Annotated in this window: 51 protein-coding genes and 2 pseudogenes (2 of these 53 cut by a window edge); 13 read left to right on the forward strand and 40 right to left on the reverse strand. The window is 51.0% G+C overall.

Annotation, left to right across the window (positions count from 1 at the left end; genetic code table 11):
* Window positions 1-707: pseudogene (locus F3J38_RS20565) on the forward strand (IS3 family transposase); it begins 309 nt to the left of the window's first position.
* A 693-nt stretch (window positions 708-1400) separates the two neighbouring features.
* On the opposite strand, the gene araD reads toward F3J38_RS20565, so the two are convergent.
* From araD to F3J38_RS20620, 11 genes are all read right to left on the reverse strand, one after another.
* Complete coding sequence (gene araD, locus F3J38_RS20570) at window positions 1401-2099, reverse strand: L-ribulose-5-phosphate 4-epimerase (RefSeq protein ID WP_167141448.1); 699 nt, start codon at window positions 2097-2099, stop codon at window positions 1401-1403.
* On the reverse strand, window positions 2096-2956 hold the full coding sequence (locus F3J38_RS20575; protein WP_167141450.1) for an L-ribulose-5-phosphate 3-epimerase: 861 nt from the start codon (window positions 2954-2956) through the stop codon (window positions 2096-2098). The genes araD and F3J38_RS20575 overlap by 4 nt, the downstream gene beginning before the upstream one ends.
* Window positions 2956-3609: a 3-keto-L-gulonate-6-phosphate decarboxylase UlaD gene (gene ulaD, locus F3J38_RS20580; protein WP_167141452.1), complete on the reverse strand. Its 654-nt coding sequence runs from the start codon at window positions 3607-3609 to the stop codon at window positions 2956-2958. Before ulaD ends, F3J38_RS20575 begins: the two co-directional genes overlap by 1 nt.
* Window positions 3606-5087 (reverse strand): FGGY-family carbohydrate kinase, encoded by a 1482-nt coding sequence (locus F3J38_RS20585; protein WP_167141454.1) that lies wholly within the window; start codon window positions 5085-5087, stop codon window positions 3606-3608. Before F3J38_RS20585 ends, ulaD begins: the two co-directional genes overlap by 4 nt.
* Window positions 5084-6379, reverse strand: coding sequence for an MFS transporter (locus F3J38_RS20590; protein ID WP_167141456.1), 1296 nt, complete (start codon window positions 6377-6379; stop codon window positions 5084-5086). Before F3J38_RS20590 ends, F3J38_RS20585 begins: the two co-directional genes overlap by 4 nt.
* Window positions 6380-6391: 12 nt before the next feature.
* Window positions 6392-6862, reverse strand: a complete 471-nt coding sequence (locus F3J38_RS20595; RefSeq protein WP_167141458.1) for a NanQ anomerase/TabA/YiaL family protein — start codon at window positions 6860-6862, stop codon at window positions 6392-6394.
* 14 nt (window positions 6863-6876) lie between these two features.
* Window positions 6877-7875 carry a 3-dehydro-L-gulonate 2-dehydrogenase gene (gene yiaK, locus F3J38_RS20600; RefSeq protein ID WP_167141460.1) on the reverse strand — a complete coding sequence of 333 codons (999 nt, stop codon included), beginning with the start codon at window positions 7873-7875 and terminating at the stop codon, window positions 6877-6879.
* A gap of 244 nt (window positions 7876-8119) precedes the next feature.
* Window positions 8120-8950, reverse strand: coding sequence for an SMP-30/gluconolactonase/LRE family protein (locus tag F3J38_RS20605; RefSeq protein WP_167141675.1), 831 nt, complete (start codon window positions 8948-8950; stop codon window positions 8120-8122).
* 13 nt (window positions 8951-8963) lie between these two features.
* Window positions 8964-10064, reverse strand: a complete 1101-nt coding sequence (locus tag F3J38_RS20610) for an ABC transporter substrate-binding protein (RefSeq protein ID WP_167141462.1) — start codon at window positions 10062-10064, stop codon at window positions 8964-8966.
* Window positions 10061-11155: an ABC transporter permease gene (locus F3J38_RS20615; RefSeq protein ID WP_167141463.1), complete on the reverse strand. Its 1095-nt coding sequence runs from the start codon at window positions 11153-11155 to the stop codon at window positions 10061-10063. The genes F3J38_RS20610 and F3J38_RS20615 overlap by 4 nt, the downstream gene beginning before the upstream one ends.
* 22 nt (window positions 11156-11177) lie before the next feature.
* Window positions 11178-12704, reverse strand: a complete 1527-nt coding sequence (locus F3J38_RS20620; RefSeq protein WP_167141465.1) for a sugar ABC transporter ATP-binding protein — start codon at window positions 12702-12704, stop codon at window positions 11178-11180.
* Between the two features lie 325 nt (window positions 12705-13029).
* Here F3J38_RS20620 and F3J38_RS20625 point away from each other — a divergent pair, with 325 nt between their 5' ends.
* Window positions 13030-13854 carry an IclR family transcriptional regulator gene (locus tag F3J38_RS20625; protein WP_167141467.1) on the forward strand — a complete coding sequence of 275 codons (825 nt, stop codon included), beginning with the start codon at window positions 13030-13032 and terminating at the stop codon, window positions 13852-13854.
* 212 nt (window positions 13855-14066) lie between these two features.
* On the opposite strand, the gene F3J38_RS20630 is transcribed toward F3J38_RS20625, so the two are convergent.
* The 14 genes from F3J38_RS20630 to F3J38_RS20695 all read right to left on the reverse strand — a co-directional run bounded on the left by F3J38_RS20630 (window position 14067) and on the right by F3J38_RS20695 (window position 28701).
* Window positions 14067-14417 (reverse strand): helix-turn-helix transcriptional regulator, encoded by a 351-nt coding sequence (locus F3J38_RS20630; protein ID WP_167141469.1) that lies wholly within the window; start codon window positions 14415-14417, stop codon window positions 14067-14069.
* A 78-nt stretch (window positions 14418-14495) separates the two neighbouring features.
* On the reverse strand, window positions 14496-16877 hold the full coding sequence (locus F3J38_RS20635) for a membrane-bound PQQ-dependent dehydrogenase, glucose/quinate/shikimate family (protein ID WP_167141471.1): 2382 nt from the start codon (window positions 16875-16877) through the stop codon (window positions 14496-14498).
* Between the two features lie 469 nt (window positions 16878-17346).
* On the reverse strand, window positions 17347-18099 hold the full coding sequence (locus tag F3J38_RS20640) for an SDR family NAD(P)-dependent oxidoreductase (protein WP_167141473.1): 753 nt from the start codon (window positions 18097-18099) through the stop codon (window positions 17347-17349).
* A gap of 13 nt (window positions 18100-18112) precedes the next feature.
* The gene (locus F3J38_RS20645; RefSeq protein ID WP_167141475.1) at window positions 18113-18868 is read right to left on the reverse strand and encodes an SDR family NAD(P)-dependent oxidoreductase; all 756 of its coding nucleotides are present in this window, start codon (window positions 18866-18868) and stop codon (window positions 18113-18115) included.
* 116 nt (window positions 18869-18984) lie between these two features.
* Window positions 18985-19698 carry a GntR family transcriptional regulator gene (locus F3J38_RS20650; protein WP_167141477.1) on the reverse strand — a complete coding sequence of 238 codons (714 nt, stop codon included), beginning with the start codon at window positions 19696-19698 and terminating at the stop codon, window positions 18985-18987.
* Between the two features lie 48 nt (window positions 19699-19746).
* The gene (locus F3J38_RS20655; protein WP_167141479.1) at window positions 19747-20772 is read right to left on the reverse strand and encodes a proline racemase family protein; all 1026 of its coding nucleotides are present in this window, start codon (window positions 20770-20772) and stop codon (window positions 19747-19749) included.
* An 11-nt stretch (window positions 20773-20783) separates the two neighbouring features.
* Window positions 20784-22265: an aldehyde dehydrogenase family protein gene (locus tag F3J38_RS20660; protein ID WP_167141481.1), complete on the reverse strand. Its 1482-nt coding sequence runs from the start codon at window positions 22263-22265 to the stop codon at window positions 20784-20786.
* A complete protein-coding gene (locus F3J38_RS20665) occupies window positions 22262-23527 on the reverse strand; it encodes an NAD(P)/FAD-dependent oxidoreductase (RefSeq protein WP_205298354.1) in 1266 nt (421 codons plus the stop codon). Before F3J38_RS20665 ends, F3J38_RS20660 begins: the two co-directional genes overlap by 4 nt.
* A gap of 64 nt (window positions 23528-23591) precedes the next feature.
* Entirely contained in the window at window positions 23592-24473 is an 882-nt protein-coding gene (locus tag F3J38_RS20670) for a dihydrodipicolinate synthase family protein (protein WP_205298355.1), read from the reverse strand.
* A 22-nt stretch (window positions 24474-24495) separates the two neighbouring features.
* A complete protein-coding gene (locus tag F3J38_RS20675; RefSeq protein WP_167141484.1) occupies window positions 24496-25161 on the reverse strand; it encodes an amino acid ABC transporter permease in 666 nt (221 codons plus the stop codon).
* A 10-nt stretch (window positions 25162-25171) separates the two neighbouring features.
* On the reverse strand, window positions 25172-25843 hold the full coding sequence (locus F3J38_RS20680; RefSeq protein ID WP_167141486.1) for an amino acid ABC transporter permease: 672 nt from the start codon (window positions 25841-25843) through the stop codon (window positions 25172-25174).
* 10 nt (window positions 25844-25853) lie between these two features.
* Window positions 25854-26690: an amino acid ABC transporter ATP-binding protein gene (locus F3J38_RS20685; RefSeq protein ID WP_167141488.1), complete on the reverse strand. Its 837-nt coding sequence runs from the start codon at window positions 26688-26690 to the stop codon at window positions 25854-25856.
* 60 nt (window positions 26691-26750) lie between these two features.
* A complete protein-coding gene (locus F3J38_RS20690; protein WP_205298356.1) occupies window positions 26751-27524 on the reverse strand; it encodes a substrate-binding periplasmic protein in 774 nt (257 codons plus the stop codon).
* Between the two features lie 274 nt (window positions 27525-27798).
* Window positions 27799-28701: a LysR family transcriptional regulator gene (locus F3J38_RS20695; protein WP_167141491.1), complete on the reverse strand. Its 903-nt coding sequence runs from the start codon at window positions 28699-28701 to the stop codon at window positions 27799-27801.
* A gap of 99 nt (window positions 28702-28800) precedes the next feature.
* On the opposite strand from F3J38_RS20695, the gene aptA reads away from it, so the two are divergent.
* The gene (gene aptA, locus F3J38_RS20700) at window positions 28801-30132 is read left to right on the forward strand and encodes an omega-aminotransferase AptA (RefSeq protein WP_167141493.1); all 1332 of its coding nucleotides are present in this window, start codon (window positions 28801-28803) and stop codon (window positions 30130-30132) included.
* 396 nt (window positions 30133-30528) lie between these two features.
* On the opposite strand, the gene F3J38_RS20705 is transcribed toward aptA, so the two are convergent.
* Entirely contained in the window at window positions 30529-31536 is a 1008-nt protein-coding gene (locus F3J38_RS20705) for a LacI family DNA-binding transcriptional regulator (RefSeq protein ID WP_167141495.1), read from the reverse strand.
* A gap of 385 nt (window positions 31537-31921) precedes the next feature.
* Between F3J38_RS20705 and F3J38_RS20710 the strand changes: the two genes are divergently transcribed.
* A complete protein-coding gene (locus tag F3J38_RS20710; protein WP_167141496.1) occupies window positions 31922-34342 on the forward strand; it encodes a membrane-bound PQQ-dependent dehydrogenase, glucose/quinate/shikimate family in 2421 nt (806 codons plus the stop codon).
* Window positions 34343-34610: 268 nt separating this feature from the next.
* Here the strand turns inward: F3J38_RS20710 and F3J38_RS20715 are convergent, their stop codons facing one another.
* Window positions 34611-35219, reverse strand: coding sequence for a TetR/AcrR family transcriptional regulator (locus F3J38_RS20715; RefSeq protein WP_167141498.1), 609 nt, complete (start codon window positions 35217-35219; stop codon window positions 34611-34613).
* Window positions 35220-35371: 152 nt separating this feature from the next.
* Between F3J38_RS20715 and F3J38_RS20720 the strand changes: the two genes are divergently transcribed.
* Entirely contained in the window at window positions 35372-36880 is a 1509-nt protein-coding gene (locus F3J38_RS20720) for an MFS transporter (RefSeq protein WP_167141500.1), read from the forward strand.
* A gap of 1112 nt (window positions 36881-37992) precedes the next feature.
* Here the strand turns inward: F3J38_RS20720 and F3J38_RS28495 are convergent.
* Together F3J38_RS28495 and hisD are read right to left on the reverse strand one after the other, a co-directional pair.
* A pseudogene (locus tag F3J38_RS28495) lies at window positions 37993-38358 on the reverse strand (GntP family permease); the annotation flags it as partial.
* 96 nt (window positions 38359-38454) lie between these two features.
* Window positions 38455-39762 carry a histidinol dehydrogenase gene (gene hisD / locus F3J38_RS20730; RefSeq protein WP_167141504.1) on the reverse strand — a complete coding sequence of 436 codons (1308 nt, stop codon included), beginning with the start codon at window positions 39760-39762 and terminating at the stop codon, window positions 38455-38457.
* A 176-nt stretch (window positions 39763-39938) separates the two neighbouring features.
* Between hisD and F3J38_RS20735 the strand changes: the two genes are divergently transcribed.
* On the forward strand, window positions 39939-40991 hold the full coding sequence (locus tag F3J38_RS20735; protein ID WP_167141506.1) for a LacI family DNA-binding transcriptional regulator: 1053 nt from the start codon (window positions 39939-39941) through the stop codon (window positions 40989-40991).
* Between the two features lie 244 nt (window positions 40992-41235).
* Here F3J38_RS20735 and F3J38_RS20740 read toward each other — a convergent pair whose 3' ends face one another.
* The 7 genes from F3J38_RS20740 to F3J38_RS20770 all read right to left on the reverse strand — a co-directional run bounded on the left by F3J38_RS20740 (window position 41236) and on the right by F3J38_RS20770 (window position 48232).
* Window positions 41236-42534 carry an NtaA/DmoA family FMN-dependent monooxygenase gene (locus F3J38_RS20740; RefSeq protein ID WP_167141508.1) on the reverse strand — a complete coding sequence of 433 codons (1299 nt, stop codon included), beginning with the start codon at window positions 42532-42534 and terminating at the stop codon, window positions 41236-41238.
* A 2-nt stretch (window positions 42535-42536) separates the two neighbouring features.
* Window positions 42537-43328, reverse strand: coding sequence for an amino acid ABC transporter substrate-binding protein (locus F3J38_RS20745; RefSeq protein WP_167141510.1), 792 nt, complete (start codon window positions 43326-43328; stop codon window positions 42537-42539).
* 13 nt (window positions 43329-43341) lie between these two features.
* Window positions 43342-44010 carry an amino acid ABC transporter permease gene (locus F3J38_RS20750; protein WP_167141512.1) on the reverse strand — a complete coding sequence of 223 codons (669 nt, stop codon included), beginning with the start codon at window positions 44008-44010 and terminating at the stop codon, window positions 43342-43344.
* Window positions 44011-44026: 16 nt separating this feature from the next.
* Window positions 44027-44761: an amino acid ABC transporter ATP-binding protein gene (locus tag F3J38_RS20755; protein ID WP_167141678.1), complete on the reverse strand. Its 735-nt coding sequence runs from the start codon at window positions 44759-44761 to the stop codon at window positions 44027-44029.
* A 399-nt stretch (window positions 44762-45160) separates the two neighbouring features.
* Window positions 45161-46435, reverse strand: coding sequence for an OprD family outer membrane porin (locus F3J38_RS20760; RefSeq protein WP_167141514.1), 1275 nt, complete (start codon window positions 46433-46435; stop codon window positions 45161-45163).
* A gap of 289 nt (window positions 46436-46724) precedes the next feature.
* The gene (locus F3J38_RS20765) at window positions 46725-47816 is read right to left on the reverse strand and encodes an NADH:flavin oxidoreductase/NADH oxidase (RefSeq protein ID WP_167141516.1); all 1092 of its coding nucleotides are present in this window, start codon (window positions 47814-47816) and stop codon (window positions 46725-46727) included.
* A gap of 152 nt (window positions 47817-47968) precedes the next feature.
* Window positions 47969-48232, reverse strand: coding sequence for a DUF2798 domain-containing protein (locus F3J38_RS20770; RefSeq protein WP_167141518.1), 264 nt, complete (start codon window positions 48230-48232; stop codon window positions 47969-47971).
* A 127-nt stretch (window positions 48233-48359) separates the two neighbouring features.
* On the opposite strand from F3J38_RS20770, the gene F3J38_RS20775 reads away from it, so the two are divergent.
* On the forward strand, window positions 48360-49271 hold the full coding sequence (locus F3J38_RS20775) for a LysR family transcriptional regulator (protein ID WP_167141520.1): 912 nt from the start codon (window positions 48360-48362) through the stop codon (window positions 49269-49271).
* A gap of 1 nt (window position 49272) precedes the next feature.
* Here the strand turns inward: F3J38_RS20775 and F3J38_RS20780 are convergent, their stop codons facing one another.
* Together F3J38_RS20780 and F3J38_RS20785 are read right to left on the reverse strand one after the other, a co-directional pair.
* Complete coding sequence (locus F3J38_RS20780) at window positions 49273-49668, reverse strand: DUF4440 domain-containing protein (protein WP_167141522.1); 396 nt, start codon at window positions 49666-49668, stop codon at window positions 49273-49275.
* Window positions 49665-51044: an MFS transporter gene (locus F3J38_RS20785; protein WP_167141524.1), complete on the reverse strand. Its 1380-nt coding sequence runs from the start codon at window positions 51042-51044 to the stop codon at window positions 49665-49667. Before F3J38_RS20785 ends, F3J38_RS20780 begins: the two co-directional genes overlap by 4 nt.
* Before the next feature lie 127 nt (window positions 51045-51171).
* Between F3J38_RS20785 and F3J38_RS20790 the strand changes: the two genes are divergently transcribed.
* Window positions 51172-52083: a LysR family transcriptional regulator gene (locus F3J38_RS20790; protein WP_167141680.1), complete on the forward strand. Its 912-nt coding sequence runs from the start codon at window positions 51172-51174 to the stop codon at window positions 52081-52083.
* A gap of 82 nt (window positions 52084-52165) precedes the next feature.
* On the opposite strand, the gene F3J38_RS20795 is transcribed toward F3J38_RS20790, so the two are convergent.
* On the reverse strand, window positions 52166-53038 hold the full coding sequence (locus F3J38_RS20795; RefSeq protein ID WP_167141526.1) for an EamA family transporter: 873 nt from the start codon (window positions 53036-53038) through the stop codon (window positions 52166-52168).
* Between the two features lie 68 nt (window positions 53039-53106).
* Here F3J38_RS20795 and F3J38_RS20800 point away from each other — a divergent pair, with 68 nt between their 5' ends.
* On the forward strand, window positions 53107-53616 hold the full coding sequence (locus tag F3J38_RS20800; protein ID WP_167141528.1) for a MarR family winged helix-turn-helix transcriptional regulator: 510 nt from the start codon (window positions 53107-53109) through the stop codon (window positions 53614-53616).
* Window positions 53617-53644: 28 nt separating this feature from the next.
* Here the strand turns inward: F3J38_RS20800 and F3J38_RS20805 are convergent, their stop codons facing one another.
* The gene (locus F3J38_RS20805) at window positions 53645-54805 is read right to left on the reverse strand and encodes an ROK family protein (protein WP_167141530.1); all 1161 of its coding nucleotides are present in this window, start codon (window positions 54803-54805) and stop codon (window positions 53645-53647) included.
* A 258-nt stretch (window positions 54806-55063) separates the two neighbouring features.
* Between F3J38_RS20805 and F3J38_RS28400 the strand changes: the two genes are divergently transcribed.
* The 4 genes in view from F3J38_RS28400 to F3J38_RS27995 are tightly spaced (at most 10 nt apart) and all read left to right on the forward strand, a layout consistent with a single transcriptional unit that may run on beyond the window.
* Window positions 55064-55477 (forward strand): MFS transporter, encoded by a 414-nt coding sequence (locus F3J38_RS28400; RefSeq protein WP_369411025.1) that lies wholly within the window; start codon window positions 55064-55066, stop codon window positions 55475-55477.
* On the forward strand, window positions 55360-56277 hold the full coding sequence (locus tag F3J38_RS20810; protein ID WP_369411030.1) for an MFS transporter: 918 nt from the start codon (window positions 55360-55362) through the stop codon (window positions 56275-56277). The genes F3J38_RS28400 and F3J38_RS20810 overlap by 118 nt, the downstream gene beginning before the upstream one ends.
* A gap of 10 nt (window positions 56278-56287) precedes the next feature.
* Complete coding sequence (locus tag F3J38_RS27990; protein ID WP_205298357.1) at window positions 56288-57247, forward strand: GMC family oxidoreductase; 960 nt, start codon at window positions 56288-56290, stop codon at window positions 57245-57247.
* Between the two features lie 3 nt (window positions 57248-57250).
* A protein-coding gene (locus F3J38_RS27995) for a GMC family oxidoreductase (protein ID WP_205298358.1) crosses the window boundary here: on the forward strand, window positions 57251-57671 show its 5' portion. 260 nt of this gene lie beyond the right edge of the window; the window shows 421 of its 681 coding nt (coding positions 1-421); the start codon lies at window positions 57251-57253; its stop codon lies beyond the right edge, outside the window.

Raw genomic sequence — 57671 nt, forward strand, 5'->3', positions numbered from 1 at the left:
GACAGGTATGCTTCGCGCTGTGCATCAGGGAGATAACCGAAACCCGCGTCCACTATGGCTACCGCAGGATTCACGTCATGTTTAAACGGCAAGGCTGGCGCGATAATCACAAGCGTATTTACCGGCTTTACCGCGAGCAGGGACTATCGCTGCGGCTAAAATGCCCCCACTGCAATAAATCTGTGCTGAAACGTCAGCCCCAGCCGCAGGGGCTGTATCCCAATCACGTATGGGGGATGGATTTTGTCTCAGATGCGCTGTTTGACGGTCTGCAGCTTCGCCTGCTGACGATAATCGATCTCTACACGCGCGAATGTCTGGGGATCTGCTTGGGTCAGAACCTGCGCTCTTCAGAAGTAGCAGAGATGCCGAATATCATCGCGTTGAGACGTCCGTTACCGCATCTTTTGAAAACTGATAATGGCTCTGAATTTTCGGGAAAAATGCTGGATAAGTGGGTATACGAACGTGATATCCGGATTGACTTCTCAGGGCCAGGTACGCCCACGGATAATGGCACGGTGGAATCATTCAACGGCAGGTTGCGTCAGGATTGTCTGAACGAGAACTGGTTAATGTACATAGAGGATGCCCGGAGCAAAATCTAGGCTTGGCGCATACACTATAACCAGAGTCGTCCCCATTCTGTGCTAGGGTGGATGACTCCATCTGAATTCGCCGAAAAATCTGCCGGTTGCCAGAATTAGCAACCAACCTGAAGCCGGTTATTCCTGATTATGCATGGATCATATTCGGGGTCAGGGTCAATATGAAGACATTAATAACCTCACGGCGTACTAATCAACGGAGAACAGGTCACAAAAGCGCACAACAGACTTACCATTCAACATAACATCCGTTTCACGAATTTATATAACATACTGATAATTATATATAAATATCATTATGCGTAATTTGATTGTTACTCCCAAACGCTAATGTCGTACGGCCATATTTCTCATGCGTCATGTAAAGTGGTTTCTTACATCCCATGTTTCGTAAATCGCAATGTAATGCCTGTCACGTGTCTAATGGTTCAGGTATCAGAAACATGATCCCGACATTAGCCAACAATCCACAGGTGAATTCTGCAGATCCTTCCAGTCTGCTAAATGTGGTGCTTAAATGATCATATCAGATTGGAATATCCCGTTAATGTATACATGCGCTGGACTAACGGTGAGTGGTCTCAAAGTCCTCAGGCCTGACGCCGTAAAGGTAACGCTGGTGTCAGGCCCGATGAATGAACAATAAACTGTCATTAATGACAAGATCTGGAAATGGCGATTTTAAAAAAATGTTACCCCGCCCTCAAATATCATGAAGGGGTTTTTCATTCATTTTAAATACTTTATTAAATTGAAATGATTAAATCTTCACCTGGCTAATAAAATACCTCCCTACTGACCATAATAGGCATTTTTACCGTGTTTTCTTAAAAAATGCTTATCCAGAAGTTCCTGTTGCATAGGGTTAATCCCTGGCGTTAATTGCCGAGAAAAAATTCCCATGTACGCGATCTCTTCTAACACTACTGCATTGTGAACAGCAGTTGCCGCATCTTTTCCCCAGGCAAAAGGTCCATGAGCATTAATCAATACGCCGGGAATATCCGTTGGGCTAATATCGCGCGTCCGGAAGGTCTCAATAATGACCTGGCCGGTGTTATGCTCGTAGTCATTGACTATTTCCTGCCTCGTCATAAGACGGGTGCACGGAATGGTGCCATAAAAATAATCCGCATGAGTGGTTCCCCACGCGGGCAGGTCCTGCCCTGCCTGTGACCAAATGGTGGCATGACGAGAATGGGTATGGACAATGCCACCGATATCTTCAAAAGCGCGGTAAAGCGCAAGATGGGTTGCCGTATCCGATGAAGGTTTTTTCGTACCCTCAACAATGCGGCCGCTAACCAGGTCGAGAACCACAATATCCTCCACCGTCATGCCGTCGTACTCCACACCAGAAGGCTTAATCGCCACAAGATTGTTCGTGCGATCAATGGCACTCACATTCCCCCAAGTAAAGGTAACGAGTTTGTGCTGAGGTAATTCTAAATTAGCTTCAAGAACCTGTTGTTTGAGTATCTGTAAATTCATTGTAATCCCCCTTCCTGCATTTTTTGTTCAATCCAGCGCCGTGCCTGCACGATTTCTGCCACGGGCTCCTCGGCTTTCTCCGTCCACATCTCAATAAGAAATGAGCCGCGGTAGTTGAGCTTCTTCAGCGTGCGAAAAACACTGACAAAATCGACGCACCCCTGCCCGAATGGAACATCCCGGAATTGCCCTGGTGAGCTGGCGGTCACCGGCTGAGTATCTTTGAGATGGATAGCCGCGATACGATCAATGCCCAGAGTCAATTCGGCCGTAACATCATTTCCCCACGCGCTAAGGTTGCCGACGTCGGGATAAACCGAAAACCAGGGCGATCCCAGCTGCTTTTCCCATACTTTCCATTTGCTGATGGCGTTGATAAATTCAGTGTCCATAATTTCCACCGCCAGCATCACTTGAGCGGCGGCAGCTTTTTCCACCGCGCGTGACAGACCTCCCGCAAAGCGTGCCACCGTGCCTTCGTCATGCGGCTCGTAGTAAACGTCATATCCCGCCAACTGGATGGTGCGGATCCCGACATCTTTAGCGAGCTGGATCGCGCGATCCATCAGGTCATCGGCGCGCTGGCGTGTTGCTGCATCTCGGCTACCGAATGGAAAACGCCGGTGACCCGACAGACACATCGACGGAATGTTAACGCCGGTTTCAATCATTGCGTTGACCAGCGATAAACGCTGCTCTTTGTTCCAATCCAGCCGCGCCAGCCTTTGATCCGTTTCGTCAATAGACATCTCGACAAAGTCGAAGCCACACGCTTTCGCCAATGCCAACCGCTCCGGCCAGGTCAAGTGTGCAGGCAGTGCCTTTTCATAAATCCCAAGTGGATGCTGTCGTTTCATTATTTTCCCCAGATGTTGGCAATTGCCTGATGAAATTGGCTTGCAGTGTCTAAGCCATTCGGGCTGTTACTCAGAGCACGCCCAGCAATAAAGGCTTTGACAGCAATATTGCGGAACTGCGGCAACTCTGCAGGTGTGATACCGCCGGTGACAGACAGTGCAAAGCCCATATCCGACAGCTCCTGCATGGCGTTGAGATCGTGCTGACTCCATTGCTGACCACTCGCCTGCGCATCTCGCCCCCGGTGATAAATAGCCTGAGTCAGACCAAGATTCCGCCACTGACGCGCGTCCTCCAATGTCCAGTGCCCAAATAACTCAATCTGAATGTCGCCCTCATAGCGCTTTGCCACATCTAAAGCTGTGGCAAACGTGGCTAGCGGTGCAGCACAGATCACTGTCATCCAGTTGGCCCCTGCTTTGAACGCCATATCAGCCAGCGTGGCACCTGCGTCAGCAACCTTAAAATCGGCAACCAGAGTTTTCGTGGGATGCTGACTTCGCAGGCGGGTGACAGCTTCAATACCCGCGCTGAAGCATAAAATCGTACCGGCTTCGATAATGTCGACATCCTGGTGGAGCAGTTGCGCTGTCTGCAGGGCAGCGTCCATATCGGTGTGATCCAGTGCCAGTTGGAGCAAAGGAAGGCTCATAAACAAACTCCTTGTACGGCTGTCAGTGCATGAACCAGCTCCTGATAGCTTTGATATTTTTTCTGATAGCGTGCATATCGGTCAGCATCAGGTCGCCAGGTCACAATCTCTGGATTGAGAGCCTGCTGGGCTTGCTGCAATGAGGCATAAACACCCGTGCCAGTCAGCGCGGCTAAAGCCGCGCCAAGACATCCGCTTTCGGCAACCTGAGGGACTTCTATGGGCAGTCCACTTGCATCAGCAAACATCTGCATCCAGGGTTCAGAGCGCGTGGGTCCTCCACTGAGCCGCAATGCGCTTGCATTTGGAAAACGCTGTCGGATGCGATTGAGATGAGTAAGATGCGAGAACACCACCCCTTCGTAGATGGCCTGAACAAGGTGAGCGCGCGTATGACCGGCTTGCATACCAATGAAACTTCCATGCAAGTTCGCCGCAGCATTACAGCCATAAAGGAAAGGCAGGAAAAAGAGGGAGCTACTGGCTGCAGGCAACTCAGCAACCCAGTTGTTTAGTTGCTGATAGTCTTCAATACCCCATTGTTGGCAGAACCATTCGAGGTTAGCGGCCGATGTCGGGCTGGCATCATGAATAATGAACTGATTATCAATAGCGTAGCGGCCATACACATAGGGGTAGTCCACCTCGTTATTAATGCGGTCTGTAATGCCACTGGTCACGGACCAAGTTCCCATCACTGCGTTAACACGGGTATCGTCATGAAGCCCTGCACACACAGCCGTGGAAACCACGTCAAATAGCCCACCCACAACCGGGGTGCCCACTGACAATCCGCACAACTGCGCCGCTTGCTCAGTCACATACCCGGCAATCTGAGTTGGCCCGATGATAGGAGGCAGTGAGGAAACGATTTCACCAATATCCAGCACATCAGCCAGTGCCACAGACCAGTCTCCGGTCTGCATGTTGTACAAGTTGGATTCAGATATATTTGTCTCTTCGCAAGCCAGCTTGCCTGTCAGGCAGAATCGCAAATAGTCATGGGCCATCAGCACACTGCCGATGTCAGCATAACGCTGTGGCTCATGCTGTTTGATCCATCGCAGCAACGACACCGGATGCCCTGTCCACAATGTCTGGCGTGTTAGAGGGTACAGCTGCTGCGGCATTCCGTCTTTTTGCCATTGCTGCACTATCGTGAGTGCACGGCGATCGGAGGAAAGGATGCCTTTACCCAAAGGCTGATGTTGTTTATCCAGTAAGAACAGCCCTTTACCTTGGGCAGAAATCCCCACGCCTGCAACCTGGGATGCATCCATTCCACTGTGTTGCAGCACATTACGAATCACAACAGCCGCCTGTTCCCACAAGAACGCCATGTCGCGCTCGGCGCGGCCTGGCTCGGGGACCAGAACCGGCAGGCTTTGCCGGGCTACAGCCAGCTCGCGGCCCTGCTCGTTGTATAATCCGGCTTTGATAAAGGTGCCACCACAATCCAGCCCTAACCAGCTTTTCATGACGCCTCCTGCTTCGTAGAATCGCAGCGCTTAGGCAACGTCAACGCTAGCAGGGAAGCAATGGCCAGTGAGATCGCCAGACTGTAAATACCTACATCTTTACTGTATTCCGCGATCAGGACCCCCACCATATATGGCCCACAGAATCCACCCAGGTTACCGAGTGCATTAATTAAACCGCGCGCGCCTCCCGCAACCTCTGCGTTAAAGAGACGAGGAGGAATGCTCCAGAACACTCCAGCCGCTGACTGGATAAACACGCCGCACCCAACCAGCGCGGCATAGGACCACCAGATATGTGCTTTAAGAAGTACCGATAGCGCCATGCAGAGAGCGAATCCCCCCAGAGGCAGCGCCACGAAAATTCTACGACGGCCGCTGGAATCGGAAAGAATTGAGAAAAGGAACATGCCAAAAATAGCGCCGACGTAAGGTAAAATGGCCAGCATGCCTACCTTCTCCGCGTTACCGTTGGTTAACCCTTTTAGAATGGTTGGCAGCCATAGGGTGTAGCCATATATGCCGGTCTGATAGAAGAAATTAACCAGGATAAGGCGCCACATTATGGGCTCGCGCATCACTCGACTTAATGAGGCTTTGCGCATATTCTGCCCTTTGATCATCAACTGCTCGTCATGCAGGGTTTTGATCAGATATTGCTTTTCCGCCGCTGAAATCCATTTAGCTTCCTGCGGACGGTTACTTATCGTGAAAACCCACAGAAACATGACAAACACCGAAAGCACACCTTCAACGAAGAACAGCATGCGCCAGTCCCAGTTGGTAATTATCCAGCCAGACAGAGGTGCAGTGATAATCCCCGCAATAGGTACGAACATAATCACGATGGCATTAGCACGGCCACGTTCTTTATCCGGGAACCAATTGCCAATCATTGTCAGAACCACGGGCAACATCCCGCCTTCTGCGACACCCAATGCAAAACGCAGGAACAGTAAGTGGTACTGATTGGTGGCAAGGCCCGTTAGTATCGATATCACCGCCCACGCCACCAGTGACCAGCCTATAAAACGTTTACCGTTGCCATGTACCGCAAGTTTCCCGCCAGGTACTTGCAGAAACAGATAGCCAATAAAGAAAATGCCACCGGCGAGTCCTGCCATGGAGGCACTGATACCCAGCTCTGCATCCATACCGCCCGGCATGGCAAACGCAATATTGACGCGATCCATGTAGGAGATGATGCACGTAATCAAAATAGGCGGAATAATGTACAGCCACCGCAATGCAGGCACGCCCGCATGCTCTGGCGCAGTTGAAGTCAGACTCATGCTAATTCCTCTTTAGTCCACCAGGTCGGCAGTCGGGATCTTCACGACAACTTTACGAATCGCCGCAGGCAGATCCGGTGCGCAGTTGGGCCGATGAATATCCTGTGGGAAAAACACGGCGAAGGTGCCTGGGACCATACGAATCCAGGTTTCATCAGGTACGTGCTGATAAAAAATGATGTCGCGATTCTCGTCGTAAGGCTGATGAATTGCCGCACTGACAGGCTGACTCGCCACGCCAATTAACTCCGAACCCGCTACCAGATATTGCACATCGATATGGCGTCGATGTGCTTCAGGGTAGTTTTCCTGCACGTATGCAGTCTGGAGGTCCAGAACCTGCACCTGCCAGCCTGTTTCATTGTCTTGATAGCGTCCGGCGGCCAGACTCTTCAGATCTTGGCTGGCCAGATAGGCAATGGCTCGCGCAATAGCCGGTGGATAGTGGGATGCTTCTGTATTATCAATGTGGCCAGTGATCATGACGTTATCCTCACTTACAAAGCCTGAATGCGTGCCCATACGCTTTCGTCTACCGGAATACCAAGCCGCTCGTTTTCACAACGAAGCAACGGGAACCGTTCGCCTGGCAGTCTTACAGCTTGTTGGCTTTCGGCTCGTTCGGCACCTGTTATTGAGGCTCGGATTCGCTGCAATTTGTGGTCGCGTGTTTCTCCGTCAATCAGGCGATCAACGTCAATCGCAATGAAGACCTGCGAGATTCCAAACTCATCGCCATTGTCTTCGGTGACTTCAGTCACTGAAGCACCGTTCGAAAGCAGCGTTGCCAGCATGTCTAACACCACCGACAGCGCTGAACCTTTCCAGTAACCCATGGGTAAAATACGGCGGTTTTTTTCGATGGTTCCGGGGTCGCGTGTGTATGAACCCTCATCATCAAAGCCGCCATCTACCGGTAAGGTTTTACCGGCGAGACGGTTTACTTCCAGCATGCCGTAAGAAAACATCGACATTGACATATCAACCATGGTGATAGAGTTACCCGGAACGGCAACAATCAGCGGATTGGTGCCGATCGTGCAATTTTTTGCTCCCCATGCCGGCATCACTGCAATCGAGTTAGTCCAGCAGATGCCTACATAGCCTTTTTCAGCTGCCTGCCAGCCATAACTTCCCCCACGCATCCAGTGGTTAGCGTTACGTAATGCCACCAAGCCAATGCCATGATCGCTGGCGATCTCAATTGCGCGATCCATCATGTCATGCGCGGTAATGTTGCCGATGGCGCGTTGGGCATCCCATTGTTCAATTGCACCCAGTGACAACACTTTTTTCGCTGATGCCTCGGGCACTATGTGTCCGGCATCCAATTGTTGAATGAAACGGGGAAAACGGTTAACGCCATGGGAGTAGACGCCGTTGAGGCTGGTTTCGGCAAACATGGCTGCACAAGCTGTAGCCTTATCCTCTGAGACATTTCGACTCAGCAGGACGCGCAGGAATTCTTGATATAACTGCTGATAACTGATTCTCATGTCGGCTGCTTTCTCCTCATCGCCAAGCTTTTATTTCATATGTTGGAATGTAGTTTCAAATAAATCCTATGAGGAAAGCACAGACGAGTCAAAGAAATGAGACTTATATTTATCCTTTATAATCAATTGTTTATTTTTTAAGTTGGCTTTTGTGATCGAACGCAGATTCGCCAAAATTCAGGCATGCCAAAACCAGGAAGGACAATCCTCCCCGGTTATAAAGCACCCTTGTTACCGTGCCGGATTAATGCAGATGCACCCGGTACAATGACGTGGTGGCGGTGATATATAATTCGGTGCCGTCAGGGCCGCCTAGCGTGCAGTTGGATACTCGCTCGGGGAGTGAAATTTTACCGAGCTTTTGACCGTTGCTATCATAAATGATCACCCCATCGGCACAGCTGCAGTAGATATTACCGCGGCTATCGATACAAAAACCGTCAGGAAAACCCGGCGTGACTTCTGCAAAAAAACGCCCTGCAGATAAGTTGTGGCCATCAACGTTATAGACACGCAGTTCGCGTCGTCCCAGAGTGGGAAAGTCGACGACGGACATATCGGCCACATAAAGCAGGCTTTCATCCGGTGAGAATGCCAACCCATTAGGGCGCTGCAGGTCACTGGCTGCGATGTAAAGCTTTCCGCTATCAGGATTGAAGCAGTAGACATAACAACCTATGACCTGGCTATGCGCAGCGTACCCCTCATCATCATTGATGATCCCATAGGGCGGATCGGTGAACCAGATGGTGCCATCTGACCGCACCACCACATCATTGGGGGAGTTAAAACGCTTCCCCTCCACCTTATCCACCAGCAACGTCACGCTTCCATCATGTTCGGTGCGACTGATACCGCGGCGGCCGTGCTCACAACTTACAACCCGCCCTTCACGATCGCGGGTATTCCCATTTGTGTAGTGAGAACTGGCACGCCAAAGGCTTAACTCACCATTACGCTGCCAACGGAACATGCGGTTACCTTTTACATCACTGAACACTACAGCATCCTGTTCGGGTAACCAGACAGGCCCTTCTGCCCAGACGGCAGGTGAACAGAGTTTCTCAACCTCCATCATGCTCCTCCCTTTATTTCACTGCCCAGATGGCTTTGTAATGATCTTGATAGCCGTTAGCCGGGTCATAATTATTTTCAGGACCACCATCATTGGCGATGTTTTCTTTGGTGATGAGGTGCGCGGGTGTGACGTACCCTGAAGAGGGTTGCCCGGCAAATGCGCGGTTGAACTCGTCAAGCAGTTGCCAACCATGAAGTTTAAGGGGTTCAGCTACCGTGGCAATCTGGCTTTCACCGTTGCGGATACGCTGGAAGGCTGAGATTGAACCGTCCCCCGCAGAAATATTGAAAGGCGCATTGCTGCCACCTTTACCGGCTGTTTTTAACGCTGGGGCCATGAAGTCAAAATAGAGGTCGTTGATTGCCAGAGCGTACTGGAAATGGTCACCGTGCTTTTGCAATAAACTGAATGTCATTGAGGGCATCCGGTTTGAGGTATCTGCAAGCGGCGTATCAATAAATTCGACGACCTTACAGCCACTGCATTTTTCAATCTCCTGCTTCATGGTGTTCGCTTTATCCAGTGCTATCTGATAGAGCGAATCGGTGAAAATCAGTACCTGAGCCTTCCCCTCAGAGCGCACCACTGCATATTGCGCAGCCAGGCGAGCGACATCATTTGAATCAGAGGTGATGTTGTTTGTAATACCATATTTTTCAATTGGGCCCGGTTGTGGCTCCGCATGCCAGGCCATGAGCACTATTTTTTGCTCTTTGGCTTTTTTCAGTGGGATTTTTGCCACATTTGGGTTCCAGCCACCAATAACAATGCCATCGGGGTGCTGGGCAATAGCCTGATTCAGCGCCGAAAGTTGGTCTTTAACCGAACCGCCCCCATCGAGGGTTTCAAGCTTCCAGCCAGCCACCTTGGCGGCTTCGCTGAGGCCTTGTTGCACACCCTGTACACCGCCATTTTTCATGTCTGAGGCGATAAAAATGATTTTTTTATTAGGTTGCAGCTTTGGACCGGTAGTCGGGCCATCCCAGGTACTGGAACTGGCGGTGGCCTTTGCCACCGCAGCAGCTGCCGAATCAAGATAGCTATCAGCCTGCGCTGAGACGGATGCAACGAACAAGGCCGCGAAAGTGAGGCTCAATACCTTATTTTTCATGATGGATTCCCTGGAATGATGGTCTTTTGATTTGGGTCAGAAGCCGGTGTGTTCTGGCTACGTACCACCGCTTTTTGGTTCAGCATGCGTCGGCGCTGCGCGTAGCCGGCAAGCGTAATCGACAGAAGCAACGTCGCGCCGTTAAACAGCGGCTCAACCCAGAAATCGCCGCCAAACTGCTGGATACCTGCAATGCCGATAGCAAGAATGGCAATACCAACCACGGTCCCCCAGACGTTAACCCGACCAGGGCGGATGGTGGTGCTACCGAGAAATGCGCCCACCAGTGCAGGCAACAGATAGTCCATACCGACGCTAGCTTGTCCTACGCCTTGCTCTGCTGCGATCAGTACGCCGCTAAAACCCGTCAGGACGCTGGAAGCAATGAAGGTTCCAATGATGTATTTGTTCACAGCGATGCCATTTAAACGTGCAGCGGTTGGATTGCCACCTACCGCATACATGCAACGCCCAAGCGGTGTGTGTTCAGTGATTAGCCACAGCACTAGCGCAACGATCAGCACATAGAAGGCGCCTACAGGAATACCCAACAGCTCAGTATGATGAAGGGCGCTGAAAGCATCAGGCAGATCACCGACGATTTGTCTGCCGCCTGAGTGCCAAAGGGCAACGGCATACAAAACAGTACCGGAGCCCAAGGTCGCAACGAAGCTGTCTATATCTGCCAGGGCAACAAGAATGCCGTTCAGCAAACCATACAGTGCCGAGATCGCCAGCACCGTGAGAACCGCCATCTGCCAAGAAAAACCGTATTCAACCTGTAGGGTAATGGCGAGGATGTGCCAAAGGACGATGCCGAAACCCACATTCAGATCGATTTTCCCAACTATCATGGGGAGGGTTGCAGCAAGGGCCAGTAACGCGATTTTAGCCTTACTGGACAGAATCGCCTGTAAGGTCAGCATTGATGCAAATGACGGAGATAGGATTGAAAATAACAAGGTCAGCAACACACACAGCAATAACAGGCCGTAGCGAGTCATGATCTGCATCGCCCAAGACACGAAACCATGCTGTGCAAGACTGACTCGTTGCTCTAGCGCAGTGGATTTTACGGATGTTTTCGACATAACTTTTCTCCTGCCTTCCTTCTCAGACGATGGTTAATGGGGCAGCGCTGCTGGCAGAAGCCAGCTCCAGCAAACCGGCAAACGTCACCTCTTCATTCTTTAATTCACCGACGACCTGACCGCGGTTAAAGACCAGTGCCCGGTTGCAGATATGGGCAATCTCTTCAAGATCGTTTGAAATCACCAACACTGCGACTCCCTCTGCCAGCGCCTTGTTGAGCAGATGATAAATCTCTTCCCTCGCCCCGACATCAACGCCAGCGGTAGGGTCCTCAAGAATCAATAACGGGGCATTAAGGTGCATCCAGCGTGCCATCACTACCTTTTGCTGATTGCCTCCAGATAAAGCACCAATATCGAGGTTGACGTCTTTGGGACGGACATCGAACAACTGGACTTTCCACCAGCTTGCCCCTATTTCAGCACGACGCCCGTAGCGGGAAAGAAGACGATGACCGCTGGCGCAGGGGTTCAAGAACAGGTTTTCACGCACGCTCATTGACATCACCAGGCTTTCGCCCGTTCTGTCACCCGCCACTAGCGAAACACCCGCAGCCATGGCCTGCTGTGGTGTCTGGGGGCTGAAGGACTTATCGCGAAACTGAATACTGCCCGAAGTGGCCCGACGTAAGCCAAACAGCAGCCGGCCAATCTCTTCCTGCCCGGCACCACGCAACCCCGCCAGTGCCAGCATTTCGCCCGGCTGCAAGCGAAAAGTCACCGGTCCAACTTCGTCGATGCAGAGTTGATCCAACGCCAGTACCGGCCTGTCTGCTTTAGGCAGAGGCTGGCGTTGATTCCCCTCCAATGCTTCGCCAACAATCATTTCCACCAAATCACGCAACTGATAGTCCGCTGTATTACCGGTAGCAACCCGCTTTCCATCACGCATTACACAAATTCGGTCTGCTATCTCAATGACTTCGTCAAGCCGATGGGTGACATAAATCATGCCGACCTGACGTCTTTTAAGGCGATTGATGACTTCAAAAAGGTGGCGCACATCATTAGCAGGTAGCGAAGCTGTAGGTTCATCTAACACCAACACCTCTGCGTTCACAGCCACAGCGCGAGCAATTGCAAGCAGTGATTTTTCAGTGCGGGATAATTCAAAAACTCGCGCGTCGGGATCCAGCATAATTCCCACTTCCTCCAGAGCAGCTTGGGAGCGCTCACGGACAGCACGCCAGTCGATAAGCCCAAAACGTCGGGAAAATCCCATGACCAGGGCCATATTTTCTGCCACCGTCATCCATTCAACTAAGCCGAGGTCCTGATGAATGAATGCGATAGGCTGGTGCGTCGCCGTCTTCAGACTGATTGCAGAGGCAATACTGTTGTCATGGAAACGAATATCCCCTTCGTCCCGACTATGAACACCGGCCATGACTTTTATCAGCGTCGATTTGCCTGCCCCGTTCTCTCCCAGTAAAGCGACCACTTCACCCGGATAAACCTCAAGGCTTACATCGTTAACCGCGGGATTGCCGCCAAAACGTTTAGTGATATGGCTTAGAGTAAGAATCGGTTTTCTGGGGCTTTGCTGCATCAACGCCTCCTGCTTGTTCCTGGTGAACATCAACAGCGGTGTTAACTTATAAACACCACCAAATTTCAACATACGAAACATGATTCCAAAAAATACTATTCCTGATAAACGCGAAAAGCAAAAAAGAGATGAGAAAATATTTTCAATAAAAACAAATAATTGAAATTGATGTTGCGGATTTGTGATGCATGACTCACTTCCAGTAGCGGCATTTTTCCTTCAGAATTCATACTCAATCTGGCTAAGAATTTGTTAAGTGGCGATCCTGGGTTAATATCCTTAAGCCGCTCTTTAGCCGGAGAAGGAAAACTAAGAGGAAGTGGGGATGGTCGAAAAGGCAGGAAAAGCAAGAGATGAAAAAAGTGATAAACCTCTGGGTACGCAGAGTCTGTTTAGAGGATTACAACTCATTGAACTGTTGAGTAATTATCCGAATGGGTGCCCGCTGGCCAATCTGGCCGAACTGTCCGGCATGAACAAAAGCACTGTGCATCGCCTTCTGCAGGGCTTGCATAGCAGCGGCTACGTCACGCAGGCTCCATCACAAGGGAGTTACCGTCTGACAACCAAATTTATCTCCGTTGGGCAAAAAGCGCTCTCCTCACTCAATATCATTCACGTCGCCGCCCCTCATCTGGAAAAACTGAATTTGGAGGTGGGCGAAACCGTTAATTTCTCCAGTCGTGAAGATGATCATGTCATTCTGATTTACAAGCTCGAACCCACCACAGGCATGATGCGTACACGAGCTTATATCGGCCAGCATATGGAGCTCTATTGTTCCGCGATGGGTAAGATTTTTATGGCCTGGGGCAGTGAAGATTATCTCGCCCAGTATTGGGACAGCCACCAAGAGACTATCCAGCAATTAACTAAAAACACCATTACCTCTTTGCCAGAGATGGTGGAAGAGCTTAAGTCGATTCGCCAGTTGAAGACGTCCATGGATCGTGAAGAAAATGAGCTAGGCGTATCTTGCATCGCGGCTCCCGTATTCGACATTCAAAAGCGTGTGCCTTATGCGGTGTCAATTTCCCTGCCGACGGCCAAACTCCAACAAGTTGGTATTAAAAAGCTGACCGCATCCGTTGTGGCGACCGCCCGGGCAATCTCTGAAGAACTGGGCTTCTACGATGACAATGAGAAGTGATAGTTTTCTCTCTACGCAGGTATAGCGTTGTTTTACAAGCGGGCGGGAGTTAACTGTTCGCTTGTTTTCGAAAGCGACCTCCTTTGCTTTTTCCGGGGGCTTTTGCCGGGTAAATAGCGACGTATTGCCGGGAATACCGGCATCGTTTCCAAAGCTGAACGAAAGCGTGGCTGAAAAGATGCTGGCTGGAAAACCCCTAATTCACCGCTTTATTACACTCGATACTCTTTGGGTGTTACACCAGTGACAGATTTAAATGTTCTAGAAAAGGAGGCTTGTGAAGAGAAACCATATTCAACAGCAATATCAACAATAAAACGAGAGCTCATTATAATTTCATTCGCTGCACACTCAGTTTTTCGCCTCCTGATATATTTAGCCAAAGAAATCCCTTTAACCATTTTAAATGATCGTCTTAAGTGCCCTGCACTATAACCTATTGTTGTAGCGAGGTAGTCTAAAGTTAGCTCCTCCTTTATTTCTCTTTCAATAAATAAAATCAGTGCTTCAATAAGGGAACAATGAAACCTTGAGTTTTTTTGATTAACACTCAAATTATTCACTCCTGTCTCTTTGGAAAATTGTCTAAAAAGCCGATGTGTCGTCACATCGGCTTGATTAAAATTTATAACTTATTCAGCTTACTCAGGCAGGGCATAAGCAATAATATTGTCACCACGCTGCGGTGAGTGCGGTGAACCACCCGCGAAAATCACAACGTACTGTTTTCCCGTCTTTTCCGAACGATAAGTAATCGGACCGCTCTGACTACCTACTGGCAGACGTGATTTCCATACTTCTTCACCGGTATGGCTGTTAAATGCGCGCAGATAGAAATCCTGCGTACCAGCGAAGAACAGCAGTCCGGAGCGGGTTGCAAGTGATGGACCCAGAGTAGGCATACCCAGCGGCATTTGCAGCCCCACAGGAATGCCCAGCGGCCCTGTATCCTGTACGGTACCTACCGGGATTTGCCATGCAATCTTGCGCGTTTTCAGATCGATAGCAGTCATGGTACCAAAAGGGGGTGCCTGGCAAGGTACACCCAGTGGAGACATCAGACGCTCGCGTAACGAACCAAATGGCAGCCCCTTCTGGACGATCCAGCCCATGCCTTCGCTTGTGCCCTGTCCCGGTGGGATATCTTTGGCAGCCACCATCTTGTAGTACAAGCCTAATCGCAGGTCATTAACGAACATCAGGTTTGTTGTCGGGTCAACTGAAACGCCGCCCCAGTTAATGCCACCAAGCGAACCCGGATACTGAATGGCCATATCCAAGCCTGGAGGTGTAAAGATGCCTTCATAACGGCTTGATTTAAAGCGAATACGACACATCAGTTGGTCGAATGGTGTGGCCCCCCACATTGCCGATTCGGTCAGTGTTTCATTACCGATTCCTGGCATGGATGAGTAAGGCTGTGTCGGAGAGTAACGCTCGCCAGGCAGATTGCCTTGGGGTACGGGTCGTTCTTCAATTGGCGCGACAGGTTTGCCAGTACGACGGTCAAGCAGATAAGTCATGCCGGTTTTAGTACTTTCAGCCAGAGCCGGGGTCACTGAACCGTCATCGTTTTTAATGTCGTAAAGTAGCGGAGTACCTGTGGCATCAAAATCCCATAGGTCATGATGCACAGTCTGGAAGTGCCAAACAGGGCGTCCATTATTAACATTCAACGCCACTACGGATGAACTGTATTTGTCATCTTCCGGTGTGCGTTCACCTCCAAAGAAATCTGGGGTTGCATTGCCGGTAGGCAAATAGACCATGCCAAGGGCTTGATCATAGGACATCCCAACCCAGACGTTAGGTGTACCACGCGTGTAGCCTTCAGGTGAAAGCGGTTCGCGAGTCACATTCGGGTTACCGGGATCCCATGCCCAAACCAGTTTGCCGGTGACGGCATCGAATGCACGAATGACGCCCGGTGGTTCATTCGTTTCGAAGTTATCAATGACACGGCCACCCACGATAACCAGATTACCGGCCACCAGCGGCGCAGAGGATTGCTGATAGTAGCCGGGCTTCACTTCACCCATGCCGACTTTCAGGTCAACAACGCCGTTATCACCAAAGTTTGCAGCAGGTTTGCCAGTGTGGGCATCAATCGCCACCAGGCGACCGTCCCCGGTCGGAAAGAACAGACGCTGAGGGCTGACTGAGGCATCAAGCGGTTGTCCCGGCTCAGCGACATTTTTTGCGCTGGTGGCATCAAAATAGCCAATGCCGCGGCAGCGTTGATAGGTGGAATTTCCACGCCCTGCGGTATAGCGCCACTTTTCCTTACCGCTATCGATATCGTACGAAATCAGGGAAGTATAAGCCGTGCAGACAAACAGACTGTCTCCAACCTGGAGAGGCGTATTCTGATCCTCAGCGTCACCCTTATCTGGTACAACGGCTTCACCCGTATGTGCAGTCCAGGCAACTTTGAGATCCTTGACGTTTTCAGGCGTAATATCACTTAACGTAGAGAAACGTGAGCCTTTTGTGTCCCCTGCCCAAGCTGGCCAGTCTTTGCGACCGGAGTTAGGGGCAATGTCATGTGCCTTATCACTGCTTGCCTGCACATCCTCATTGCGAATGATCCCCTTAGGCTGGAAGGAACTGATAAATGCAGTCACGACGCCTACTGCCAACAATGCACCTACACCTACGGATAAACGGCGAGTTTTGCGTTCAGAAGTCAGCAAGGGAACGGTGAAGGCAATCAGCATGGCACCTGCAGCGGGTGCGAACAGACGTGAGAATAATGGCCAGAATTGAAGACCCACTTCCCAAAGTGACCAAACCGCTGTCCATACCAATACCACGCCAAACATAGCCGCACCGGCCAGTTTGCGGCGAACGATGAGAACGCCGCTGAGCAGTAATAATATGCCCGCGATAATGAAGTACCAGCTACCGCCTAACCACGCTAGCCAGCCTCCTCCCCCAATAAAATAGAGACCTGCCAATGTGGTCACAATACCGACCAGTCGCACCCACAGGCGTCCGAGTTTCCCCGGATTATCAGTTGTCATAAATAGTTTCCCAAGAAAAGTAGTGTATTTTTTTAAGACGAAGAATGCCCTGACGGAATAAAAATATTCATCAGCTATAAAGATACTTTTCGAATCCCTTTCGAGATAAATCATGCAAGGAATCGGTTTTCTTTAACTCTGTCTATCTTCTCGTCTAAATAAATACCTTTTTCAACTTTCAAAAAATATCGAGGAGAGCAACCGCCAAATCCCCACAAATATCATGCATACAACCATGTACACATGATACGCGCGAAGAATAGTCCCCCCTCATTAACAAAGTCAATGAAGCTGGTTTACATAACTTTAAATTACTGACTAAGAGGCGACACTATGTGATCTACATCACAAATAGCGTGCTATCAAATTTCCTTGGCGGGATGTTCAACCGGTTTTCGTGAATGACAAGAGGGGAAACAAAAGAAGCCAACCTCCGCACGGGTGACGCTGAAGGCTGGCAGGATGAGGTCTAACGAACGTAATCAGCACCGGTGATGTCAATGGTTGAACCGGTGGCGTGACGGCATTTGCCACTTGCCAGGAATGTAACCATCGCCGCGACATCGGATGGTGGGGTAACTTCACGAAGCGGTAAGTTAGCAGTGACAACGTCTTCACCTACACTGGCTATGTGTTCTTCAGCCATTGCCGTACGAACCCAGCCTGGCGCGACAGCATACGCCAGCACGTTATGATGGCCGTATCCTCTCGCAATCCCTTTTGTCAGCGCCAGGATGCCGCCTTTTGCGGCGCCATAGGCAAGGTGCTCAGGCCCATCTCCTCGGTGTGAAGAACGGCTGGCCATATTAATGATGATGCCCCCACCTTTCAGTGAATAATGCTGGATCGCCAACCGACATAAATCCGCAGGCGCTTTCAGGTTCACTTGCAAATTTGACTGCCAGCCATCGTCCCAGGCCGTCGTCTCTGACAGAGGAGAAGGTACATAGATCCCCGCGTTATTGACCAATACATCGATTCGATTGGCCTGATGTAACGCTTTTAGCCACAAAGCATTGGCTGCATCCACCTGCGACAAGTCTTGCTGAATGAGCTGCAGTCGTTCAGGATAGCGCGCCCGCATCTCTGCTGCGCTTTGTTCATCCCGACCATAATGTCCGATGATACTGCCACCTTCGGCGTGAAGTGCTTTAACAATTTCTCTGCCGATGCCTTTGGTGGCACCCGTTACCAGAATAGTCTTTCCCACTAATGAACTCATGATAACTCCGTAATTAAGCGACGGCCTGTGCACCGGTGATTTCAATCAGTGAACCACACAGATAAGGCGCTTCATCTGAGGCCAGAAAGGCAATAGTGGCGGCAATTTCTTCCGGCTCACCGATGCGGCCATAAGGCACCAGGGCATTGAGCTCGTCGAGTGAACGACCACTCCTGGCCAGATTTGATTCCAGCATAGGGGTTCTCACTTCCCCTGGGCAGACGGCGTTAACACGCACCTTATCAGGCGCATAATCGCGAGCGAGGTTTTGTGTGAAAGCGGCAACGGCGGCTTTGGAGGTATTATAGGCAATATGTCCGGGAGCAGGATAGAGTCCCCACTGCGATGCCGTATTGACAATCGCACCACCTCCCTGCGAAATCATGTGTGGTAAGACAGCACGACACAGGTAATACAGCGCATCCAGATTAACGGTAAAACTGGCGTGCCAGTCCTCATCGCTTAATTCAAGAAGTGGCCCGCGCCGGTTAATGCCTGCGTTATTGACCAGTACATCAATGCGCTTTTCATGCCTTTTCAGATCGTCAACAAATGCTGATATTTCCACTGGGTTGGCAAGGTTAACTGTTCGCCATTCTGCCTTGCCCCCGGATTGATTTATATTGAGAGCTAACCTTGAGGCCGATTCGGGTTGATTATCAACTATCCAGACCTTAGCGCCTTCAGCCGCAAAACGTCGGCAAACAGCCTCACCAATTCCACCGGCTCCTCCCGTCACAATCACATTTTTATTTTCGAAACGATTCATCCTTACTCCTACATAAAGTTAATTGAGTACTTAATAGTCTGGAAAAAGATCAATAGTATTTTATTGCCGGAATAATTTATTCCGGCATGAGAAAATAAAGTTGTTAAATTAAAAGATTAAAAATTCAATTCCATATTCTTTAAAAGGTTGCGCTGCATAAAAGTCAGGAAGCGATTCTGGAATAACATGGTGTGTTCATGTGCCTTAGCATCGGCTAATTCAGCATCACCCGATTTAATCGCTTCGATCAGATCATCATGATCGCGCCCCAGTTTCGATGGCGCGTCCTGGCGCGTCATAAAATCAAATTGTAAATGCTGAATACGTTGCCCTTCTGACAACAATTTATCGTAATATTTCGCCAGATAATTGTTTCGGGCTGCGGCCGCGATGGCCAGATGAAACTCTTTATTTCGCTCCGTCATGGCACTGAAATCGCCCTGATAGACAGTCTCCATGTAACGCTCATTCGCGGCTTCAATATTGCGAATATCATCATCACTGCGGTGCATTGCCGCCAGCCGGGTGACCGCACGCTGCACAAGATCCAGCGCCGTAATGTAGTTGGGAAATTCCTCAATTTCAAAAGGCGTAACGATGGCAGTGCGGTTGGGCAGGATGGTGACCAGCCCCTCGCTAACCAGACGAGCCATCGCATCACGCACCGGGGAGCGTGAGAGGCCAAAGGTTGTTGCCAGTGAAATTTCGTCCAGCTGTTCACCGTGCTTTAATTCCAGAGTCAGGATCTGACGACGTAATTCCTCATAGATGTAACGTCCACCATGACGACGGCCCGTTCCTTCTTCCTTCTCATTCTTTTTACTCATCATTTATATCCTGGCAAAAGCGACTAAGGTCATGGTAGCGGCCTAAAGGGGTCACGACAATGCCGGCCCCCAGGTATCGCTCAGCATAAATCCGGCCGACAAGGGATCATCAGGGTCCACACCGAGTTGTTGAATACCGTAAACCCAGGCTCTGCCGGTTACACGCGGCAGTACTGCCAGTTTGTCTCCCACCTGTGTGCGCCCGCGCAATTCAATCTTGAATTCCCCGTTGATTGTGGAACGTGAAGTGAGTACATCGCCGATCTCGAGTTCGCCGCGCGCGTCAAGCACTGAGAGGTTAGCGCTGCTTCCTGTGCCACAGGGCGAACGATCCACACGTCCAGGCGGTAAGGTGGTGCAGGTTCGCCAGGTTTTACCCTCAACACGCTGGCGGAACATCACATAAGCAATGTCATTGATCTGCGGCAGCAAGGGGTGCTGTACCTGTATCTGCTGATTGATGTAATGGCAGAAATCGACGCCATAGCTGGCCAGTGCGCGTGCGTTATTGGGTTCGATATCCATATTAATTTGCTCGACATCGATCAGCGCGTAGTAAACACCACCAAACGCGATGTCGGCTTTGATGAGTCCAAAACCTGGGATCTCGAATTCACGATCCAGATGCTCCGCAAAAGCTGGCACCATGTCCAGTGAGACGCTGACGCAGCGTCCGTCCAGGCAGGTGGCAACCGCGGTTACCAGCCCGGCTGGCGTGTCGAGCACCACGGTTGTTTCGGGTTCCTGCATGGTGATCATGCCCGTTTCCAGCAGAGCAGTAACAACACAAATGCAGTTACTGCCCGACATCGGATGCGCTTTGTCAGCCTGAAGAACAATGAAACCCGCATGCGCCTCCGGAACCGTAGGTGGAAGCAACAGATTGGCAGACATCTGCAGGCAGCCCCGCGGTTCAAACATAACTAATCTGCGCAAACTGTCATCGACTTCATTGATGTAGTTCATCTTGTCGAGCATGGTCGCTCCGGGAATGTTCAGCACACCCGAAGTAATAACCTTGCCTATTTCACCTTCGCAGTGCACATCAATCAGCTGTAACGTTTTTTTCCAGCGCATCGCAATTCTCTTTATTTTAAATACCAGCCCCAGGGCTCTTCACTTTCGAAACGGGTTATTTGTTTTGTTTCGAGGTAGTTATTAAGGCCCCATTCGCCCAGTTCACGTCCAATACCGCTCTGCTTATACCCCCCCCACGGCGCTTCAACAAATGTGGGCTGTGAACAGTTAATCCAGACGATTCCTGCACGAAGCTTACGCGCAACGCGCTCTGCACGAACCAGATCAGCCGACATAACAGCCGCCGCTAAACCAAAACGGGAGCGATTAGCCGATGTAATCGCTTCCGCTTCATCTTCAAACGCACGTACACAGACTACCGGTCCGAAGATCTCCTCGCGCCAGATAGCACTCTCTTCCGACATGTCAGTAAAGATGGTTGGCTGCAGATAGAAACCTTTGGTTTTGCCTTCAGGCCTTTTACCACCGCTTAGCAGCGTGGCCCCCTCCTCTACACCCTGTGCGATGGCGTGTTGCACTTTCTCATACTGTGCACCATTAACCAGCGGTCCCAGCAGGACACCCTCTTCAAATCCGTTACCAATGGAAATTTTTTCCGCCTCAGCCACCAGCCTTTCCAGCAGAGCGGGATAGAGTTTACGCTGAACCAGCACACGCGAGGTGGCTGAACAGACTTCGCCCTTATTCCAGAAAATGCCAAACAGGATCCACTCCACGGCCTTCGCGATATCGCTGTCTTCAAACACTATGAAGGCGGACTTACCTCCTAGCTCAAGGCTGATGTTTTTGATGTCCGTTGCGGCAACCTGCATGATTTTTCGCCCGGTCGGCACACTGCCGGTAAAGGCAAGCTTATCAACGTCCGGATGTTCGGTCAGCGGCGATCCCGCCTCTGCGCCAAAGCCGGTAATGACGTTCAGCACACCGGGCGGCAGTTCAGCTTCACGTGCAATGTCTGCTAACTGCAAAGCCGTCAACGGAGTGACCTCAGAAGGTTTCAGCACCACGGTACATCCGGCAGCCAGTGCCGGGGCGACTTTCCACGCAGCCATCAGCATAGGAAAATTCCAGGGGATGATGGCACCGCATACACCGACAGGCTCTTTACGGGCTACAGAGCTAAAACGATCATCCGCCAGGGTGACGGCTTTCTCCTGTTCGTCATCCATCTTTTCAGCCAGGTCAGCATAGAAGTCAAAACAAAATGCAGTATCACCTATATCCCACAGGGCTTCAGGCAATGGCTTACCGTTATCTCGGACTTCCAACTCTGCAAGTACCTGTTGTTTATCTCGTATCAGGCTGGCGATGCGGCGAAGATATTCAGCGCGTTTTTTACCGCTCAGCTCGGGCCAGCCGCTCTGATCAAAGGCGTTGCGTGCTGCCTGAACCGCTAGGTTAACGTCTTCTTTCGTCGCAGCTGCAATCTGAGCGATTGCCACTTCGTTTGACGGGTCAACGGTATCAAAGCTGCCACCTTTGACAGGTGCAACCCACTCACCGTTGATAAACAGCTTATTAGTCGGGTTCATACGCGGTCTCCTTCCATAAATCGATAGGCACTGAATGGCGTTATATCCTGCGCGGTAGGACGTTTTGATGCCAGATCAGCAATCAGCCGGCCAGTGGTCGCGCCCAGCGTCAGGCCCAGCTGTCCATGGCCAAACGCCATCAATACGTTATTAAGGCGGCGCGAGCGGTCAATAATCGGTTTTGTATCGGGCAAGAAAGGACGATGACCCACACCAAACTCTCGGTCCGTTACGTTAAGCTGAGGTAATAGGTGGCGCGCCTTCTTCAGGATAATCTCTGCACGCTGGAAATTGGGCTTCGCATCGGCACCGGCGAATTCAATCGTTCCCCCAATCTGCAACCCACGCGTCATCGGCGTGAAGCAAAAGCCGCCGTCGGCATAGATGACAGAATGACGGAACTCGACATCTGGACTCGGCAATAACGCCTGATATCCCGAAATGCCGGTCAGTGGCACGCGAACACCTAACTGGGCAAAAAATCGACGTGATCCCGTACCTGCTGCTATGACGACATGGTCAGCAGGAAGGCTGCGACCATCGCGGAGCCTGACGCCGTTCGCAGTCTCTCCCGATTCAAGTAAGGTATCCGCCTCAGCGTCAATACGCACGCCGCCATGTCGTATAAATGTTTCAATAAGTGCTGTGATAAAACCTTTAGTGTCACTCACTGCACACCAGTCAGGAAATAACACGCCATGTGCAAACTTACCGGCAAGGGCAGGTTCGAGATCTGCTATCGCTGTGGCATCCAGCATTTCAGACTTGAAACCCAGCTCTTCCCTTAACTGCAGATGTGCTCTCTCATCGGCCAGCCCTCGGGCGGAGTCAAAAACTTCAATAACCGGACGCTGCCCGAGCAATTTCTGATCGGGGCACAGATCCAGTAATGCAGCAAAATCAGGATAAACTTCCCGTGTCAGCGTAGCCATCTGATGCGCAATCGTATTTATTCGGCTGTGGCGTGCATTTGATACAAAACGCAGAAACCAGGGCAGAATCGTCGGGACCGCAGCAGGACGGAGTGCCAGTGGCCCGCTCTGATCCATTAGCCAGCCCGGTATACGCTTCAGAATTCCCGGTTTAGACAGCGGAATCACTTCACTCACCGCCATCTGACCGCAGCTCCACTTCGCCGTACTGTCTCCCGGCGCGGAAGGATCAATAAGCCAGACCTGATGGCCTTCCTTTTGCAGGTACAAGGCGCAACAGACGCCAACGATACCGCCACCCACCACTACTGACTTTTGCTGTTTTGACATAGTCATTGCCACTCAAATAAGAGGCTGGCAGAACGCATAGCTGCCAGCCAACATCGCCGATCGGTTAATCCTGAGAAGCTTCAAAAATCTTACGGAACTCAGTTTTCTCTTCCGCTGTTAAAGGCTGTAATGGCATACGCGCATTGCCGGGTTTAAATCCAGCCAGCTCACAGCCGTACTTCACTTTCTGAATAAATTTGCCCTCTTCCATGCTGGCCATAACCGGGAAAAGAGAGCGCATAACATTCTGTGCGCCTGTCAGATCGCCGCTACTGAACTTACGGTAGAAGTCACAGATTTGATCCGGGAAACAGTTCGCCGGTCCGCAAATCCAGCTGCTTGCTCCCCACATAAAGAAATCAAACGCTACGTCATCGGAGCCACAAGAAAGCTGATACTTATCCTGGTAGGTATTGCCAATCTCAACCGCACGTAAAACACTGCCGCTGCTCTCTTTAATACCAATGACTCGAGGGTGATCTTTGAAAGCCTCCAGCACGCTAAAGCCAACTTCAACGTTTGTGCGGACAGGATAGTTATACAGGACCAGATTAATGTCACTGAATTCATTCAGGATCGCCTGATAATGACCAATGAGTTCCTCCTGGGTGGGAAGTGCGTAATACGGTGGAGCAATCAGCAGATTGTTGTATCCGGCATCCACCGTCTGCTTCACCTGCTCCAGTACTTCACGCGTACAAGATCCATTGGCGCCTGCAATCAGGGTGCCGCGCTCGCCAACTACTGTTTTTACGGTTTTCAGAACCTGACGGCGCTCTTCATTGGTCAGTGCATAATATTCGCCCGTCGAACCGAGAGGGACAAAACCACTTACGCCCGCTTTCAGCTGATATTCAAGAATGCCCGCCAGCTGATCATGGTCCACTGCACCCGCGTCATTAAACGGAGTGACCAGTGCAGGTAAAATACCTTTAAATTTCATCATTACTACTCCTGTGGGTCAGTTATCAAAGGGCATAACGTCGTAACAAACGCGACTCAACCACGCCAACCAGGCGCGTTAAAGGGAATGCCACAACGAAATAAATCACGGCGACCGCGCTCAAAAACTCCACCGGTCGCGCCGTACTGTTAGAGATGTTCTGACCAACAAACATCAGATCAGCCACCCCAACGGATGAAATCAGCGCGCTTTCTTTAAAGAGCGCGACCACATTTGAAAGTAAGGTCGGAACTGCTCTCAGCAGCGCCTGAGGAAAAATGACATAAAGAATTTTGGTCGCCGGGGTCAGGCTTAGTGCAACGCACGCATCATGCTGTTCGCCGGCAATGGATTTAAGCGAGCCACGAAAAGTTTCGCTGGTGATTGCCGCCATATACATCACCAGAGAGAGCGTCACACACGCCCAGGGGGCGATGTCGATGCGGAAAACGACTGGGAAACAGAAAAACACCCAGAACAACTGAATAAGGAGAGGTGTCCCGCGAAAAAACTCAACGTAGAGCGTGACAACCCAGCGCAAAGGAGCGATGGGCGAGAGCCGCAGCAGGCTGATGACAAAGCCGGCCATACTGCCCAGCACCGCACAACTCAGCGTAAAGGCCAGCGTCATTCCTAACCCCTGCAACAGCACATGCCAGTATGAAAATACCTGTGAAAAATCTAGTGTCATGATATGAGCCTCACCGCGCCGCTGCCGCGTCCTGACGACGCTCGATGTAGGAAACCAGCTGGGAAATCGGCAGAGAAAGCGCGAAGTAGATAAGCGCAATCAGCGTATAGGTTTCCAGAGGACGGTAACTTTCTGTCGCGATGTTCTTACCCACGTACATCAAATCTGAAATCGCGACAATCGCGACCAGGGCTGTCTGTTGCAGTATTGAGATACCATTTGTCATCAGAACGGGAAGTGCGCTGCGGACGGCCTGCGGCAATACCACGTAGACAGTTTGTTGATAGCCACTCAACCCCAGGGCCACGCCCGCATCGTGATGCTCATGCGGCACCGCCTGAACGCCAGCACGGTAAGCCTCAGCATTGAATGCGGCCAGATTTAATCCCAACGCCAGGAATCCCATATAAATAGGATCAATAAAAAGATTAAACATCATCGGGACGCAGTAATAGAACCAGACGATTTGCAGTAACACTGGCGTACAACGAAAGAACTCAATAAATAATTTCGTTGGCCAGCGTATGATGGCGATTGAGCTCATAGCCATCATGCAAAGAATAAACCCCAGCGTCAGCCCGAGAACATTTGCCATTAATGAAAGTTCAAGCGTTATTTTTAGACCTTCCCACAGCGCATCAAAATTACCGTTGAGAAAGTGAAAATTGAATTGATAGTTCATCAATCACCTCTTAATTAAGATGCAGTACTTTTTCGAGAAATTCACGCGTACGGGTTTCTTGTGGGCAGGTGAATAACATTTCGGGATGTCCCTGTTCTACAACTTTTCCATTTGCACAGAAAATAACGCGTGAGGCGATATTGCGGGCAAAGTGCATATCATGCGTCACAATTATCATGGCCATTTTCTGATCTGCGAGTTGCATCATCACATTTTGTACTTCGGTCACCATCTCCGGATCCAGAGCCGAAGTCACTTCATCAAAAAGCATCAGTTCAGGTTCAAGCATCAGAGCACGTGCGATAGCAACACGCTGTTTCTGGCCGCCTGATAGCTGACTGGGATAGGCATGTAATTTACTCTCCAGACCAAAACGAGCCAGTAGAGCATGGGCTTTATCAGTTGCGACTTTCTTGTCGACATGATGCACTTTTACGGGAGCCAGGATGAGATTCTGCAGAACGGAGAGATGAGGAAACAGCGTGTAATGCTGAAATACCATCCCAATTTTCTTCTGGATATTATTATCGAGGATTTTGGCCTCTTTATGCTTATCTCCAACAATGTATTTTTTCTTTTGAAAATTGATATTGCCGCTTTGAATTCCTTCTAGTCCCATTAACACACGCAGCAGAGAACTCTTACCACTACCACTAGGACCAATAATCACAAGTCGATCGTCATTTTTCATACTGAGATCGAGATTATCCATCACCACCAATTCTCCGTATGCTTTACTCACGTTTTCCAGTTGAATTAATTCACCTTTGTTAAATTCATTAAGAAATAACGGGCGAACTTCATGTGGGCGCGTGGGGGCCGCCGCCAGATTGGTTGAGGCATTCATAGTCATTCCTCCGCTGCGTGCGGAATGCACACGGTTAATGTAATAAATGTATCTAGGAATTTATTTTGTAGCGTTAGCCTGGAGCGAGGCCTGATTAACAAGTTGATCGATTTCGCCTGTCGCGCGACGCTGATTTAGATAGATATTCAGCACTTCCATATCCGCTTCTGAAACAGAACGCGGCAAACCGAATGACACGCCCTGCTTAGCGAGAGCCGGCACAGGCATAATTTCTTTAGCCCAGTCAGGGTTAGCCAGCGCGAAGAGATGGTTTGTATCGCTTGCATCTACGAGAACATCTGCCCTGCGCGCCATAATGGCTAGCCGACTCTCGTCATTGCCCGGCATGCGCATAATTTTTCCTTTCTTTATCGCTGCGGAAATCGCTTTATCCTGTGAAGTTCCTGACATGACAGCAAACGTAATGCCTTCCTTGTCATAATCAGAGAGTTTGGTACCCAGCCCCGCAACCTTAGGGTTCTGCTTATTCACCAGGAATGAGATCTGGTAATCCTGTGCCGGCGCAGAGAAGCTAATAGCCAGTGCGCGCTCTGGCGTTTGGTTTAGTGCCATAGCCATATCCCATTTATCGCTCTGTAGTCCGGCCACCAGCGTGTCCCAACTGGCATCAACAAATTGGACTTTGACTTTCAACACGTTCTGACCGAAATCTCGACAAAGTTCGGCGAAGTAGCCGCTGTATTGTTGAGTTTTGGGGTCACGCATCACATAGGGTGCTGCAGGTGCCGCGCCACAGCGCAAAACCCCTTTTTGCTGAATGGCCTGCCAGAAATTGTCGGCGGCCAATGCGGATGATGCAGAAGCCAGCAACATGCCGCTCAAGGCAAGACAACAAGAAATCTTTTTGATGATTGATATACGTACACTAACCATAACGACCTCGTTCAGACGTTGATATTGCGAACAGGAACCGGATGATGAGTTATTTACTGCCTAACTGTGTGCAACTTTGTATGCAATGGAAGATTGGAGAATAGAAGCATGAAATTAACAAAGTCAACCAATACGGTTTACTTATAATCAAACTTTGACGCCGATCGATGCTTTCATGTGACCGGCGTCATAAAAGGGGTATGCGGGAGGGGTATTAGAGGTCGAGGGACTGGAGAAATTTTTCCAGAATGACGTTATCGCGTCTGCCAGAACGGGTGACGATGGCGATTTTACTGCTGAAATGCAGCCGCCGTGGTGAGAGGGCTCGCATCATTTTTTTTTCGACCCACTGCGCGGCGTAATGGTCAGGAAGGAAGCCGATGAACCGTCCTGTAAGGATAAGGAAAGCAATACCCTCACGATCTGAAGCCGTTGCCGTGCAGTTCAACATTTGATGCATGCCAATCCCCTCTGCGGCCATGCGAAAACTGGGCGCAATGGCATCGACTTTCATGAGTTCACTATCGTCGTGCTCGTGAGTTGCAGTGAAGAGACTGTGCTTGCTACTACAATAAAGCTCTGATTTTTCATCATACAACTGCGTGTAATCCAATCCCGATATCGGGGAGGTCATAGGCAAAGCACCCACGTGAAGCCTCCCATCCATCAGCCCGCGTTCAATATCTGCGGCCGTCATCATACTGATGTTTATCCGGATTTCGGGCCCGTTCGCCCGCAATGCATCCAGTGCATGAGTGATTTTCATCCGCGGTTGGGTCACCAGATTATTGATGATGCCAATATTGAACTCGCCACGAAGTTGTTTGTGCATCTGATTGACCTGTTGTCGAAAATTTTCAACCGCGGCCATCATGCTATCGCTGTGTCTGAGTATTTCACGCCCCTCATCGGTAAGAGCAAACCCCGCTCGCCCGCGCTGGCAAAGCCGCATGCCAAGACGTTTTTCCAGATCGCTCATGTTCAGGCTAATCGCGGAACGCGTTATGCCGAGCAGACCTTCAGCCGCTGAAAAGCTACCGCATTCGCTGACCGTTTTAAAAATGCGCAGTAACTTCAAATCAAAATCTGTGACCTGAGCCAGCGATTTGCTTTTCATATAGGTGAGATTTTCCATAACTGAAGTTGAGTTTATATGCATTTAACTTAATCAATACTTGATTGCAAACTCTTCTCATACCCGTCAGGAGGAAACACCATGTCTGATTTTGTCAACGTCGCATCGCTTAACCTTAATGCACACTGGATGCCGTTCAGTGCTAACCGTAATTTTCATCGTGATCCGCGTTTTATTGTTTCCGCTCAAGGGCGGTTTTTGACGGATGATAAAGGCCGACAGGTGTATGACAGTCTGTCAGGTCTGTGGACGTGCGGTGCGGGCCATACTCGCAGTCAAATCCAGGATGCCGTGGCAAAACAACTCGGCACTCTCGATTATTCTCCCGGGTTCCAGTATGGCCATGCGCTCTCTTTTCAGCTGGCCGATAAAATTGCTCAGCGTATGCCAGGCGATCTCAATCACGTTTTCTTTACCGGTTCGGGTTCAGAATCTGCTGACACCGCGGTAAAGATGGCTCGTGCTTACTGGCGGATAAAAGGACAGCCAAGCAAAACCAAATTCATTGGTCGAGCCCGTGGCTATCACGGGGTGAACATTGCGGGAACGAGCCTGGGCGGTATCGGCGGAAACCGTAAGATGTTTGGGCAATTTATGGATGTGGATCACATCCCACATACGCTACAGGCTGATTTACCCTTTACTGCCGGACAGGCGGACACCGGTGGCGAAGCACTGGCAAATGAAATGCTCAAACTGATTGAGCTGCATGATGCCTCGAACATCGCCGCGCTGATTGTTGAGCCATTATCAGGGTCCGCTGGTGCCATCATCCCACCGAAAGGCTACCTTGATCGCCTGCGTGAGATATGTACGCAGCACAACATCCTGCTGATTTTCGATGAGGTCATCACCGGCTTTGGCCGCATGGGCCGCTGGAGCGGCGCAGAATATTTTGGCGTAACGCCGGACATTCTGAACTTTGCCAAGCAGATCACCAATGGTTCCATCCCACTGGGGGGCGTCGTCGCCAGCAGTGAAATCTATAACACCTTCATGTCACAGGCATTGCCAGAACACGCCGTTGAATTTGCACATGGTTATACCTATTCCGCTCATCCGGTCGCCTGTGCCGCTGCGCTCGCAACCCTGGATCTGCTCGAAGGCGAAGCGCTAATCGCGCAATCTGCTGAACTGGCACCGCATTTTGAACGAACACTTCACTCTCTGAAAAGTTGCCCGAACGTCGTGGATATTCGCAACTGCGGACTGGTTGGCGCGATCCAGTTAGCGCCAAGAGATGCTGATGCCACCGTGCGCCCATTCGATGCAGGCATGGCGTTATGGAAGGCCGGTTTCTATGTAAGGTTTGGCGGCGATACCTTGCAGTTTGGACCGATGTTCAACACTCAACCTGCAGAACTGGATCGCCTTTTTGACGCAGTGGGTGAAGCGCTGCACCACATCAACTGATTGAGGTCTGTGCGCTGGTATTTATGCTGCCCATAAAATGGCTCAGAGGAGGCGACTGGTACGAATCCGGCCTTTCCGAGGTCGCCTTATCACCAGCGCCGCTCAACTGGTCTCATTTTATCTGTCTGGCTTCCCAGCCACAAAATTACCTCTAACTAAGTTGAACTTCTGGATACCAACCTCGCTCCCGGTGCGCTTCCAGAATCCGTTCACATGCCACCGCATAGGCCGCTTTACGCAGCGTAACGCCAAGTTCAAGTGATTTATTCCACACGACCAATGGCGCCTGTTCCATAGCGAGACACGATAAATTATTTAGCATTGACCTGTTCAACACGAACGGCACTGATGCAGGACAGGCATGATAAGTTGGGGTTGCGGTCGCTTCTTGCTGCATCAAAGATTAAACGGAGTAACAACATTCACTTTCGAGAAGGTGTCACTGTGATCAATAACAGGTAAAAAACCATGAAACGTCAGCAACGTTCTAAAAACCTCTCTGGCATCACTTTGTAAATCGTGCTGGATAACCGCATTAAGCTTGCGGTCGTTAAGGAGAAAGCGATTCTCTTCATCCACATCATGCCCAATGTAACTAATCACTCTGCGTCCCGCCTGTTTAAAGGCTCTGAGGATCGCAGCATTTCCACCGCCAACGCAATAAACCGCTTTCAAATTTGGATGTCGGTTTAACGCATCCAGCATGACGTCAAACGTCATGCCGTCTACGCCATATCCTTCACTGACCCAAACAGGATTAACCGATGGCAGCATGCTTCTTAATCCCTGACAAAATCCCTGCACGCGCTGTTCTTCACCCAGAAAATTCTGGCTACTTAAAACCACAGCAACATCCAGTTCAGCTTCCTTGATCCATTGCGACATTAAGTACGCAGCGGTCATGCCGGCCGAAATATTATCCATACCCACATAACGAAGCCTTTTACTGTCTGGGACATCAGTCACCAATGTCACTACGGGAATACGGTGCTTTTGTAACTCTTCAATAGTTTTACTGATGACAGTATTATTTTCTGCTTTAAGGATGATGCCATAGCTGTCATTTGCGCACTTCATCATGAGTTTCCTCATTTCATTTGTGGTTATGGTTTCGACACAATGAAATCGCAAACGCAATTGGAACTCAGAAAAATGACTCATTTCATCTATGAGTGCATTACACACTAAACGACTGAAGCGCTCGGGCGTGTGCAAAATAACATCGAAGGGGATGGTTCGTCCGCTCGCTAAACGGGTTCTTTCCTGCAACTCCAGATCTCTAATTGCCTGATCTATTCGACGTTGTGTTTGGGCGTGTACCGCCCCTCTTCCATGCAGCGCGCGGTCAACCGTGGCCTTACTCACGCCAGCCTGAGCGGCTATTTGCTTGAGGGTGAACTTCATTTTGAGGTCTTTTTGAGGTCTTTAAGTACTTTTGTTATTTAAATGTACATGATAATGTTTTGCCGCGTAACTAAATTTAAGCAAAAGTTTAAAAATGATAACTGAGACTTAAGCATTAGTTTGCAGATGCCAAATCTGCAAATTTTAAGATCAGGGTGAACGTCATGTATTAATTACATCTCAAACATCCCATTTGGGTGGATTATGTCCACCTCGAACTCTCATTTAAATAATAACTCCTTGGTATATCTCTAAGGAGCGGTTAGCTATGCCTTATTTAAAAGGGCGAAAAGCTTTTTATCACGGGGAGCAATTAAAGCAAGATTCTTTTGAAACATGATCCTTACCAAAGGGATGGGTATTTTAACGCAAGGGTTACTTAATCATGAAAAGTGGTATATCTATATTCACAAAGTTAGTGGGGATTATTTTATTTATCCTCGGACTGGCTTTAGCTGCAGGTGGAATTTATTTAATTAGCCTTGGTGGCTCCTGGTTTTATCTCCCCGCTGGGCTGGCCATGGCGGGTTGTGGTGCGGGTTTCGTGCGTGCTAAAGCATGGACCGTGTATTTATCATTCGTCTTGCTGGTCGTTAGCCTCATCTGGGCTTTCTCTGAGGTCGGTATCGACTTCTGGCAACTTGTTCCACGCACCGTCGCTTTCCTTGTTGTCTTCATCCTGGCCGCAATGTGTTCGCAAGTTCTCACCAATAAAGCCGGCCGTCCTGCTCTACCCAAAATGGCATCGGTCATCGTGTCACTGGTGGCCATTGTTTCACTCGTTGCCGTCTTCGCTAACATGTTCCGCGTGCATCCGGAAGTGGAAGCAGACGCCAGCGCGGGTCCTGTGAAAGTCATTGATCAAGCGGCTGAAGATAAGAGTGGTGATGACTGGACGGCGTGGGGTCGTAATACCTTAGGACAGCGCTTCGCTCAATTCCAGCAAATCAATACCAACAACGTTAAGGACCTGAAAGTCGCCTGGACCTATCGCACAGGTGACCTTGCCATTGATGGTGCTGAATATCAGACCACGCCGTTAAAAGTGGCTGACACGGTTTACCTGTGTACCCCGCTGAGTAAGGTGATTGCGGTTGACGCTACTACGGGCAAAGAGAAGTGGCGTTTCGATCCACAAGCAAAAGTCTTTGAAAGTGATAAGAGCTGGAAGCGATGCCGCGGGGTGGGCTATGCCGATCTCGATCAGTTGCAGGCTAACAACCCAACCACAGGCGAGATTGCTACGACGGCTGTTACTTCTGCGGCCACCTGTCGCAAACGCATCATTGAAACCACTATTGATGCTCGCATCGTGGCGCTGGATGCCGAAACCGGCAAACTGTGTGAAGACTTTGGTAACGGCGGTTACGTCGATCTGACACAGAACATGCCGGCTGACGCCAAAGGCGGCCAGCAGGGTAGCTATAACGTGACCTCTGCGCCACTGGTGGCCGATGGCGTGATCATGGTGGGTGGTCGTCTGAACGATAACCTCACCGTGGGCGAGCCTGGCGGCGTGGTTCGTGGATATGATGTGGTCAGCGGTAAGATCCTGTGGGCATGGGATGCGAAACGTGGTGCCAGCAACAGCAGCCCGCTGCCAGCCGGAGAGACTTACCCCCTTGAAACGCCTAACTTCTGGGGTACAGCCGCCTACGATCCTAAACTGGGCCTGGCTTACTTCCCGACGGGCAACCAGACGCCTGACTTCTGGACCGGCGATCGCCATCCGTACTCGAACGAGTATAACGATGCCATCGTGGCCGTTGATCTGAAAACCGGTAAGGAGCGTTGGCACTTCCGTACCGCCAACATTGACCAGTTCGACTATGACGTTTCCTCTCAACCCATTTTGTATGACCTGCCAGGGAAAGAGGGTCAGACAACACCGGTGATCATTCAGTTGACCAAGCGCGGCGAGGTCTTCGTCTTGGATCGTCGCACCGGTAAGCCCGTTATCCCGGTTGAATATCGTAAAGTCGCAACTGATGCAATGCCGGGCATGCAAGTGGCCGAAACCCAACCCTTCTCTGCCATCTCTGTGGGTACAACCCCGCTGAAAGAGAGCGATATGTGGGGCGCGTCAATTTTCGATCAGCTTTACTGCCGTATTCAATTCAAGCAGATGCGTTCGGAAGGTCCATTTACCCCGCTTTCTGAAAAACAACGTTCGCTGATTTATCCGGGTTACTACGGTGGCTTTAACTGGGGCGGTGGTGCGCTTGATATGTCTACCGGTACGTTGATCGTCAACGACATCCGTATGGCGCAATGGGGACAGTTCATCAAACGTGAAGACGCTGACCGCAGAGGACTGAAAGCCACGACTGAAGGTGAATACTCAGAACAATTGGGTACCCCTTGGGGCGTAGAACGTGGCATGTTTATGTCGCCACTGGGCGTACCTTGCTTTAAACCACCGTTTGGCTCGATGACAGCGATTGACCTGACGACCGGTAAAACTCGCTGGCAGGTCCCGGTTGGCAGTATCCAGGATGCACCGATTCATGGCGTGGCGCCAGGCATCAATATCCCGCTGGGTATGCCAACGATGGGCGGTCCATTAGTTACCAAAGGTGGGCTGACCTTCTTCCATGGTTCACTCGACTACTACGTGCGCGCTTTTGACAACAATACTGGTAAAGAGCTGTGGCGTGGACGTCTGCCCGTCGGTGGCCAGGGTGCGCCAATGACCTATATGGGCAAAGACGGTAAACAATATATCGTCGTGGTGGCTGGCGGTGCGACACGCACCGGAACCAATGACAACCGCGGTGACTACGTTATTGCTTATGCACTCCCTTAATTGCCAAGCTAGTGCTTAGCAGAAAATAAAAAACGGGCGCTGTTAGCAGCGCCCGTTTTTCTTACTCAAGCTTTGCGCTTTAATGTCTGTGCATCCAGTTCGGATTTAAACGATGGACCGCAACGTGGCAGGCACTATTTGATACAGTCATCCAGTAAAGCACTTCCGCCTCATTTTCAGGCGGTCTTTACTGATATCAGTGACCCTAACTGAGACTTTAAGCCTCGATATGACCACCGGGTGACTGAGTCACATCATTTGAAGCTGATTAATTGCATCCCAGTAAACGGGTAAATGCCTGCGCCAGTGCCTCGCTAAGACGTTCGGGTTCCTGCTTATCTTCAGACATCATGTTATCGACTGCACCGTGCATACCGTGATACATCAGAATAGCCGTCAACTTTGAGTCTTCGAGCTGCCAGTTTCCCGCGCGCTTTCCCTGCTCAAGAATGCGTTCAATCTGATTCAAAATGGCATCGCGGTCTGGATTTCCACGCGTCTGATAGTGGTGATCGTGATAAAGCGCGTCGTGAATAGCCATATCTTCCACGTAGGCGGCCACGCTGGCATGACACCAGGCTTGTAAACGAGCAATGCCATCCTGCGCCGGGAGGACCTCAAGGGCATGCTCAATTTTTTCAATGAAATGACCGGTAAATCGTGCACGTAGCGCAGCGAGCATTTCGTTCTTTGAGGAAAAATAGTGATAGAAAGTGCCTTTAGCAACCCCGGCATCCCGCACAATTTCACTGATTGTCGTGGCTTCAAACCCTTTATTCATGAATAACGCCAGCGCCGCATCCATTAATTCATCCAGCCTGACTTCAGCAGGTTTTGTACGCGGCTGAGATTGGCGCTGTTGCGGTTCATTATCCATGTTGTCCCCCTAAACATCAGTCACTTATCCTAACCAAAGTTTACTTGATGCGCCATTCTCACAATAAATCCTGCCTTTAAAACTCCATTGACCGACGGTCGGTCAATGGCTATATTGAGAAACGTTCTCATTAACTCCAAAGGAATAGCGTTATGATAACTAACCGCCGGGTTGCGTTGGTCTGTGCAATTTGCCTTGGCACCTTTATGGCTTCACTGGATATCAGCATTGTGAACGTCGCTCTACCGACCATGCTGACATCACTCAATACAGATATGCCGGGTATACAGTGGGTTGTTGATGCCTACGCACTTTGCCTTTCCGCGCTTATCCTCTCATCAGGGCCGCTTGGCGATCGCTTCGGACGCAAACGCGTCTGGATGGCGGGAATTGTACTGTTCACGTTAGGATCTTTGCTCTGCGCATCGGCAACTTCACTGGAGATGTTGCTGACGGGTCGTGTACTCCAGGGCGTGGCTGGCGCTGCCGTGATACCAGGTGCACTGTCGCTGTTGTCACATGCGTTTCCAGATGAACTCCAGCGTGTAAGGGTCATCGGTATCTGGTCAACCGTTAGCGCTTTGTCATTGGTCATCGGTCCGATTTTAGGCGGTATTCTGGTACACAATGCAGGCTGGCAGAGTATTTTTCTCATCAACCTTCCGGTAGGTGTAGTGACTTTGCTGCTGGGAGGTTGGGGCATTCAGGAGAGCGCACATCCCGATCACGCTTCACTGGACCCACTCGGCCAATTGTTCAGCGTGCTATGGTTGGGTACTCTCACTTATGGACTGATTGCCGCAGGAGATCTTGGCTGGCAAGACTCAGACGTACAGTTTTCGCTGTTCATCTCACTGCTGTTTCTAGCGCTATTCATCTGGGTAGAAAGGCGAGTCACACGCCCCCTGCTACCACTGTATCTGTTTAAGAAAAGTGACTTTACAGTCTATAACCTCTCTTCAGCCGTGATGGGTTTTTCATCCTACAGCAGCGTGTTTTTCGTCTCGCTTTTTTTACAACAGGCGCAAGGATGGAGCGCACTGCAAACCGGGTGGCGCATGGCACCGGAGTTCATCGCCATGGCCTTGGTCTCAACGCAGTTTGGCCGTCTGTCCGCGCGCTTTAGCGTTAAAACACTCATTGTCGTCGGTTATGCCTTGATAGGCGCAGGCTTGCTGCTCCTTGGGACGCTGCAGTCCAGTAGCGCATATCCATTTATCGCCCTCTTTTTGATCATTCTAGGAACCGGGACGGGGCTGGCGATGCCGGCTACCAGTGCTCTGGTGATGAGAACGGTGGTATCAGAGCGGTCTGGTATGGCCTCGGCAACCATGAATGCCGTGCGTCAAACCGGTATGGCTCTGGGCATTGCTCTGCTCGGCACGCTGATGAATATGCACGCTATTGAGGTGTTGCGCGCTCAGCTTGCTACTCAACATGTCTCCGAAGCCGATTCACTGGCTCACGCGGTCATCATGGGGCACCAGGGAATATCAGGCTGGGTTGAACAGGTTCAGCACGCTTTTGCCAGTGGCTTTTCTCTGGCAATGACAGGAGCGGGTGTCGTGAGCGTAGTCATGGCGGGTGGGTTAATACTCATGCATCGAGCGCACCAGCGTGTGGTTATCGGCTCAGTCGCCTCGGCGGAAACACAGGAATGAACGCGGGCTATCTGATCAAAGGGGTAAATGGCGCCCACAGGCGCCATTTATGGTGCTTTCACGATGTCATTTTACCAAGCTGATCGTCAAACAATACCCGTTAAGTAGTAAACACCGATGATGAAGAACGCACCCAACACTTTGAACAGGGTGATACCCAAGATAGGCTTATATGCCTGCCTGTGAGTTAGACCGGTCACCGCCAGCAGCGTAATAATCGCGCCATTGTGCGGTAACGTGTCCATCCCCCCGGCAGCCATGGATGCCACACGGTGCATGACCTCAAGCGGTATGCCTGCGGCCTTGGCTGAATTGATGAACTGATCGGCCATTGCAGCAAGCGCAATACTCATACCGCCAGAAGATGAACCGGTGATACCAGACAAAATATTGATCGTGATTGCCTGATTCAGCAAAGGGTTAGGTATCACCTTGAGTGCATCAGCCACCTGCACGAATCCAGGCAATGCTGCGATAACAACGCCGAACCCATACTCTGACGCAGTATTGAGTGAGGCAAGCATGGCGCCCCCTACAGCAGCCTTACTGCCTTCTGCCAGTTTTCCTTTTAACTGTCTCCAGGCAAACAGGAAAATTGCCAAAATACCGCACATCAGCGCGGCCATTACCGCCCAGATAGCCACCATTTTCTTGACATCACTGTCCAGCGGGGCTTTCAGACCGGGTAAATCGATCAAAAAGTGCGTGCCATATTTCTGGGGTATGTACCAGGTGAAAAACAGGTTGGCGACGCCCACGATGAACAGCGGAAGCAGTGCGACTATTGGGTGCGGCAGGTTCAGATCATTCGGCGTTTCAGGTTCATTAAGAAGCCCCGTTCCGTACCCTTCGCCTTTTTGCTGTGCTCGCCGACGCAAATAATCAATGTAGAGCCAGCCACCAACAGCCACAAATAATGAACCTAACACCCCAAGCCAAGGTGCTGCCCAGGAAGTCGTACCGTAGAACGTTGTTGGGATGATGTTCTGGATCTGGGGTGACCCGGGTAAGGCATCCATAGTGAAGGTGAAAGCACCGAGAGCAATGGTCGCAGGCATAAGTCTTTTAGGGATCTGGCTCTGCCGGAACATTTCTGCGGCAAAGGGATAAACAGCAAAGACCACGACAAACAACGAAACCCCACCATAGGTCAACAGCGCACACACCAGAATAATGACCGGGATGGCTTTGTTCTGCCCCAGCAGTCGGGTCACCGCACTGACTATAGATCGAGAGAATCCTGAGAATTCAATTAACTTTCCGAATACCGCGCCCAGTAAAAATACGGGGAAATACAGCTTCACGAAGCCCACCAGCTTATCCATAAAGATATCACTGAATACCGGAGCTACCGCTGAAGGATGAGTCAGTAATACGGCACCCAGTGCCGCGATGGGAGCAAAGAGGATCACGCTATAACCGCGATACGCGGCCAACATCAACAGTCCCAGTGCCAGTAACGCAATCAATACGTCCATAGGGCTATCCGTTAGCGTGGCTGCCTTAACTCTTCCAGAATCAGGACAGCCAGAATTATTCTGAGGGGCCTACCCTGCCCCCTGTTTTGTTTTTATTTATTCCGGAATTCCCGCATAAGGCACATCCCTGTGCCCATAACGGCGCACGCGAATGTTTGCTTGTTCACCGTGACCGGAGAAACCCTCAAGGGCACAAAGACGGGAGCAGTATTCACCGACCTGTGCTGAAGCCTCATCCGTCAACACTCTCTGATAAGTGCAGGTCTTGAGGAATTTACCGACCCAAAGCCCACCGGTGTAGCGGGCAGCTTTACGCGTTGGCAGAGTATGGTTAGTGCCAATCACCTTATCGCCATAGGCAACGTTGGTTCGCGGACCAAGAAACAGCGCACCAAAGTTTTGCATGTTATGCAGCAACCAATCCGGATCGCGGGTCATCACCTGCACATGTTCAAACGCCAGGTCGTTGGCAATCTTCAGCAATTCATCCTTGTCTTCAGCAACAATAACTTCACCAAATTTACCCCAGGACTGACGTGCGATGTCGGCAGTGGGAAGAATGTCCAGGAGACGGTCAATTTCCGCCATTGTTTCGCGGGCCAGTGCAGCGGAGGTTGTCAACAACACCGCAGGTGAATCAGGCCCATGTTCAGCCTGGCCCAGCAGATCGGTGGCACAGAGTTCACCGTCAACGCTGTCATCAGCAATGACCAGGGTTTCCGTTGGGCCAGCAAACAGGTCAATACCCACGCGACCAAACAGCTGACGTTTTGCTTCAGCCACGAAGGCGTTTCCCGGACCGACAAGCATGTCTACTGGCAAAATGCTTTCTGTTCCCAGCGCCATAGCAGCAACAGCCTGAATGCCACCGAGGCAATAAATCTCGTCAGCACCGGCCATATGTTGTGCAACCACGATTGCCGGTGCCGGCTTCCCGTTAAAAGGCGGAGCACATGACACAATACGCTTCACCCCTGCGACCTTGGCGGTGATGATCGACATATGCGCCGAGGCCAGCAAAGGATATTTCCCGCCAGGGAAATAGCACCCGGCAGCGCTGACCGGGATATTTTTGTGACCAAGCACGACTCCAGGAAGCGTTTCAACCTCAATATCTTTGAGGCTGTCGCGTTGATGCTGGGCAAAATTACGTACCTGCTCCTGCGCAAAGCGGATATCCGCGAGATCGCGCTCTGACAGTTGCGCATAGCAGTCATCGATTTCCTGCTGTGACAACCTGTAATCCTCGCGGTCCAGTTTGTCGAACTGAATAGACAGTTCCCTAACGGCCGCATCTCCGCGCTTTTTAATATCAGCCAGTATCTTTTCAACTGCTTCACGTACCGACCGGTCATGTAATTTCACCGCTTCAGACTCTGCACCACGTTTCAGCCAGATAGCCATAAACTCCCCTTAAGATGTCAATGAAATGTTAATGCATTCGAATTCACCTGTATCCTGGCGGTTAAATATCCAACTTAAAAGCATTAATGCATTCGAATGCAACGCAGATCGCAAAGTTTGTGACACTCGGGATATTTCCCGCATAATGGCGAAGCAAAAGAATGTGGAGAAAGGGAATGGCAGGTCCAAACAGACGTGCAGTGACGAGTTACGACGTAGCCAAAGCTGCTGGCGTATCACAGTCTGCTGTATCTCGCGCTTTTACCGAAGGCGCTAAGATTTCCGCTGCAACGAAAGATAAAGTTAAAAAGGTGGCCGCGGAGCTTGGGTATCGACCCAGTTTTATCGCACAGTCACTGATTAACCGACGCTCCAATCTTATCGGCATTGTTGTACCCGGTCTGATGAACCCCTTTTACTCCGCTGCGCTCGATAACCTGTCACACAAGCTCAATCTCATGGGATACCGCGTACTGCTGTTTTCCATGTTTCGTGATGACGATACCGACCCCATCATGGAAGAGATCTTACGCCATCGCGTAGAAGCGCTGATTCTGGTATCGAGCAGCTTATCCTCTCATTTCGATGAGGAATGCCGGTTACTTGGCTTGCCTGTGGTCTTGCTGAACCGTAAAAACGACAGTGAAACGGTATCAAGCGTCACCAGCAACAATCTTGCTGGCGGCGCGGCAATTGCCGAGTTTCTGATTAAGGCCGGTCATCGGCAGCTGGCGTTTATTGCAGGCCGCGATAGCTCCTCAACCAGCCGCGATCGTGAAACAGGTTTTGGTCAACGAATCTCAGAAATGGGGGCACCTGCAGCATTGCGCGATGCGGGTATGTGGACCATTGAAGAAGCGATGAATGCCACCCGCAGGCTGATGTCTTTACCTAAGACGCCCGATGCACTGTTTTGCGCGAATGACATGATGGCTATAGGCGCACTGAATGTCGTGGTTGGTGAGATGGGACTAAAGGCCGGCTCGGATATTTCTGTGGTTGGGTTTGACGATATCTCGATGGCCAGTTGGCCGTTGATCAACCTCACGACATGGGTTCAGCCGTTAACGGAAATGGTTGACCTGACCGTATCTATGATCAAATCCCAACTCGAGGATAACGAAGCTGAACCTGTGCAGCATGTGCTGGTGGGAAAACTCATTATACGCGGCAGTTCACGCAGCATTGGAGGAGATATTGGAAAGGACACAACTCTTCCTAATCTCTAAAAGCGGGTACTGACCCTGTAAAACAATCACTTTCCATCTACAGATGGTGATCTTCTACCGTGGAGCAGCCAGACCAACTGCCGAACACAACATTAATCCTGCCAGTACGCTCAGTCTTCGATATAAAGAAATCTGAATCTCCTGTATCAGATTTCAACACGTCCTATTTTCGGTTCAGGTTCCACCAGCGGCAATATCTACGCGATGGACATATTGACCTGCACCACCAAGCTTTCAGAACGGTTCACTGCAGACCCAAATGGCCGCGCAAAGTGTCGTCTTCATAGTCTTCCCGGAAAATGCCTCTTTCCTGTAGCAGTGGAATTACGTGATCAAAAAAGGCATCTGCCGCCCCCGGCCACGATGGCATGATGACAAATCCATCCACTGCACGCTGCTGGTACCAAAGCGCCATACGCTCTGCGAGGCTTTCAGCCGTGCCTGCCACAATAAAGCCACTTCTCGCTATCCATTTCGTGAACTGACGCAGCGTCATGCCCTGCTCTCTTGCGTGATCCAGCATCGGGGCAAAACGTTCACGCCGACTTAAATGGGGGAGAATATCCGGCATGGCTTCATCCAATGCATGCTGTGACCAGTCATAATCCATGGTGTTTGAAAGGTGCGTCAGCGTCGCCAGGGGATGATGTAACTGGCTGAGTTCAGCCAGTAACTCGTCTGCTTCCTTTTGCGTCGCCCCGATAATCGGCTGCAACCCCGGCAATACTTTTAGGCTATTGGCCGAGCGTCCATAGTGCACAACTTTGGCTTTGATCGCCGCATAGTAGGTCTGCGCTGCGGCCAGGCTGGGCTTTTCCGAAGCAAAAATGGCGTCCGCGCGCTGCGCCGCCAGCTCGGTAAAGGCCCCTGACCCACCAGCCTGAATCGTTACCGGCCGGCCCTGTGGAGCGCGCGAGAGGTTTAACGGTCCTTGCACGTTGAACCATTTGTTGTTGATGTCAGCGTAATGAATTTTTCTGGCATCGGCATAAATTCCCTTTTCTCGATCCCCTACTATGGCACCATCCTCCCAGCTGTCCCATAAGCGGAACACCGCTTCAATAAAGGAATCGGCCTTATGGTAGCGTTGATCATGGCTCAGCAACGGCACTCCAAAGTTCCTGGCTTCACCGCCGCTGGTTGAAGTCACCACATTCCACCCTGCTCGGCCTTGAGAGAGATGGTCAAGCGTCGCCAGCGTGCGTGCCGCCGCAAACGGGCTAGCGAAGGAACTTGAGATCGTTCCCGCGAGGCCGATCTTTTCCGTGACCGCACTCAATGCAGAGAGCACCGAAAAAGGATCGGGCCGTTCGGTGACACGGTGGGTGACGGCTTCGGCAAAATGATTGCCATAGATATCATCGACCGACAATTTATCGGCCATAAACACCAGATCAAACTTTGCCTGCTCGGCTTGCATCGCCAACGCTTTGAGCTGTTTGAAATCAGCGGGATGCGGTACAGGTCGAGATGAGGGCATACGCCAACCCGCATAATGGCAACCGGTGGTTTCGAGAAACAAGGCGAGGTGTAAAGAGGACATGATTAATTCTGCCCTCCTGCTGGCGCGTGACTGAGGTCCTGATCAAACCATTTTTCCGAAATGGACTTTAGCGTACCGTCGTTACGCAATTGGTCGAGCGCGACATCCACTTTTTGCCGCAACTTGTCTCCTTGCGCATCTTTGCGGAACGGCAATGCCACCTGACGAACACCAAAAGGCTCGCCTACGACTTTAAGTGGCAGTCCTTTTTGTTTGATTTGTCCCAGCAGGATGACCTGGCCTGAAATAAATGCATCGGCTTTACCTTGCGCGACCGCATTCACCACCACGTCCCTGCCTTCATAGGTCACCAGATTGATTTTATGCTCAGGATCTGACTCCTTTAATACGTTGGCGTAATTAGAACCCAGTTCAGCTGCCACGGTTTTTCCGCTTAAATCGCTTAGCCCATGTACCCAGTTATTGTTTTTACTGACGGCAAGCTGTGCCGCGGAATAGTAATAAGGTGTGGAAAAGTTGTAAGCTTTGCGGCGTTCTGGTGTGTCGGCAAAGTTACCCACGGTATCCACTTTTCCGGTCTGGAGAGACCCCAGCACACCGACCCAATCTGAAGTGACCCACTCAACTTTAAGTCCCGCTTTCTTCGCGACCGCATTCAGCACATCGACACTGAAGCCCTTGAGCTCACCGCCTTCCTTAAAGTAGTGTGGGTAACCATCTGGTGTCGCACCCACACGCAATACATCCTGAGCATCACTCGCTGACTTACTTTGATCGCATGCGCTTAACAACACTGCTGCACACAGGCACATCACCAATCCGCCTAACTTCATACCGACTCCTGAATTATTGTTGATAGGGTTTGCCCAGATGGGTTTCCAGTTGCCGCTGCAGTAATGAGAGCAGGAAGGTCACTCCCCAATAGACCAATGCAACGGCGGTATAGGCTTCAAAGAATTTCAGCGAGGCAGTGGCTTCAAGTTTTCCTGCCGACAGCAACTCAGTGACACCGAGAGTGAAAGCCAGTGACGAGTTTTTAATCAGCCCGATATACATGTTGCCTGTTGCCGGGATCGCGTTGCGGCAAATTTGCGGAAACAAAATGCGCCAGCAAGCAACTGGCAGGCTTAAGCCGCTAGCCAGTGCAGCTTCGATTTGCCCGCGGTCCACTGAATCAATCCCTGCGCGGAATATCTCAGCCAGATATGCAGCAGTGTTAAAACTCAATCCGGCGATAACCGCGTAAACCGGCCCAACGGAATTCAATACTGGAAACAGTTGTGGCAAACCAAAATAGATAATCAGTAATTGCACCAGTACCGGAGTGCCTCTGAAAAAGGAAATATACAGGCGAGCGACACCACGCAGTGGCTTTCCGCCACGCAGCATGAGCGCGAGTAGCAAACCCAGTAAGGTGGCTACAATGATTGAAGCTCCCGAGATCAGCAAAGTAATCGGCAGATAACCCAGAATGGCGGGAATCAATTTGAACATATAGATCAGGTCAAAATTCATGGTCTGGTTTCCTGAATTATATTTCGTAGTCGTTTACAAAGGCGTCAATTCGGCTTCCCACGTCACCTTGAATGATCTCATCGGGTGCACCCTGAGCGATGATTCTGCCCTGCTCCATAAAAAAGAGCCGATCTGAAATTTCTCGGGCAAAGTTCATTTCATGAGTCACGATAGCCAGGGTGATATTCTGCGTCGCAATTTCGGCAATCAGTTTTAATATGCCGCGGCGCATTTCAGGATCGAGCGAGGAAGTGGGCTCATCCATCAGAATGACTTCAGGTTCAAGGCTGAGCGCACGTGCAATTCCCACCCGCTGCTGTTGCCCTCCCGATAACATTGCCGGATATGATGATGCTTTATCATGCAGCCCGACACGATGGAGGTATTCCAGGGCTTTTTCATCCGCTTCTTTACGACCTAGTTTTTTAGCGAAACGCAGGACCTCAGTAATATTTTCCTGTGCGGTTTTATTTCGAAAAAGATTATAATGCTGGAACACCATTGAGCTTTTACTGCGCAGCGTATTGATCTGTTTTCGCTGGATATGCTGTGCATCTATAGATGCGTTACCGATTGAAATTTTCCCCGAATCGGGCAGGACCAGAAGATTCAACGTGCGTAAAAGCGTGGACTTTCCCGAACCTGACGGGCCAATGATGGAAACCACCTCTCGTGGCTGTACATCGAAACTGATATTGTCGAGTGCCTGGAAGCCGCGAAACGATTTACTTATCCCTGAGACATTTATCATTGATTTATCGGCATACATTAAGAGTCAGCAGCCGATTATCAACAGGTCATTAAATCAGACAAAATGCTTAATAGCGTGAAGCATATGCGTTAGTTTGCTAACGCATATTAGGTTAGGTTGAGTTTACTCGCTTTCATTCGCCGCAATGATGATCGTCTGAAAGAGTGTATTGGCTCCCTTCTCTGACCATTCTGGGAAAATAGCTTATGCTGTGCTTATTTTTGCGTTGCGGTGGAATACCTGTAGCGCAACGGACAACTCCCCCTATTATCATGCTTTCGAAAATGCAACGCTTATCATCCTCTATATTTGTATGAGCCATCTGAAAATGCGCAGTCGCAGCATGTGCGCGCTGTAGAAGCGCGCAACTTAGATTTGGAGCGAGTTAACTTAGCGCTTTTACAGCAGCCCAAACTTCCAGTTCACCACCAGCAAATTCTGGTCCTGACTGCGGGTGCCGGTAATATTGGTACGATAAGTCACGTTCTTCCAGGCCAGCGTAACACCTTTAGCCACGCTCTCGGGCAGTTGATAACTCAACCCCAGTGTGCGGACCCATTCATTCTGATTGCCACTGGTGCTGGATGCGCGCGCATGACTTCCTGATACATAGCTGCTGTTGAAGCTGAGTCCAGGCAGACCCAGCGCATCCAGTTTTGCACTGTAACGCAGGACCAGCGCACGCTCATGTGCCGTCTTAAATTTAGACAACGGCGACTCGCTCACCAGCCCAGTCGATCCACCTGATGTATCGGTTGATACGCCATCAACCGTCTGACCCGGATCAAGGTAAGGGAAACCACTCGACCCCGTTAGCTGCTGATAACCCACACCAAAAGTACTGCCCCATGCTGACCAGGATACAATCCCACCGTAAGCGTTGTTATCGACACTTCCACCATACTCGTTGCCATTGCCCCGGCTGTTGAAATAGCGCAAATCCGCTTTCAGTTTTCCCGGTCCTAATGACAACGTTTTGGTCACACCGACATAGTTCTGCTGGTAGAAATCATTGAGCTGTGCAAAGTAGTAACTGAGTTCCAGCTGTTTTACAGGCGTATAGCGGCCACCGGCATAACTCAAGCCAGAACTGAATCCGCTTGCTTTGCCCGTGGCTTTCAGTGGCTGATAATGACTTTGGTTGCGCCCCTGAACACGATCGATAAAACCAGCATCCAGTACCAGGTTATCAACGTCGGTAGAATGGAGCGTATATCCGCGATAGAGAGAGGGAAGTAACCTGCCATCATTGGTTTTAATCACGGGCAAGTTTAACGATTGAAAACCTGCTCTCGCCTCGGTTTTGCTCAGCTTGACTTTCAATGCAAAGCGTGCAGACGCAAAACTGCGTGGGGCGCTGTTGTCATCATGCTGTGGAAACAACCCCGTTGCGGTGTTGTATCCCTCTCGGCCTGACAGCTTCAGACCGAGCATACCCATCATATCGGCGCCAAAACCAATGGGCCCATCGGTATAACCCGAACGGCCATTAAGAATGAATCCCTGCCCCAGCTGTTCGCCGGTAGGCTGATTTTTTACTGCGCCACGGGTGTCATTGTTGTAGTACAGCGTGCGAGCAGTGAGATCGAGATGGCTGTCTTCAACCAGATTAGCTGACGCTAAAGAGGGCACAAGTGCGCTACTCAGCAGCGCACATCGAATGAACCTGTCCATGTTTTTAAAATCCAGGTAACCAGTAAGTTAAAACTAAAAAGAATGATAATTATTAGCATTACTGTTAAACCATTACTCAATGGTTACCGATAAATACGTTTTTTCCACAACCTGTGTTGGTTTAATGGGCTTTAGCCCATTAACAATAGGGATGCTGCGCTGGTGCAGGAGATTAAGGGAAGAAAATGTAAGGTAGGAATTTAGCCGGACATTTGGACGCAGACCGGAAGTTCTCTTTTGCAACCCTCCTCAGTGCCTGGACCGAGGAAGGTTTGCCCTTAGAGTGACATCAAACCAGCGTACCCTTTACGCCATGCGGTTCAGAACGCAAATACTGTGATGGCGCCTTAACCTGTGCATTGAGCGCAGCGGCCGCTTGCCACGGCCAGTGTGGGTTATAGAGCACCGCGCGGCCCAATGCCACCAGATCGGCATCCCCTTGCTCCAGTACCGCTTCCGCCTGCTGTGGGTCAGTGATCAAACCAACGCCCATCACCGGAATGTTCACCTGCTGGCGAATGGCGCGCGCAAAAGGCAACTGATAGCCTGGCCCCACCGCAATGCTTTGCAAGGGTGACAACCCACCGCTCGAGACATGCACATATTCACAGCCCAGCTTTTCCAGCTGCTGGCTAAACACAATGGATTGCTCCTCATCCCAGCCGCCATCGACCCAGTCGGTGGCAGAAAGACGTACGCCCACCGGAATGGAAGCTGGCACGGCGGCGCGCACCGCGGAAAATACCTCCAGTGGGAAGCGTAAACGGTTCTCCAGCGAGCCACCATATTGATCCTGACGCTGATTGCTCAGCGGTGAGAGGAACTGATGCAGCAGATAACCGTGTGCCGCATGGATCTCAATCAGTTCAATCCCCAACCGCACGGCACGCTGAGCGCTCTCCACAAAGGCCTGCTTGATGCGTGCCAGCCCTGCGTCATCCAGCGCGGTGGGTGCGACGTCCTGCTCAGCAAAGCTCAGCGCCGAAGGGGCAACGGTTTGCCAGCCACCTTCGCTCGCAGGCAGTTGATGTCCTCCTTGCCATGGCGCGCGGCATGAAGCTTTACGCCCAGCATGGCCGAGCTGAATGCCCAGACGAATCGGTGACCAGGTACGAATATCCGCCAGCACAGTGTGCAGCGCCGCTTCGGTCTCATCATCCCACAAGCCAAGATCGCCCGGCGAAATACGACCAATCGCTTCCACTGCCGTCGCTTCGAGAATCAGCAGTCCTGCACCGGACAGCGCCAGCGAACCTAAATGGATGCGATGCCAGCTGCTGGCACGTCCTGCCTCGGCTGAGTACTGGCACATTGGCGCGATGACGATGCGATTCTCCAGCGCCAGTTCCCCAATCTTTGCCGCACTAAATAGTTGACTCATCTTTATCCCTTAACGTTAGTTTCAGCAGCGCTGTACGGGGTTCACTCAAGGTAAACTCTGTAAATCATGTTCTCTCGCGGCTAACCCTACACGCTCTGGCAAAGGCTGTTCACACATTGCATGCTGTTTCTCAGTCTCAGCGTTAACCTGTCTCAATGCCCATGCACCGTCAGCCCCACCAGCCTGACCACTATCGGGCGCACCACCAGTATACAGACAAAGGCGGCGGGCATAGCAACCTGGTAGGCATTCATCACATTTTCCATGTAATGCGGTCCTACACCAAATTCAGCAAAGGTAATCACCAGACTCATCAGAAAGGCCATGATGGTCGCCATATAAAGCGCGAAGATGTAAGGTGAAGTTTGCTTGGGAAAACGGACTCTGGCGAATTTCTTGGTGGTTGCATCCGTCATAGCATTATCCTATTCAATATGGGTTAGCGAGGCAGCCGCTAAGCTATCAAGCAGACTAATGCAACGGTAGAACGGTTCTGCTTTAATCATTATTAAGCAAATGTGACGAATTGAGCGTTGAGGTTTTATGGACTTGCTAGGGTTGATCGGTACCTTTATCCGGGTCGTGGAAAACGGCAGCATCGCCGCGGCAGCGCGTGCGAAAGGGATGAGCCCTGCAGCGGTCAGTCAGAGCCTTGCTCGGCTGGAATCTCATTTAGGAGTGCGCCTCCTGTCACGCACAACCCGCAGTATGACCCTGACTGAAAGTGGTAAACGCTATTTCGAGAAAGTGCGTCATATTCCACATGACGTGGATATCGCTTCGCAGGCTGCTGCATTGGAAACCAAGCCGCAGGGGGCACTTTGCATTGCCACGACCGCAGCATTTGGCCGCTACGTGCTCGCCCCCCTAATGCCGACATTCAAAGAGGTTTACCCCGACATTGATATTGAGCTGATTAGTACCGATCGCAATGTTGATCACCGGCGGGAGGGTGTCGACGTCAGTATTCGCATCGAAGCACAGCTGAACGATCAACTGATTGCCCGCAAAATTGCATCGTTACCTTTTATTTTCTGCGCAGCACCTGCTTATCTGCAGCGTGCGGGCGTGCCGGAGAGTCCCGACGACCTTAGCCAGCATGCCTGCCTGGTTTTCCGCTATCCCACCGATGGACGCTTTTTGCCCTGGACGTTTCGGGTTGATGGCCAGGAGGTGGCGGTGAAACTCAACCCGGGGTTTATCAGCGACGATATTGATATCATTGCCAATATCGCGGTCAATGGCGGTGGTATTGCCCGGCTGGCGAGTTTTATTGCACAACCCTTAATCGACAGTGGGCAACTCATCGCTTTATTCCCTTCCGACCAGAACAATGAAAGTCGTGTTGCCTCTTCACCCATGAACATTTTCGCCTGCGTCAATGAACGTTCAGCACTCAACGCAAAGGTCAGAGCCTTTATTACTTTTTTAGAGCAGGCGATGCAGTCAACGTGACTTACTCCAGCGGCAGCGCTGTCTCCTGCAGGTGACGCCAGAGCACGTTCCCCTGCGGGTCTAACGTGAAAACGACCGTCGAGAAACGCAACGTCGTATTTTGTCCGGGAACGTGCTGCTGTTCTTTGTAGCATACCGTTGCCCCCTTCTCGCTCTCAGCCACCATCTGCATATCCAAGATGTCCAGGGTAAGCCCCTTACGCGCGCCAGGCTGTGTGCGGAAAAAACGGCTCAAAGCCTCAAAATTCAGTACAACACCCGTCGTAGTCACCATCGTGAATTCTGGACTGAAACGGGCTAGCAAGTTATCGCAGACATCCTCTGGCGCTTCTGCCTCACCCAACCAACAACGAATGAATTCGTGTGCATCTAAAACTTCCTGAAAATAGCGATTCATGACTTCTCCTGATTAAGGGTAAATAGTACGTTTCGGTTCGCGATGCGCAGGCAACATAAAATCGGCACGACACTGCTACAGGCCGCGATGACAAAGCAAAGTTGATAGGCACGATCATCAGATATGCCGCTGTTAGCCAAGAGGTTAAACAGCAGGCTAATAAGCGTGACACCCAGACAGAAACTGAGCTGACGATTGATATTCCAAATCGCACTGGCATCGGCCAGATGCCCATCAGGTATGTACAGGAAGGCCGAACTCTGGGCCGTACTGCTGCACAAACTGCCACCAAATCCCATCAGGCAGAATGCAATCACACAGATCATCGCTGAAGCAGAATGGCCGGTTGTGGCCAGTAGCCCGATCCCCAACGCCTGCACGACGCACCCGAGAATAAACAGCGGACGCGGTCCCAAAAAATTGAATCGCCTACCCGTAAAGCTAATCGCGATAAAGGAAGCGATCGACCAGGGCAGCATCAAAGCACCGACAAAGGCGGCATGCATGCCAAGTTCATTCTGCAGGTACAGCATGGTGATCATACTGACCCCGGTATAAACACCCGGAACAAACTGGTAAATCAGCATGGCCGTCTTGAACAGAGGATCTTTTATCAGATGCAGATTAATCAGAGGCTGACTTTTGCCCAATGCATTCCATACGTATCCGCTAAAGACAATGATCCCACTGATGAGCATCAACACGCCCTGGTGAACAGACTGGGATTCACCCAGTGACGTCAGTCCCAGCAGGATCAAGGTCAAGGCAAAACAACCACTGATTAATCCCACCAGATCTAAACGCCCTGCTGCCTCAGTGGATTTATCCGCGTTCAGCCAGAAGCCCGCCAATAACAGTGTCACGACAGCCAGCGGTAGGCTTGCCAGAAACACCCAACGCCAGTTAAGGCCTTCAATCAATAGCCCCCCGGCGGCTGGCGACAGTGCCGGAGCCAGCAAAGCTACCAACATCACGACTGAAGAGAGTTTTGCGCGTTCATGACTGCGATACAGCGCGTAAGTCATGGTTTGCCCGATGGGGATGAGCAATCCACCGCCTACGCCCTGCAAAAAACGCCAGCCGATAAGCTGTAAAATTGAAAGGGAGGCGGCTACGCCAACGCTACCTAGCATGAAAATCATCAGGGAAAGGATAAAAAGACGTTTCGCACCCATGCGTTTCGCCAACCAGCCACTAAGCGGTATCACCAGGGTCAGACCTAAAATATACGCATTGCTCACCCACGCAAGTTGACTGACAGGAGCCTGAAAATGCCGTCCTATCTCCGGATAGGCAACATTGGCGATAAACATGTTCACCAGATCGATGAAGAATCCCAACAAATACACAGTGGCAACGCGCACGCGATAACTCATGATTTTCTCAGTTAAAACACTAGTCTTGCGCGCAGTATAAGGGCCGGGATAAGTGCGATAAATCCACGCTCACTGGTTATACTGTCAAAATAATTTTGACAGTAATCCTTCATCAGCGGAGTCGATGATGATCAACATGCAGCGCCTGGAAATGTTTGTTGCGGTGATTGAGGCAGGGAGTTTTACCGGTGCCGCTCAGACGCTGGGGCTCACAAAAGCGGTGGTGAGCTTTAATATAAAACAGCTGGAACAGGAACTTGGCGTCTCTTTGCTGACAAGAAGCACACGTCGCGTTGCCGCAACGGACACCGGTGAGACGTTTTATCATCGCTGTCAGCATCTTCTGCAGGATGCAGAACGCGTATTAGACGATGTTCGCAGCGATCACCTCGGACTCAGCGGTTTGCTGCGTATCACCACCACGCCCGAATACGGAGCGCGCGTCGTCGTCCCCGCGCTGGCGGCGTTTGCGGGTAAACACCCGCAGTTGCGCATACAGCATGTTTCCTCATCAAAAAATGATGATCTGATTGCCGGCCGTTTTGATGTGGCAATCCGCCTCGGTCAGTTGGCGGATTCTAATCACCATGCCCGCCTCATCGATCGATTCGCGATTCTGCCCGTCGTGGCTCCCGAGTATCTCATCACTCAATCGATTGAGAGTCTGGAACAACTCGCCGAAGCCAAGTGGATTGGACACAGCCGCTTATCAACCCCTTTGAGCTGGCAGGTCACCACCCCCTTTGGAGAATCGGTTCTTTTTAGCGCCCGACATCCCGCGATGATCATGGCGGACAGCGCAGCGTCATTGCTGGCGTTTACGCTAGCGGGAGCAGGCGTCGCGATATTACCCGCCTGGCTGGTACAGGATGAATTGGCTCGGGGAGAGTTAATATCATTGCTGCCAGATCATCATTTTCCCCAACAGGGGATCTACGCGGTGTATCCGCATACCCGCCATCTGCCGGAGAAAGTGCGCGCATTTATTGATTTTTTGGAATGCCATGTCAGTCAATCCCACCCAGCTTGGCTGGCTTAACAATTTCATCTTATTACGGCGGCGGCAATGGCCTTCAATGCAGTCAGGCTTACCCACCTAGTGCGTTGCCAGTCATCAAATATTAACCGCTTCGCGAGGATGTCCGCTGCACCACCAATACGCTAGCCAGCACGATCACCAGCCCGACCAGCGCGGTACCACTCATCACCTGCGACAGCACAATCCAACCTAACCCTACTGCGGCAAGCGGGCTCAAGAGCCCCAGTGACGCCACCGCCACACTGGGCAGGCGGTTTATACCGCGGAACCATAGACCGTAAGCCACTAACGCACCCGCCAAACTCAGCCAGGCATAAGCTGCCCACTGTAGACCGGTTAAAGAAGGTAAGGGGGCATCAATCAACCAGGCTGCGGGAAGCAATATCAGCCCACCAAACAGCAACTGCCAGCCGGTTAGCGCCATCACAGGTAAATCGATTTTCCAGCGTCGAGTCAGCCATACGCCTGTAGCCATACAGGTCGCCCCCAACAGAGCGGCGGCAATTCCGACGGGATCAAGTACGGTTTGTGGGGATAGCAGCAACATAGCCATGCCGAGAACACCCGCCAGCGCCGCCCACAGCGTTAAAGCCCTGGGAGCACGGCGATCTATCCCCCACACCAGCATCATCACCAGCAACGGCTGAATCGCACCCAAAACTGCCGCTAATCCACCGGGTAATCGATAGGCAGCCACGAATAACAACGCCTGAAAAACGCCAATATTGAGTGCGCTAAGAATGATCAAGCGTCCAAGGTCACGTAATGCCGGCAAGCGACGAGTAAACAGCAACAGCAAAATGCCTGCTGGCAATACGCGAATCAGTGCTGCGGTAAATGGCCGATCCGGAGGGAGCTGCTGCGTTGTCACGATGTAGGTCGATCCCCAGATAGCCGGAGCCAAAGCGGTTAATAAGACGTCGCGCCAGTAAGAAATCCTGAGGGTGTACTGCATAATTTTGCCTTTATCTTCAATTCAAGATAATATCAGTGTGTTGAGCAATTACCTTGAAGTCAAGATAAATGAACGATCAAAATGAGTATCAACAGGATGCTGTGGATCGCATTCTTGCGCAGTGGCAGCGTGAACGGCCCGATCTGGATTGCAGTCCAATGGGTCCAATCGGGCGGCTTAAACGCTGCGCAGTGCTACTGGAACAGCGACTCGAATCGGCTTTTGAACCCTTTGATCTGAGCACGTGGGAGTTTGATATGCTCGCCACGTTGCGCCGTGCAGGTGCGCCTTACTGTCTCAGTCCTACCGACTTGTTTTCGACCTTGATGGTGACGTCTGGCACCATGACACATCGCCTTAAACGGCTAGAAACTCGCGGCTTTATCACCCGCCAGATCAATCCTGTGGATGCACGTAGCATGCTGGTGCAGTTAAGCAGTGAGGGGTTAGAACTTATTGATCGTGCCGTGGAACAGCATGTGGAGAATGAAAGGCATATTCTTGCCGGTCTCCCGGCAGACACGCTGGCGGTATTGGATAGCAGCTTAACCGCACTCCTACGTTCTTTGGAAAAGTAAGATCGGTTGTGGATGAGCGAGGGGCTTGTTATTCCCCCTCGACATACACATAACCAATCCCTAATACCTGATGTGCCCGGTCTAGCTTGCCAAAGTGCACATTGGTCGCCTGGCTTTTTACCGTATCGCGCGGGTCAAAAGGATTGAAATCAATCTGGCGTACAATGGTATCCAGCCATACCTCTCCAAAGCTGCAACTGCGACCGTACAACCAGATCTGGTTGATATTCAGCGTATTAAGGAAATTATATAAACTCATACCGATAGCTTCCGCTGCGCGTTGCGCCCACTCAGCGATCCACGGCTCACCGGCTTCTGCTGCAGCTAACAATTGCTGACTGGTCAGGATGGGGGCATCAGCACAATGACTGCCTGCGGCTTGTTTAAGGGCACTCAGTGAAGCGACTGTTTCAAGACAACCCTGCCGCCCACAACTACAGCGCTTGCCGTTGGGATCGATGATGGTATGTCCAATCTGACCGCTACCGTTTAAGCTGCCACGGAAGATCTCGCCATTAATCACAAATGATGAGCCAATACCGTAATCAACATTAATGACGCAGAATTCATTCAGCGCATTGCGGTTGAGCCACTTCTCTGCCAGCGCCAACATGACACAGTCATTATCCACACGCACTTCGACCTTCAACTGCTCCTCCAACAGGTACTTAAGCTGTAAGGGGCTTTTCCATGCTGCTTGTGGCATATGCTGAGAAATCCCGGTGACCGGGTCAACCTGCCCGTGCACCGCTAAAGCCAGTTTGATGCGCCGCTTTGGCCACTGCTGACACACATTGCGCCATACGTTTTCAATCGCAGCCAACAGCGCGTTTAGCGTTGCGGCATTTATCGCGAGATGTTGATACTCCCCACGCGGTACAAGTTGTGCATCAGCCAGTTGCAGTTCAATGCGAGTAGGCTTTACACACATGCAAAGGATCCACTCACCTTCCACCGGTAACTGGAAACTGCCGTTGCTGTGGCCGCGTGTACTGAGCATCGTAGTTGAATGCTGGAGTTTCCCCTCATCCATCAGCTCCTGCACGATCTTGCTCGCAGCGGGAATAGTCAGGCCGCTGAGCTGTGCAAGCTGCGATTTACTCAGCTGCTTGTGGCGCCACATCAGGCTCATGAACAGGGCCTTGTTATGCTTACGCACTTGTAAGTTATTTAATCCCACCCGCTGCATCAAAGCCCACCTTCTCTGTAGGTTAGTAAACAGAGTTTACTGACTTATGTGATGCTCGCGCCAGCCTGTTGCTGGGCATTGCTTTACAGTCCCTGCTCATCATTGAGGAACTCATCTGCGCTGACACCCCTTACCTTATAAGAGAAAATGACAATGACAACATCACCTGCAAACCAAGCCTGGCTGATTCGCCTCGGGATCCCCCCTGCCCTCTAATGGGGATACGTAGCTGTACTGCTGTTTATGATCGGCGATGGTGTGGAATCCAACTATCTCGCCCCTTATCTGCACGCCAATGGTTTCTCACTCAATATTGCCGCAGCAGTGATTGCCTTTTATGGCATAACGGTCACGCTCGGTTCCTGGCTCGCTGGTTCACTTTCCACACTCATCGGCCCGCGTAAAGTGATGCTGGCGGGTGGAGTGATTTGGATCCTGTTTGAGGTTCTGTTTCTTGCTGTCGCCCTGCCTTCGCACAGTGTATTGCTGCTGGCATTAACTTACGGCTTCGTGGTGTGGCCTACCCGATGTTTGCCTACGCATTTCTGGTATGGATTCAGGCTGCTGCTCCCGCGGATATGCGTGGCTCGGCCACCGGTTGGTTCTGGCTTGCCTTTACCGGCGGCCTACTCACGCTGGGATCGCTGGTGGCTATCTTCTCGATACAGTTGATGGGTGAATATGCGACGTTCTGGTTATCTCTAGCGATTGTGGCTATGGGCCTGTTGGTGATGTTGATCGCGCTGAAGGAGCGCAGCGGCTTTCACTCTTTACTGGATAAAGAGCATCAGCATCAGGGTACCGCACGTACGCTTATGGGCGGCATCGATATCCTGTGGCGTGAACCCCGCATTGCGGCTGCGGCTGTGGTACGCATCATTAATACCACTCCCTACTTCGGATTCTTTATCTTCCTACCCGGCTTCTTCACGGAACAGATCGGCTTTAGCCAAACTGAGTATCTCAGTCTCATCACCATCATGGGCTTGGTCGGCATGAGCTTTAACCCCATTGTTGGCAAAATCAGTGATCGCATTGGCTGGCGTAAAGTGCTCACCGTGTTTGGTGGACTTGGCTCCGGCGTCGCAATGCTGTTGATGTACTTTGTGCCGCAATGGAGCCACGGCAGCTTTTTCCTCAGTGTGGTTTGCGCCTGTCTGTATGGCATCACCTTGTGCGGTTATGTCCCCGCTGCAGCGCTGTTCTCATCGCTATGCCAGTCCAAAGATAAAGGCAACGCCATGGCGATTTACTGCTTCGCGGCTGGGCTTTCCACCTTCTTTGGTCCCGCTTTATATGGCGCCTTTAATGGCCTGTTTGGCACCTTGGATGTGATCTGGGGATACGCCTTCCTGTATCTCGTCAGTGCCATTATCTCTTGGTGTTTCCTACTCTGCCCTCTTGACCCAGGTGAGCAGCGTAACCCTCAGGCCCAGCGCTTACGTCGTTTAGATTCCGTTGTTTCAAAATAAAGAGAGAACAATGAAAGAGTTTGATTACATTGTGGTGGGCGGCGGCAGCGCAGGCTGTGTCGTCGCTTCTCGCCTGGTGAAAGAAGGCAATGCACGCGTGTTGCTACTTGAAGCCGGCCGGGACGAATATCATCCGGTGTTAAAAATGCCAGCAGGGTATATGAAGTTTCTCGCCAGCCAGAAATACCTCACCCTGCATCAAACCGAACCGCAACCTCAATTGAATGGACGCGGCGTTATAGTGCCGCAGGCAAAAGTGTTGGGCGGCGGCTCTACAGTGAATGCCATGGTATACATGCGCGGTCATCATCAGGATTACGAGGACTGGAACCTGGCTCTTAATCATCAGGGGGTAGACTGGTCCTGGGAATCATTGCTGCCACACTTCACTGCAATAGAAGATAACGATCACCTTGGTGCCCCGCTTCATGGCGTAGGCGGGCCCATGAAGGTGTCACATCTAGGCCACTTCAGCCCACTCAGTCGTGCCTATGTGAAGACCATGCAGGGACTTGGCATTCCCTATACGCCAGATTTCAACAATGGTAATCCCTTCGGTGTGGGGTTTATGCAGCACACCATTGACGGTCAGACTCGCCAGCGCTGCAGTGTGGTCGATGCTTTTATCAATCCCCTGCGTAATGACGAGCGCCTGACGATTATTACGGGTGCGCAAGCGGAAGAAATACTATTTGAAGGTGACTGCGCCACTGGCGTCCGCTATCGCAAAGATGGCCATCCGCTTCAGGCACTGGCCCGCAAAGAAGTCATTCTTGCCGCTGGTGCTTATCAGACCCCCAAGCTTCTGATGCTTTCCGGCATCGGTCCTCAGACGCAACTGCAAGAGCACAACATTACACTGCGCCATCATTTACCTGGGGTGGGCCAAAACCTGCAGGATCACTATGAGGTGCCCGTTGTAGCCAGCACCCATGGCGCCTTTGGCTATTACGGTCAGGACCGGGGCTGACCGATGATAAAAGCTGGATTGCAGTACATGCTGTTTAAAACCGGTCCAGTGACCACGACGGGCGTCGAGACCTGCGCCTTTTTCGATCCTCTCGATTTTGCCGCCACACCAACGATTCAGATGTTTTGCGTACCAACGGTTTATCTCGACCGCGATGTGATGGGCACCGATCCCGGACAAGGTGTCACCGTGAACTCGCTGTTACTTCGCCCTAAGGCCACCGGCCAGGTGACATTGCGCGATGCTAATGCCAACAGTTTGCCGAGGGTCGATACACAAATCTTTGGCCATCCCGATGACTTGGCTCGCACGCTTGCGGGTTTTCGCTTTGCCCGTCGCGTCATTGCTGCCGCTCCGATGGAGAGTATGGTGCAGCAAGAAATCTTCCCTGGCGCTGACGTCACATCCGATCAAGCTATCGCTG

Origin of the sequence: Candidatus Pantoea formicae, from assembly GCF_011752625.1 — a bacterium.
Taxonomy (GTDB): domain Bacteria; phylum Pseudomonadota; class Gammaproteobacteria; order Enterobacterales; family Enterobacteriaceae; genus Pantoea; species Pantoea formicae.

Excerpts from the sequence above, each read along its gene's own strand:
- araD (WP_167141448.1), bottom strand. The coding sequence starts at position 2,099 with ATGAATTTACAGATACTCAAACAACAGGTTCTTGAAGCTAATTTAGAA.
- F3J38_RS20575 (WP_167141450.1), bottom strand. The coding sequence starts at position 2,956 with ATGAAACGACAGCATCCACTTGGGATTTATGAAAAGGCACTGCCTGCA.
- ulaD (WP_167141452.1), bottom strand. The coding sequence starts at position 3,609 with ATGAGCCTTCCTTTGCTCCAACTGGCACTGGATCACACCGATATGGAC.
- F3J38_RS20585 (WP_167141454.1), bottom strand. The coding sequence starts at position 5,087 with ATGAAAAGCTGGTTAGGGCTGGATTGTGGTGGCACCTTTATCAAAGCC.
- F3J38_RS20590 (WP_167141456.1), bottom strand. The coding sequence starts at position 6,379 with ATGAGTCTGACTTCAACTGCGCCAGAGCATGCGGGCGTGCCTGCATTG.
- F3J38_RS20595 (WP_167141458.1), bottom strand. The coding sequence starts at position 6,862 with ATGATCACTGGCCACATTGATAATACAGAAGCATCCCACTATCCACCG.
- yiaK (WP_167141460.1), bottom strand. The coding sequence starts at position 7,875 with ATGAGAATCAGTTATCAGCAGTTATATCAAGAATTCCTGCGCGTCCTG.
- F3J38_RS20605 (WP_167141675.1), bottom strand. The coding sequence starts at position 8,950 with ATGGAGGTTGAGAAACTCTGTTCACCTGCCGTCTGGGCAGAAGGGCCT.
- F3J38_RS20610 (WP_167141462.1), bottom strand. The coding sequence starts at position 10,064 with ATGAAAAATAAGGTATTGAGCCTCACTTTCGCGGCCTTGTTCGTTGCA.
- F3J38_RS20615 (WP_167141463.1), bottom strand. The coding sequence starts at position 11,155 with ATGTCGAAAACATCCGTAAAATCCACTGCGCTAGAGCAACGAGTCAGT.
- F3J38_RS20620 (WP_167141465.1), bottom strand. The coding sequence starts at position 12,704 with ATGCAGCAAAGCCCCAGAAAACCGATTCTTACTCTAAGCCATATCACT.
- F3J38_RS20625 (WP_167141467.1), top strand. The coding sequence starts at position 13,030 with ATGGTCGAAAAGGCAGGAAAAGCAAGAGATGAAAAAAGTGATAAACCT.
- F3J38_RS20635 (WP_167141471.1), bottom strand. The coding sequence starts at position 16,877 with ATGACAACTGATAATCCGGGGAAACTCGGACGCCTGTGGGTGCGACTG.
- F3J38_RS20640 (WP_167141473.1), bottom strand. The coding sequence starts at position 18,099 with ATGAGTTCATTAGTGGGAAAGACTATTCTGGTAACGGGTGCCACCAAA.
- F3J38_RS20645 (WP_167141475.1), bottom strand. The coding sequence starts at position 18,868 with ATGAATCGTTTCGAAAATAAAAATGTGATTGTGACGGGAGGAGCCGGT.
- F3J38_RS20650 (WP_167141477.1), bottom strand. The coding sequence starts at position 19,698 with ATGATGAGTAAAAAGAATGAGAAGGAAGAAGGAACGGGCCGTCGTCAT.
- F3J38_RS20655 (WP_167141479.1), bottom strand. The coding sequence starts at position 20,772 with ATGCGCTGGAAAAAAACGTTACAGCTGATTGATGTGCACTGCGAAGGT.
- F3J38_RS20660 (WP_167141481.1), bottom strand. The coding sequence starts at position 22,265 with ATGAACCCGACTAATAAGCTGTTTATCAACGGTGAGTGGGTTGCACCT.
- F3J38_RS20665 (WP_205298354.1), bottom strand. The coding sequence starts at position 23,527 with ATGTCAAAACAGCAAAAGTCAGTAGTGGTGGGTGGCGGTATCGTTGGC.
- F3J38_RS20670 (WP_205298355.1), bottom strand. The coding sequence starts at position 24,473 with ATGATGAAATTTAAAGGTATTTTACCTGCACTGGTCACTCCGTTTAAT.
- F3J38_RS20675 (WP_167141484.1), bottom strand. The coding sequence starts at position 25,161 with ATGACACTAGATTTTTCACAGGTATTTTCATACTGGCATGTGCTGTTG.
- F3J38_RS20680 (WP_167141486.1), bottom strand. The coding sequence starts at position 25,843 with ATGAACTATCAATTCAATTTTCACTTTCTCAACGGTAATTTTGATGCG.
- F3J38_RS20685 (WP_167141488.1), bottom strand. The coding sequence starts at position 26,690 with ATGAATGCCTCAACCAATCTGGCGGCGGCCCCCACGCGCCCACATGAA.
- F3J38_RS20690 (WP_205298356.1), bottom strand. The coding sequence starts at position 27,524 with ATGTTGCTGGCTTCTGCATCATCCGCATTGGCCGCCGACAATTTCTGG.
- F3J38_RS20695 (WP_167141491.1), bottom strand. The coding sequence starts at position 28,701 with ATGAAAAGCAAATCGCTGGCTCAGGTCACAGATTTTGATTTGAAGTTA.
- aptA (WP_167141493.1), top strand. The coding sequence starts at position 28,801 with ATGTCTGATTTTGTCAACGTCGCATCGCTTAACCTTAATGCACACTGG.
- F3J38_RS20705 (WP_167141495.1), bottom strand. The coding sequence starts at position 31,536 with ATGAAGTTCACCCTCAAGCAAATAGCCGCTCAGGCTGGCGTGAGTAAG.
- F3J38_RS20710 (WP_167141496.1), top strand. The coding sequence starts at position 31,922 with ATGAAAAGTGGTATATCTATATTCACAAAGTTAGTGGGGATTATTTTA.
- F3J38_RS20715 (WP_167141498.1), bottom strand. The coding sequence starts at position 35,219 with ATGGATAATGAACCGCAACAGCGCCAATCTCAGCCGCGTACAAAACCT.
- F3J38_RS20720 (WP_167141500.1), top strand. The coding sequence starts at position 35,372 with ATGATAACTAACCGCCGGGTTGCGTTGGTCTGTGCAATTTGCCTTGGC.
- hisD (WP_167141504.1), bottom strand. The coding sequence starts at position 39,762 with ATGGCTATCTGGCTGAAACGTGGTGCAGAGTCTGAAGCGGTGAAATTA.
- F3J38_RS20735 (WP_167141506.1), top strand. The coding sequence starts at position 39,939 with ATGGCAGGTCCAAACAGACGTGCAGTGACGAGTTACGACGTAGCCAAA.
- F3J38_RS20740 (WP_167141508.1), bottom strand. The coding sequence starts at position 42,534 with ATGTCCTCTTTACACCTCGCCTTGTTTCTCGAAACCACCGGTTGCCAT.
- F3J38_RS20745 (WP_167141510.1), bottom strand. The coding sequence starts at position 43,328 with ATGAAGTTAGGCGGATTGGTGATGTGCCTGTGTGCAGCAGTGTTGTTA.
- F3J38_RS20750 (WP_167141512.1), bottom strand. The coding sequence starts at position 44,010 with ATGAATTTTGACCTGATCTATATGTTCAAATTGATTCCCGCCATTCTG.
- F3J38_RS20755 (WP_167141678.1), bottom strand. The coding sequence starts at position 44,761 with ATGATAAATGTCTCAGGGATAAGTAAATCGTTTCGCGGCTTCCAGGCA.
- F3J38_RS20760 (WP_167141514.1), bottom strand. The coding sequence starts at position 46,435 with ATGGACAGGTTCATTCGATGTGCGCTGCTGAGTAGCGCACTTGTGCCC.
- F3J38_RS20765 (WP_167141516.1), bottom strand. The coding sequence starts at position 47,816 with ATGAGTCAACTATTTAGTGCGGCAAAGATTGGGGAACTGGCGCTGGAG.
- F3J38_RS20770 (WP_167141518.1), bottom strand. The coding sequence starts at position 48,232 with ATGACGGATGCAACCACCAAGAAATTCGCCAGAGTCCGTTTTCCCAAG.
- F3J38_RS20775 (WP_167141520.1), top strand. The coding sequence starts at position 48,360 with ATGGACTTGCTAGGGTTGATCGGTACCTTTATCCGGGTCGTGGAAAAC.
- F3J38_RS20780 (WP_167141522.1), bottom strand. The coding sequence starts at position 49,668 with ATGAATCGCTATTTTCAGGAAGTTTTAGATGCACACGAATTCATTCGT.
- F3J38_RS20785 (WP_167141524.1), bottom strand. The coding sequence starts at position 51,044 with ATGAGTTATCGCGTGCGCGTTGCCACTGTGTATTTGTTGGGATTCTTC.
- F3J38_RS20790 (WP_167141680.1), top strand. The coding sequence starts at position 51,172 with ATGATCAACATGCAGCGCCTGGAAATGTTTGTTGCGGTGATTGAGGCA.
- F3J38_RS20795 (WP_167141526.1), bottom strand. The coding sequence starts at position 53,038 with ATGCAGTACACCCTCAGGATTTCTTACTGGCGCGACGTCTTATTAACC.
- F3J38_RS20800 (WP_167141528.1), top strand. The coding sequence starts at position 53,107 with ATGAACGATCAAAATGAGTATCAACAGGATGCTGTGGATCGCATTCTT.
- F3J38_RS20805 (WP_167141530.1), bottom strand. The coding sequence starts at position 54,805 with ATGCAGCGGGTGGGATTAAATAACTTACAAGTGCGTAAGCATAACAAG.
- F3J38_RS27990 (WP_205298357.1), top strand. The coding sequence starts at position 56,288 with ATGAAAGAGTTTGATTACATTGTGGTGGGCGGCGGCAGCGCAGGCTGT.